Raw genomic sequence first — 52,073 nt, forward strand, 5'->3', positions numbered from 1 at the left:
CCGGCAGCCGCTTCCCCCCACCGGATCGCAGCCGGCCGGACCACCGATGCGCCGCCCAGGACCGCCCTCCATCGGTCCACGCCCGACCGCACCACCCGCCGGCGTCCCGAATCCGCCGACCGGAGCCCGGCCTGCGGTGCCGCCGCGACAGCCCGGGCCACCGGCCGGGCCGGAACAGGCGGCTCCTCCGGCGGATCGATACCCTAATCCGCCGAGCGGTGCCCAACCCGCGGTGTCACCGAGGCTCCCCGGACCGCCGCCCGGCCCGGCCGTACCGCCACGCCCACGGCCGGGGCCGCCGACGGGAGCCCAACCGGCCGTGCCGCCACCTCCCGGCGCCGTTTACAAGCCCCACCCGGCACAGCGCATGCGGCCACCGCAGGTACCCCAACAGGGGCAATCACCACAGCCCGGCCCGCATCTCCCGACGTCGCATCCCGATCCGCGGCGCGCGCGGTCGGAACAGCCGCCACAGCCCGCCGCGCCGACACGTGCACCCGACGGCCGCCGTGCCCGGCCGGCCGCCGGCAAGCCGGTCTCCGCCGGATCCGGCGAGAAGACCGAGAACAGTGACGCCCGGCTGCTCCGCGACTCCGGCTCGATCGCCTTTGCGACCCTGATCAGCCGGATAACCGGTTTCGGGAAACAGCTGTTGTTGCTGGCGGTGCTCGGCCCGGCCATCGCCAGTTCGTTCTCCTCGGCGAGCCTGATTCCGAACATGATCGCCGAACTGGTGCTGGGCGCGGTGCTCACCGCCATCGTGGTGCCCACCCTGGTGCGCGCGGAACAGGAGGACGACGACCGCGGGGCCGCGTTCGTCCGCCGACTGGTGACCGCCGCCTTTGTGATCCTGGCGGCCACCACCTTGTTGGCGACCGCGTCGGCGCCGCTACTGGCGACCCATGTCTTCGTCTCCTCCGACGGCAAGGTCAATACCGCGCTCACCACCGCGCTGACCTTCCTGCTGCTACCCGCCGTGATCTTCTACGGCCTGTCGGCACTGCTCACCGCGATCCTCAACACTCGCGGCGCGTTCCGACCCGGCGCCTGGGCACCGGTCCTCAACAACCTCGTGGTGCTCGCCGTCCTGGGGCTCTACGCGCTCACGCCGGGGGAGATCACCCTCGACCCGGTGCGGATGAGCGATCCGAAACTGCTGGTCCTCGGCGGCGGAGTGACCCTGGGCGTATTCACCCAGGCGGCGAGCCTGCTGCCCGCGATCCGCCGGCACGGGATCGACCTGCGCCCGCTGTGGGGACTGGACAACCGACTCAAACAGTTCGGTACCATGGCGGCCGCCATCATCCTGTACGTGCTGATCAGCCAGATCGGCACCATCTTCGCCAACAACATCTCCTCGCAGGCCGACGAGGCCGGGCCGGTCATCTACCAGAACGCCTGGCTGCTGCTCCAGTTGCCCTACGGTGTCATAGGCGTCACCCTGCTCACCGCCATCATGCCTCGGCTGAGCCGGAACGCGGCCGCCGACGACACCCCCGCGGTGGTCGACGATCTGTCGGCCGCGACCAGGCTGACCATGATCGCGCTGATTCCGATCGTCACCTTCCTCACGCTGGCCGGTCCGCAGGTGGGCGACGCGCTGTTCGGTTACGCCCGGTTCGCCGAGGACGGCTCCCGGCTCGGCACGGCGGTCAGCTGGTCGGCCTTCACCCTGATCCCGTACTCGCTGGTACTGATCCATCTGCGGGTGTTCTACGCCCGGGAGCAAGCATGGACACCGACCTGGATCATCCTCGGTATCACGGCCGTCAAAATCCTGTTCTCGGCGCTGGCACCGTTCGTCGCGAGCAGCAGCGATCAGGTCGTGATCGTGCTGGGTGTGGCCACCGGCCTGGGTTTCACCACCGGCGCCTTCATCGGCGGCTACCTGCTGCACCGCAGTCTCGGTGATCTGCGGATGGCCAACGTGGGACGAACTGTCAGCCGAGTGGTGATGTCCTCGGCCGCGGGCGGTGTGGTCATGCTCATCGCGGATCGGGTGCTCGGTCTGCCCGGACTGACGGAATCGCTGGGCGGTATCGGTTCGCTGCTGCGGGTCGGCATCACCGCCATCGTGATGTTCACGGTGGCGTTCGGGCTGATGCGGCTCATCGGGGTTCCGGAGATCGTCGCCATCACCGTGGCGATCTCCCGGCGGCTCGGGATCACCCCGCGGGCCCCCGAACTCGAACATCTCGACGAACCGGTCGAGGACGAATACGCCACCCAAGTCCTGCGCCGGCCCGATTCGTACCTGGCCTACTCCGGCTTCGACTCGTATATGGACGCGCAGACCACCATGGTGCTGCCTGTTATACGCCCGAGTTCGGTTGATCTCACCAGCTCCGGTCAGTTCCCGTACCCTGTTCGGCAGACAAGTACAAGTGGCGAATTCGCCGGAGTGGCGTCATACCAGGGCGAAGGAGGACCGAGGGTGAGCGACGACGCGGTGGGCGACGTCCCGGCCGCCGATTCTTCCACGAAGCCGGCGAGCGGCGTGTCCACCGATAACCCGCCCGAACAGGCGGAACCGGACGATCCCGCGCGGCAGCGCGGCGACGTGCGTTCACCCGCACCCGAATCGGTCGACAGGTCCGAACCGTACCCCGAGGAACCCGGCGAAAATCCGGACTCGCCGGGAGATCCCGAAGAGACCCCCGGCGAGTCCGAACAGACGCCCGATCGAGCGGAACAATTCGCCGAGGCGCCACCCCGCGACCCCATGTACGACACCGGCATGATCCCGGTTCCACCCATGGCCGCGGAGCACGGCCCGGCGCGGGCGGTCCAGCGGGGCCCCAAGCTGATTCCAGGGGCATCGGTGGCGGGTGGCCGCTACCGTCTGTTGGCCGACCACGGCGGCACGCGTGACCTGCGTTTCTGGCAGGCCCTGGATATCAAACTGGACCGTGAGGTCGCGCTGACCTTCGTCGATGCCGAGCAGAAGGCGACGAACAATTCCGGCGAGGACGGCCCGCAGGCCATCCTCTCGCGCACCTTGCGCCTGGGCCGGATCAACTCGCCCGGTCTGGCCCGTGTGCTCGATGTGGTGCGCGGCAGCTCCGGCGGCATCGTGGTCGCCGAATGGACCCCGGGACGGTCGTTGCGGGAAATGGCGGAAACCGTGCCGTCGCCGATCGGCGCCGCCCGCTCCATCCGGGTATTGGCCTCGGCGGCGGAGCTGGCCCACCGCAGCGGCGGCGCGTTGTCGATCGACCACCCCGACCGGGTGCGCATCAGCGCCTCCGGTGACGCGGTGCTGGCCTTCCCCGGCACCCTCGGCGACACCGAACCCCAAGACGATGTGCGCGGCCTGGGTGCCATGCTGTACGCGCTGATCACCGCCCGCTGGCCGATCCGCACTCCGGGTCTCGCCGGGAGCGGCGGAAGTGTCGGCGGACTGCGCTTGGCCGATTTCGGACCGGACGGTACCCCGATCGAACCCCGCCAGATCCGCCCCGAGGTGCCGTTCGAGATCTCCGCGGTCGCGGTGCGCGCGCTGGAACCGAACCGGGGGGTGCGTACGGCCGCAACGGTGCAGCACGTGCTGGACCAGGCTTCGGTCGTCGATCAGAAGACCGACTTCATTCCGGTCCTGAGACTGGGGCAGCGGGCCCCGGGTGCCGACGACGATTCGCTGGCCGATCCCGAGCTGCTCGCGGCCGAACGCGAGAAGGCGCAGCGGATGATGTGGATCATGGTGGGACTCGGCATCCTCACCGCCTTGGTCCTCGGCATCGTCATCTGGTGGCTGGTGAATATCTTCGCACCCGGTACGTCCGGTGAGCCGCTCAACGAACAGCGCATCATAGGTCTCACCACCGGCAGCACTCCGCCGGAGACGCCCCCGGCCTCGGAGGCCCCCGGTACCCCCACCGCCGCGGCGGGAGTGCCGGTTCCGCTCACGGATATGACGGTGTTCTCTCCGGAGGGGACGCCGGACGACCCCGGGGGTGCCCGGTTGGTCATGGACGGCGATCCCGCCACGGTCTGGCAGACCGATCAGTACTTCCAGCAGTTCCCCGCGCTGAAGAACGGGGTCGGGCTGCTGGCCACCCTGCCGAACCCGGCCACGCCGACCAAGGTCACGATCACCTCCCCCAGCCCCGGTACCTCGGTGGAGGTCCGCACCTCACCAACGGCCTCCCCGACACTGGACCAGACCCAACTGATCGGAACCGCCCAACTGGGCGACGGCGTGACCGAGATCCCGGTGCAGACCGACCAGTCGACGCGCTATGTGCTGATCTGGATCACCGGTCTCGGCAACACCGACGGGCAGTTCCAGACCTCGGTGGCCGAGGTCGGCTTCGAGGCCGCCCCCTAGATCTGCCCTGCGGATCGGGGCCGTCCGGATCCACAGGCTTCGCCATGGCGATTCCGCACGACCTCGGGGCCGCAGCTATGCCTGCAACCGGGCACGATCTGCACATATCCGCCCTCATGAGTGCCCCGGGCCGAGGCCGCCGGATACCGTATTCGGTTGCTGCCGAATCGTTACCCGGATATGATGCTGCTCGCGCTCTCAGCAGGGGAGCCTTCGGGATCAGGCATTTCGATCCTGTGCGCTGTCGGGGCCGGACAACGGCCCGGATGCCGCGACTTCTTCGGTAACGGCCCTCGGGCCCGTTGCTGCCGCGAGCGCTGTCCAAGGGGTTGGTATTGTCGTTCGAACTGAACGAGGGGGTTCGCGGGGGGAAGTCGTCCGGTGCATCCGAGATCCGTGGGTCGGCGCTCGACGCGGCCTCCGATTTCGAACTTCTCCAGGCGCATGCCCGCGGGGTCCGGCATGCCTTCGCCGTCCTGCTGCGCCGGCACCAGGATCATCTGTGGCAGACGGCCATGCGCATTTCGTATACGCGCGAGGATGCCGCCGACGCACTCCAGGATGCCCTGCTGTCCGCGCATCGGACAGCGGGGACGTTTCGGGCCGAGGCGGAGGTGCGCAGTTGGCTGCACACCATCGTGGTGAACGCCTGCCTGGACCGGATTCGCCGCAACAAGGCGCGTCCCTCGGTGGCGGTCGCACCGGAACACCTGGTCGAAATACGCACCGAACGGGACACCTACGCGCACGTCGAAGTCGCGATCACGCTGGATCACGCGCTGTTCGAGCTGACGCCGGAACAGCGAACCGCCCTGGTGGCCGTCGACGTGGAGGGGTATACCGTTGCCGAGGCCGCGGCGCTTCTCGGCGTACCGGAGGGAACGATCAAAAGTCGATGCGCCCGTGCTCGGCAGCGCCTACAGAAGAGCCTGGAATTTCTTCGGGACCCAGGGAACCGGAGGTAACCACGCTGCGTCAGTAATAGTGACGAAACCACCGAACGCCGGACGACAACTCAGCCGTGGACCGCAGCGACACCGGCCACGACCGGACACAGGTCTGATGAACGAATACATTGTGGAGGTGCGAGAGTGACCAGTTCCGTTCCGCAACCTCCGTTCCCGCCGGAGCTGCTGTCCGATCTGCACAGCGGAAATATCGACCCGGAGCTCGGCGGGCAACTGTGGCCCGCGGTCCAACGCGACCCCGAGGCCCTACGCTATCTGCGATCACTCGACCGAATACGCGACGACCTGGCCCACCTCGGTCACAGTGAAACGGTTGTCCATCCGATGCCGGCCGATATCGCGGCACGACTGGCCGATTTCGTCGAAACCCTCGACCACTCCGACCCGACCACACCCTTCGTCCCCGCGTCGAACGAATCGACTGCGCCCCAACCTATTCCGCTCAATCGGTACCGCGGCCGCCGCACCCTCCGTCCGGCAGTCGCCGCGGCGGCCGCCATCGCGGTGGTCGTATGCCTCGGGCTCGTGGTGGCCATCGTTCGCGACCAGAACCGCACCCCCACCGCGGCGCCGCCGGCCACCGTCGAGATCACGGACCCCGCCGAACCGACCGAGCCCGATCCGGACGACGGTCTCACCGCGGCGGTCGCCCTGCGCGCACTCGGTCGCAACGACGTCAGCGGCCGCCTCTCCGAACCGACCGCGCTCATCGACTGCGTTCGCGCGGCGGGACTGGACCGCACCGTACTCGGTGCCACCGACACGACCTTCCGCGGTCGCGACGCCGTGCTCATTCTGGTCGGCGGGAGAGAAGGGGCGCAGATCACGGCCCTGGTCGTCGGAGTGGGGTGCACCTCGGGCGACCCGCAACTGCTGGCCGTCACCGATATCGGCTGAACCATCGCCCGCGACCGGGTCGATAACCGTATCACCTGCTCAACGGGGCAGGGAACAACTGCGTTTACCCTGTTGTTGACTCACACGACCGCGCAAGAACCTCGGAAGGGCCCCATGAGCACGCCTGTTCGCGACCTGATCATCGTCGGCTCCGGACCTGCCGGCTACACGGCTGCCGTATACGCCGCCCGCGCCGAACTCCAGCCGCTCGTGTTCGAGGGCACCCAGTTCGGTGGTGCTCTGATGACCACCACCGAGGTGGAGAACTACCCGGGCTTCCGTGACGGCATCATGGGTCCCGACCTCATGGAACAGATGCGGGAACAGGCAAAGCGTTTCGGTGCCGATATCCGCACCGAGGACGTGGACGGCATCGACCTGAGCGGACCGGTGAAGAAGATAACAGTCGGCACCGAGACCTACGAGGCCCACGCCGTGATCCTCGCCATGGGCTCGGCGGCCCGCTACCTGGGTGTACCCGGTGAACAGGAACTGCTCGGCCGCGGTGTCAGCGCCTGCGCCACCTGTGACGGGTTCTTCTTCAAGGGTCAGCACATCGCTGTGATCGGCGGGGGCGACTCGGCCATGGAGGAAGCGATCTTCCTCACCAAGTTCGCCGAGAGCGTCACCGTCATCCACCGTCGCAACGAGTTCCGCGCCTCGCGGATCATGCTCGAACGGGCCAAGGCCAACGAGAAGATCACTTTCGTGACCAACGCGACGGTCGACCGAGTGCACGGCGAGACCAGCGTCACCGGGTTGACCCTGCGTGATACCCGCACCGGCGAAACTTCCGAACTCGCCGTTACCGGCCTTTTCGTCGCCATCGGCCACACCCCGCGCAGTGAGCTCGTCCGCGGACAGATCGAACTGGACAGTGAGGGCTACGTCCTGGTCAAGGAGCCGACGACCGCGACCGCGGTACCTGGTGTCTTCGCTGCGGGTGATCTTGTCGATCACACCTATATGCAGGCGATCACCGCGGCCGGGACCGGGTGCCGTGCCGCCATCGATGCCGAGCGCTGGCTGGCGGAACGGGGCGATATCTCCGCCAATACGCTGCCCAATGCCGATCAGCGGGTGGCCGTCGCCACCGACAGCTGAGAGGTTCTCGCCCTTTCCGGTCGTGCCGTCCTGCTTTATCACGAGGAGAACACCCATGTCCGATACCACCCGCACCGTTACCGACGCGACCTTCGCCGAGGACGTCCTGAACAGCGAAAAACCGGTTCTCGTCGACTTCTGGGCCGACTGGTGCGGCCCCTGCAAGATGGTCGCCCCGGTGTTGGACGAGATCGCCGGCACCCACGCCGATAAGCTGGTCGTCGCCAAGCTGGACGTGGACGCCAACCCCGTGACGGCCCGCGATTACCAGGTGATGAGCTTGCCGACTATGATGCTTTTCGCCGGTGGCAAGCCGGTGAAGCAGATCGTCGGGGCAAAGGGTAAGGCTGCTCTGCTGCGCGAACTCGAAGGCGTCATCTGACTTTCGCGATCCGGCGACGCGCCGTAGCATGCCCTGACCCGTAATCGTTATATTGCGGGCCGGGTCTGCGACAATCAGTGCCGATTGAGCCCGAGCGGGGCGGCCTGCGTGGTTACACCACGCTACCGCCTCCGGCCGCTGAGCCCGCTCAGGCTGATGACGCTCCGGTCGTGCGAGGGTGTATGCCATCGCATGAGTGGGTACCCGGGTTTCACGGAAGGAAAGGGCCCTCACGCATGCACCGACTTCGTTACGGCGACACCGGTCCAGCCGTTGCAGAGGTTCGGAGCACCCTGGCCAGTCTGGGGTTCCTGTACACGCATAGCGGTAGCGATACCGACGGGGTGGATGAGTACTGGAAGGACACCGAGGCCACCTTCGACGATCAGCTCGACTCCGCGGTACGTGCGTTTCAGCAGCATCGCGGTTTGCTGGTCGACGGGGTGGTCGGTCCGGCCACGTATCGGGCGCTGAAGGAGGCCTCCTACCGTCTCGGCGCCCGCACCCTGATCTATCAACTGTCCGCGCCGCTGTACGGCGACGATGTCGCGACATTACAGCGGCGCCTGCAGGATCTCGGTTTCTATGTGCACCGTGTCGACGGCTACTTCGGACCACACACCCATGAAGGTCTGACCGCGTTCCAGCGCGAGATCGGCCTGGCCGCCGACGGTATCTGCGGACCCGACACGCTGCGTTCCCTGGAGCTGCTCGGCGCCCGTGTCACCGGCGGAAATCCGCACCGGATCGCCGAGGAAGAAGTGGTGCACCGGGCCGGGCCGCAACTGACCGGCAAACGCATCATCATCGATCCCGGTCTCGGCGGACCCGACCGGGGCTTCGGCATATCCACCGAATTCGGTGAGGTCTACGAATCGGGGATCCTCTGGGATCTGGCCGGCCGGCTGGAGGGCCGGATGGCGGCAACCGGGATGGAGACTTTCCTGTCCCGGCCGTGGGGTGCCAACCCGACCGATGCCGAGCGGGCCGAAACCTCCAATGCATTCGACGCGGATCTGATGATCTCGCTGCGCTGTGCCACCAACTCCAGTCCGCTGGCCAACGGGGTCGCCTGCTTCTATTTCGGCAACTCCCACGGTTCGGTGTCCATGATCGGACAGGTGCTGTCCGGATTCATTCAGCGGGAGGTGGTTGCCCGTGCATCGATGCAGGACTGCCGTACACATGCGCGCACGTGGGACCTACTGCGACTGACCAAGATGCCGACCGTCCAGATCGATCTCGGCTATCTCACCAATGAATACGACGCGGTGATACTCACCAATCCGCGTATGCGTGATGTCATCGCCGAAGCCATCCTCATTTCGGTGAAGCGGCTCTACCTGCTGGGGCAGGACGACCAGCCCACCGGCACCTATACCTTCGCCGAACTCTTGGCCGAAGAGCTCGCCGCCGCCGATCGCGGATAACCATCGACCGATAAACGTCGTCGGCCTCCACCGCTCGAACCGGTGGAGGCCGACGACGTTTATCGGGACGGGAGAGAATTCACAGCGTGAGGAGCCGGGTGGGCACAGTCATGGATGCGGCCGTGAGCAGCTGGTCGAGTGCATGCTCGACATCCTCTTTCCACCCGTGATCGGAGTCGAGTTCGAGCCGCAGGCGGGGAAAACGGTGATGCGGCGCCACTACCTCGAAGCCGACGTCTTCCAGGAAGTCGGCATCGATCATGCAGTTCTCGGGCGAGCAGCCCGAACGGGAACGAGCCGACCGCCGGTTCTGTTCCGGAACACCTATCCGCTCCATCAGGCGCATGGTCCCGGTCGGACGGTCGGATAACGCCATACTCGGGGGAGCGGTCCGAATCCCGAAGGCCTCCAGGGCACGCACACCGCGGCGCACCAGATCGGTTACCACCGCCTGCACCAACCGGTGCGCGATATCACTGCCCTGATACGGGAATTCGGTATGCAGGGTGGTCAACAGCACCGCATCCGGGCTGACCGGTGAAGTGGGGAAGAGACCTGCCCGCGGCACCACGCTGGGCGGTGCGTACAAGGCGCATCCGGCGCTGTGTCCGTCGACCGTCGCGATCTGCCCGCAGGAACCCCATTCGAGCATGACCGTCAAGATCCAGGCTTCCTTCTCGAATACCGGATCGCTGAATTCGCGCGAGTCCGCCGCCACCGCGGGATCGATCTCCCAGAACACGCAGCGACGGGAATGCGCGGGCAGCCGGGTCAGGCCGTCCAAGGTAAGTGCTGTGACGCTGGTCGACACCGCTCTGCTCAGCCTCCAGCTGTCCGATTCATCAACGCTCACGCCGCATCAAATTTCTCGCCGGCAAGAATATGCGATCAAGCGAACCTGCCTCATTTCATGTCACCCGTTTACTGTTCGGTTTACGCCACAGCACCGGTATCCACAAGAAGAACCGGATAATTTCCACACCGTCACAGTGACGTTTCTATACCAGGTAATCGATCACGGCCTTTTGAGCCTGTTATTTTCAATTTTCCAGCGTGGAACGTTGCATCAAACCGACGATCCGGTCGAGGTCATCGACGGAACCGAACTCGACGACTATTTTGCCTTTCCGCTTGCCCAGGCTCACCGTGACCCTGGTATCGAACGACTCCGACAGCCGCTCGGCCACCTCCTGAAGCCCAGGTGCCAGCGTCGGCTTACGGCGCGGAGTGGATTCCTTGAGGGAGCCCGCGTTCTCCAGCTCCCGGTTGGCCAGCTTTACCGCTTCCTCGGTGGACCGCACCGACAACCCTTCGGCCACGATCCGCGCTGCGAGCGTTTCCTGTGCCTCGGGCCCACCCTCCAAGCCGAGCAGCGCGCGCGCGTGTCCGGCAGACAGCACACCCGCCGCGACCCGACGCTGCACCGGGATGGGCAGTTTGAGCAGGCGGATCATATTCGTCACCACAGGACGGGAGCGTCCCAAACGGTTGGCCAGTTCCTCCTGGGTGACCCCGAACTCCTCGAGCAGCTGCTGATATGCGGCCGCCTCTTCGAGAGGGTTGAGCTGGACGCGATGAATGTTCTCCAACAGCGCGTCGCGCAGCAGCGCATCATCGGTGGCCTCCCGAACGATGGCCGGTATGGCCTCCAGCCCCGCCTCCTGACAGGCCCGCCATCGGCGTTCACCCATGACCAACTGATACCGATCACCGGGCAGACAGCGGACGACAATCGGCTGCATCAAGCCGAATTCACGGATGGAGTGGACGAGTTCGGTCAATGCCGCCTCGTCGAAATACTGCCGCGGCTGTTTCGGATTCGGCTCGATCCGGTCCGGCGGAATTTCTCGATAGACGGCATCCCCGGCGAAAGTGAGATCCGCTTCCTCGATATCGGGATCGGGCACGCGGTGCAAGAACGTGGCGGCAGGTCGATGCACGGGATCACCGATAACAGCGTTTGCCGTATCGGCGCCCAGCCCACCGGTCGAAGTCGCCGGGGTGGCCGGACCCGTCGGAATCAATGCCGCCAGGCCGCGCCCCAGTCCGCCCTTCTTCGACTGACTCATCGACCTACCTTTTCCTTGTTCCGCTGCCACGCCCGATCACACCTGATTCGATTCACTTCACACTATCCGCGCCCGCGGGGTGCTTGGCCGCACCACGCGCTGCTAGCTCTCGACCGGCGTCGAGATAACTCATCGCACCCCGAGAGCCTGGCTCGTAATCGAGCACGGTCATACCGTATCCGGGCGCCTCGGACACCTTGACACTGCGCGGAATAACCGAACGCAGGACCACATCACCGAAATGGCTCCGGACCTCTTCGGCGACCTGATCGGCGAGCTTGGTGCGACCGTCGTACATCGTGAGGATCACGGTGGAGACATGCAACTCTGGGTTGAGATGCGCCTGCACCAGACCGATATTGCGGATGAGCTGCCCAACACCCTCCAGTGCGTAGTACTCGCATTGAATGGGGATCAGCACTTCCTTGGCAGCTACCATGGCGTTCACGGTCAGCAGGCCCAGCGAAGGGGGGCAGTCGATCATCACATAGTCGATGTCGTATCCGGCGATATTAGCGTCTTGGATCGCGGTCTTGAGCCGACTCTCCCGAGCTACCATGGACACCAACTCGATCTCCGCGCCCGCCAGGTCGATAGTCGCCGGGATGCAGAGCAGATTGTCATTATGCGGGCTCTGCTGAATGGCCTCCTGGACCTTGATCTCGCCGATCAGCAGTTCGTACGTCGAGGGGACACCCGAATGGTGGTCAACCCCTAGCGCGGTACTGGCGTTGCCCTGGGGATCCAAGTCGATCACGAGCACCTTCATCCCTTGGTGCGCGAGGGCCGCGGCGAGATTCACCGTGGTCGTCGTCTTACCAACACCGCCCTTCTGGTTGGCGATGGTGATGATCCGTTGCTCATGCGGTTTCGGCACTGTCACCTTTCCTGGAGGCAATAGCCGGCTTGCCCGGTGCGCCTCGGCTGCTATCGGCGTCTCGGTAGGGGAGATATGCCCGAACGGTGTGCTTCCGAAGGACTCCGGGCTGATATTGCTGGCATCCAACATCCCCGGAACCCGCGATGTTTCCCGTGAAACGTTCGCCGAACCGCTAGACATAGACCGCTCCTAACGCGAGAACTGCAAGGTCACGTAACCTCGGCACAGCCGGTGCCGTGTCGTGGAAAAAGCTGTGTCGGCTCGAACCTGATGTCCGATCGGAACCACTCCGCCCGGCTGCCCGAGCGGAGCCTCTGCCGCTGTGACACCAATATCCCTCCGTGGCACCGACGCTCACGCCCGACGTTTATTAGCTTGCCGGCACGGAGCGTAATAAGAAAGCTGAACCGCTGTGAAGCGCCCGCGACACACCCCAGAAAGCGATTTTCGGGCGCGCCGGAAGATGGGTGCTGCCATGTTTCACATGAAACGTCGTGCGAATCCCAACACAGGCCGACCTCCATGGCGATCTCGGCGGACATCTTGCTCCCATTGGAGGATCCCGGGCCCCTCCCGGGAACCGAGAGTCGTGGATACGCTTCGCGACCAACTCCGCCGGATCGATCGCTGAGCCGCGCTCGCCGATGTGGTGTCGATCGGTCCGCCTTTCTCGCGGTCATGTCGCAAGGTATGAGCGCCCCTTCCGTGCGCGGGGGATCTTACAGCTCCTGGGGCGGAATACCGAGCGCCTCGCGAACACCTATGAGCGACGGGTCCACCGAACACACGGGCATGTTTCACATGAAACGCCGGGCCGATATCGAATGGCCTCCGAGAGGGGTCGGCAATCGCACCACCGCCCACCCATACCCCCTCGCCGACATCCTGAGTCATTTCAACTCGGACGTTGCGTGGTCTCGTTGCGTGGTCTTGCGGTGGCGGTGCGGGCAGCCTCGCAGCGGGTGCGCTCGTCGGCGTAATGCTTGCCGATAAGGGGATGAGAGGCAGATGAGACTCAGTCAGGCGCTCCGATGTTCGCTTTCCATCCAAGTTTCACATGAAACACCCACTGCTGCGGCTCGGCAGAACCATGGTCGTGCCGCACCCCCTTTGTCCGGACTGTCCCGAACCCACAACCACACTCGACGCAATGCGCATTCCGGCGCACGCTGCCATACACGAACGGACCGCTTCGGTCAGAACTCCTTCCGGCCGCTTCGCTCGGTTCGTCGCCCCTGTCGTGATCCGCCGTGCTTCGGCGCCCGCTCGGAGCGCCGCACACGTTCCGCCGACACTACGACCGTCGGTGTGGACACGAGTCCGGTACCGCACCGCACCACCGCAAGATGCCCGGCGCCGGCACGCTCCACCTCTGCTCGGTCGCGCTCCAGTTCCTCCGCGGCACTCTCACCTTTCAGAGCCAGCATCCGGCCATTGAGCCGAACCAAAGGGAGTGACCACTGGGCGAGCTTTGCCAGGGGAGCGACCGCACGTGAGGTTACGACATCCGCACCACCCGCTTCGCGGATGACACCCGACTGTTCCGCGCGCCCGCGTACGACGGTGATACCGAGTCCGGCGTCCTCGATGAATTCCTTCAGGAAGATGGTCCGACGGAGCAGCGGTTCCACCAGCGTTATCCGCAGATCCGGGCGAGCCATGGCCAGCGGGATACCAGGTAGGCCGGCGCCGCTACCGATATCGACGACCGTCGCGCCTTCGGTGATGAGTTCGCCGATCACAGCGCAGTTCATGATGTGCCGATCCCAGAGACGCGGCACCTCGCGCGGGCCGATGAGCCCTCGTTCCACTCCCCCCGTGGCGAGCGCTGTCCAGTATTGCCGCGCCAGTTCGAGCCGAGGACCGAACACGGTCGCCGCGGCGGCCGGCGGCTCCGGCGCCGAGGTCGCTCCGCCGAGGTCAGGTTCCACGTGAAACATCCTTCCGAATGGTCGGGCTCAGGAGAATCGGATCTGCGCCATGAGTCAGGGGTCGGCCCGGCAGCCACTGCCGGGACATAGAGAAGACCCTAATAGCCGCGACCGGGCAATCTCGAGACGGCCGGAATGGAACAGGGCCCCGGTCCGAAGCTTGGATTCAAGAGTCGTCGCAATACTGCCTGCACTGCTAGGTGGTGAGTAGATCACGAAGGCGCTCGGCTTGGGTATCCCAGCCGAGCATTTACGTGGGCGGCCGTTGAGTTCCTGAGCGACGTGCTCGAGGTCTTCGGGCCGTAAACGCTCAGATCGGCGCCTTTGGGGAAGTGTCGGCGGAGCAGACCGTTGATGCTTCTATGTCAAGCAGCGGGTTGGTAGCGGGTGATGTGGTGCTGCCAGGCCGATTGGTCGACGGTCATGGCGCGATGGACGACGTCGACGAGATGGCATTGGAGGATGCGGCGGGCGCCTCGAGCGCCTTTGGTGGGTTCGTGCCGGGCGAGTAGCGCCTGCGCGTTCGGGTGGAACCGTTTCTGCACTACGGCCGCGGTGTAAAGGACACTGTTGAGGCGGCGATTGCCGCCGCGGTGCAGGCGATGGCGTTCGTTGTCGGAGGAATAGACCGGTATCGGAGCGCAACCGGTGTAGCGGGCGAGTTCGGCCGAGTTCGGGAACCGGGTGATGCCCCCGATCTCGGCGATCAGTACCGCCGCCGAGGTATGGCCGATCCCGACGATATCCAGCAGGTTCGGTGCCAGCGGACCGACCAGGTCCTTGATCGTGGCGTCGAGGTCGTGAACGCGACGGTTGAGTTCGGTGATCTCGCAGATCATATCGGTGAGGACCCGATGGACATGGGTGCCCAACCGGGCGGCGTTCACCAGCGCTGTTACCGCAACCAAGGGCTTGTTGCGGGCCAGGTCGCCCGGTGTGTGGTCGAGCCAGACCTGGAGGTGGCTTTCGAGTTGGTTGATCGCCATGGTGCGGCGCTTGATGATATCGGAGCGGTAATCGATCAATACTCGCAGCCCACGCACGCGTTCGTCGATGCGGTGCCGGTTCAGAGCGGGAGACGCGATTGCGGCATGAGCGGCCGCGGTGGCGTCGACGAGACCTGATTTGGCTCCGATGGCAGCGTGCAATTTCCGGTGTGCTGCGGTCAGCCGGGTCGGGACCCCAACGACCTCGTGGCCGGCCAACAGCAGACCATCGGCGAGGCGGCAGGCGAAGCCGTGACCGTCCTCGATGGCCCACGTGATGTGTGCGGCGTCGGTGATCGACCGGATCCATTTGAGCAGGGCGACGATCAGCGATGCGTCGTTCTTCACGGTCAGCGGCTTGCCGATCCGGCTGCCGGCGGCGTCGACCGCCACTGCGACATGGACGTGCTTGTGCGGGTCGATTCCCACTGTCACCATCGAGAGGTCCTCTCCTCTTGCCAATCGCGGACGACGGGACAAAGCGAGAGCCCTGGCCAGGGACAGACCTATTGCGAGTTGACGGCTCGGCAGGCTTCTGACTTGTTAGATCACCGATGGACGCATTCGGGATCTGCAGTCTCGTAACGTCCAGGGTGCCGATCGGCGCAGGCTCGCAAGCTTCTTGCCGCCGTCTTCGGAGGTTGGCTCACTGATAGCGTGCCATGCCGGTCGGCGCCCGTCTGGGGTGTGGCTCGACAGAGGCGTGAAAGAGGATACTTCAAGTCAGGATGCCCACCGCAGACGCTCGTCCTCCACGTCCACGGAACAGGAGTACTGCCAGGTGGTCATCATCGGAATCGATCCGCACAAGTCGTCGTTCACCGCCGTTGTCATCGACCACAGCGGCGTCACTGTTGCCTCCCACCGGTTCGTGGTCAACGCCGGCACCGCCACCCAGATGACCAAGTGGGGTGAGCAATGGCCTGAGCGACGGTATGCGATCGAGGGGGCCAAGGGGCTCGGTCGCGGCATCGCGCAGATCCTCGCTGCGCGCGGCGAAGACGTCGTCGATGTTCCCTCCACGCTCGCGATGAAAGTCCGTGTCCTGAGCACTGGCGGAGGACGCAAAACCGATCCCGACGATGCCCGTGCCGTTGCGCTGACAGCCTTGTACCACAGCGGATTACACAACGTTCACCGCGAAGACCAGACCACGATCCTGCGATTGTTGTCCGAGCGCCGCGATGACCTTGCTCGCGAGAGAACACGGGTACTCAACCGGTTGCACCAGCTGCTGCGCGAACTCATCCCCGGCGGTGTTCCCACCGGACTGTCCGCGGACAAGGCAGCGGCCGCGATGCGACGAATCAAACCCGGCACAGCCACCGACGCGTGCCGCCGGGACCTGGCAAAGGAAGTTCTCACCGACCTGCGGCGCATCGACGCCAACATCAAAGCCAACGAAGCCCAGATGCGTGATGCGCTCGCCGCCACCCCCACGACCCTGCACGAGATACACGGAATCGGCAGGGTCCTGGCCGCCAAACTCCTCGGGCACATCGGGGACATCACCCGATTCCCTTCCGCTGACCACTTCGCCGCCTACACCGGAACCGCCCCACTCGCCGCATCCAGCGGTGAGAACACACGACACCGACTCAACACCGGTGGCAATCGTCAACTGAACTCTGTGTTACACACCATCGCTGTCTGCCAAAGCCGCGATCCCGGTCCCGGCCGCATCTACTATCAGCGCAAACTCGGTGAAGGTAAGACACCCGCCGAGGCTCGTCGGGCCCTCAAACGTCGTCTGGCCAACGTCGTCTTCCGTCGAATGATCAGAGATCGCCAACATGCATTCGCCGTGACTGCTTGACACACAGAGGCGCTATCAAGTCACTCCCGGTCAGGGCTCCCGCCCTGCGGGCTGCCGTGGACATATCAACGGAAGGCCTCGCGGCACGTGTTCTCTGGGTCACCCAACAGCCCTGGGCCGCAACAACTCCCGTCGAAGCCGTCCGGCATGAACCACTGTGCACCAATAGGTGTTCTCGTTCGTGCCGCGTTGCCAGGGACTGCCGGGGTCGCAGAAGTAGACGTCCATGTCGGTGGCCGTGGCGAACTGTTTGTGCCGCGCCATCTCGGCGCCTTGGTCCCAGGCGAGCGAGCCACGCAGGTGAGCGGGCAACGTCGAGATGGTGGCGATCAGCCCTCACGGACGGATTCGGCGTCGTGCTGCCGAGCGGACGAACGAGCATGGTGTAGCGGGGCGACCGTTCGACGGGGGTGCCCATCGCGGACTTGTGTCCCGCGCCCACGATCAAATCGCCTTCCGTAAGACTGAACGGCGACCCGAGAGGGCGGGTGTGGCTGAGATCGCCTTGCGGTTCGGTCACTTACCGGGAATGTCCGCCCGGTCCTCTTGTGCGCCCTGGCTGCTGGTTGAGATGCGCGTTTGTCGCCGGTTACGGATGTGTCGGCGAGGTGTTCCACCGGGTCGATCAGGCAGTAGCGACGAACTAGTACGAATCGGGAGTCAGTGTGGGGCGTGAAATGGCTTGGGCCGGAGCCGATATCGCCAAGACCCACCATTGGGTGTGCGTTGTGGACAGCGCCGGCACCGAACTGTGGTCAGCGAAACTGGTCAACGATGAAGCCGAACTCGCCGCAGCGATCACAACGGTGACCGCGCTCGCGCAGCAGATCGTGTGGACTGTCGACGTTATCGCCGCGCCCGCGGCGTTGCTGCCGGCCCTGCCGGCTCGCGCGGGTCAGCCGGTCCGATACGCGCCCGGCCGGATGGTTACGGCGATGAGTGCCGCATACGTCGGTGAAGGAAAACGGACGCGAAAGACGCGTTCCTCATCGCCGAGACCGCTCGGATCCGCCGGGATCTCACCGTCATCGACCAGACCGCCGACCTGACACGCAGCCTCGGCCTGCTGATCGGGCACCGCAGTGACCTGATCGCTGATCGGATTCGTATGATCAGCCGTCTCCGCGACGTGATGACCAGCGTATTCCCCTTTCTGGAGCGAGGATTCGACTATTCGTCGTGCAAGGGCGCGTTGGTGCTGCTCACCGGTTACGTCACTCCGGAGCAGATCCGTCGCCTCGGACAGGTTCGATTGGCCGGCCGGCTGCAACGGCGTCGGGTTCGTAACTTTGCTCAGCTCGCTGCCCGCGCGGTGGCCGCCGCCAGATCCCAGCACGTTGTGCTGCCCGGCCAGGACATCGCCGCCGGGATCATCACCGAGCTGTCCACTGCCGTGCTGGCCCTTGATGAGCGGATCACCGCCCTGGATTCCCAGATCACCAGGCTGTTCCGCGGCCATCGTGATGCCGCAAGCATCGAGTCGATGCCCGGTTTCGGGTCGATGCTGCTGGCCGCTGCCGGTGACCTGCGCGCATTCCCCAGCGCCGGCCATCTTGCAGCCGCTGCCGGACTGGTGCCGATGCCGAATGATTCCGGCCGCCGAACCGGTAACCTGCACCGTCCTCGCCGCTACAGCCGACCGCTGCGGCACGCGTTCTATCTGGCAGCACAAACCAGCAGTATGCGCGCCGGACGCAACCGTGACTACTACCTGCACAAACGTGCACGCGGGCGAAGACACACCCAAGCACTCATCGCCCTGGCCGCCGCCGAGTCGACGTGCGCTGGTGCGCGATCAACGTTGCTATACCGATGAACCACCAACTATCAAAACTGCCGCTTGACAACACCATTGAGATTCCCAGTGGCCGGGCACTGCGCGGTCGTCGGCCTCGGCGGGCCGGTCGCTGATCACGATTACCGGATCGGCGAACCGGTGGGTGCGCCGATCCGGTGTCCGGCGCGGCCGGCGGCGGGTCCGCCTGGTCCGCAGGGCTGCGACGAGTTCGCGTGTGAGCCTGCCTCGGGTCCGGCAGTAGAGGGCCTGGTAGGTCGTTTTGTGGCTCACCCGCATGCTCTCGTCGTCGGGATAGTCGGTGCGGAGCCGGTTGGCGACCTGCTCCGGGGACCGCCGCCTGGACAGCCCGTCGGCAATAGCGCACCGCAATGCGGCGTTGACCACCAGCATCGATGCTTTCGGGCGCACCCGCGCGGCTTTGGCCTGCTCGTTCGACCTATAGGGCAGGTAGCGGCCTTCGACGTGTTGTGCCCGGGTCTTCCGCGACACCATCGATTTGTGTTTACCGATCCGGACCGTGGTCGCGGTCACCGTCTGTCCGGTCAATAACCCGTCGGCGGTGTCGAACCGGTCCTACAACGACAGATAACGCTCACCGCTCACCGCAGCAGCGGCACCGACAGACTTGATCACCGGATGTTTGTAACGGGTGCCGGTCCGGTATCACCACGGTTCCGTAGGGTCGGATCTGTGAATTGTTCGACCTGCGGATTCCCGCTCGCCAATCCTCGGCGGTCCGGTAGTTCACGCCGACCTCGGCAGCGGCCTCCTGCATCGACCGACCGGCCGCGATCGGTTCCAGGAGCCGCCGGGCCTCCGGCTTCCCACTAACCGTTGGGTCTCGCTGAACAGTCCATCCGCCACCGGCACCCGGCGGGCTGCCGAGAACACGACCCCAGCGGCCTTAGCGGCCGGCCCGGTTCACCGATCCCGTCTCACCGAACACCCGCCGGACCAGCACGGGATCGACCGACCGGGATCGCACCCCGGGCTTACCCAGCGCAACACCCTTCGCCCGCAGGATCGCATAACACCGTTCCCGCGGAATCCCAACACCACGGCGGCTTCCCTTACCGCAACGCCGGCACCGACCAACCCGACCAGCCGGTCACCCAACAGGGCCACATCCTCCGAAAATGACACGGTCGCCGCAACCTCTCACGCCGAGAGTGCTGCGACGACCGCGTGAACCGGAGAAGACCGAGGCCCTGTTCCATTATCCGAATCCGATTACGCAAAGGCGTCGGGGTTCCCGGAGGAATTCACTCCGGCACAACCACCACGTGACGATTCGGCTCGACACCCTCGCTCTCGCTCGATACGCCGTCGACGGCCGCGACCGCATCGTGCACGATCTTCCGCTCGAACGGCGTCATCGGTGCCAGCGCTTCCGGTTTCCCGGTTTGCAGCACCCGCTGCGCGGCGGCGGCGCCCAAGGCGCTCAGATCCGCACGGCGCTTGGCCCGCCATCCCGCCACATCCAGCATGAGCTTGCTGCGCACGCCGGTGACCTGCTGCACGGCCAAACGAGTCAGTTCCTGCAGCGCGTCCAACACCTCGCCGCTGTGGCCGACCAGTTTCGATAGATCCCGGCCGCCGTCAATACTGACCACCGCGCGGTCGCCTTCGACATCGAGATCGATATCGCCGTCGAAGTCGAGTACGTCGAGCAACTGTTCGAGATAGTCGCCGGCGATCTCGCCTTCCTCGATCAGCGCCTCCTCGGTATCACTGACAATATCGTCGGAATCGGCTCCGGTGTCCGCCATCGTCGTCGCCACGGTGGCGTCCCCTCCATCTGTCTCGAGAGTCATGTGTTTTCCTTCATCCATTCGTCGGGTGCCGGCCGGCCATCCGGCCCGCCCCTCGATCGGCAATGCTCAGCGAATAAGGTTCCTCGGCTCAGCGCCGGCGCTTCTGGTTCGCCCGGCCGCGATTACTCGGCCGCTTCTGGCCACCCGCGCGTCGCTGGCCCGACTGCTTGCTGCCCGACTCCGTGGTCGGTTTCGCCGTGGTGGCCGCCCCGTTCGCGGCGGCGGTCTCCTCCGGGGCGCTCGCGGTTCCGTTGCTCTCCGGCTGCACCGTCTGCTTCTTCTTGGTGTCGATCGGCTTGGCACCTGGTTTGGGGGCGTTCTGCGCCCGCTTCTCCAGCTTGGCCTGCCGCTTCGCCTCTTCCTCCTTGGCCATGCGGCCGAATACCAGATGCTGCTGTCCGTAGGTCCAGATGTTGTTGGAAACCCAGTAAAGCAGGATGGCGATAGGCAAGAAGGGCCCACCGACGAGTACACCGAAGGGGAAGACCCACAGCGCCAGTTTGTTCATCAGAGCGGCTTGCGGGTTGGCTGCCGCCTCCGCGCTCTGCCGGGCGATCGAGGCCCGCGCGTTGAAGTGGGTGGCGATCGAAGCGATGATCATCAGCGGAATGGCGACGGCGGCAATACCGATCCGGTTGGGCATGCCGCCGTAATCGGCGAACGCCTCCAGCTGCGAGGTCGGCATCGTGATGAAGGCCGAAATGGGCGCACCGAAGATGCGGGCACTCAGGAACGACTGCACATCGGCCACGCTGAAGATGTAGTTCGGGGTGTGCGCGTTGGTGTAGGGATCCATCCCCAGCTGGCCGAGCCCGTGTCCGGTCCGGTTGAACGAACGCAATACATGGAACAAACCGAGGAAGACCGGCACCTGAGCCAGAATCGGCAGACAGCCCATCAGCGGGTTGAAGCCGTGCTCCTTCTGGAGCTTCTGCATCTCCAACGCCATCTTCTGGCGGTCGTTCTTGTACTTCTTCTGCAGTTCCTTGATCTGCGGCTGCAGTTCCTGCATCTGTTTGGTGGTACGAACCTGCTTCACGAACGGCTTGTAGAGCACCAACCGGAGCGTGAAAACGAGAAACACCACCGACAACGCCCAGGACAGGCCGTCGTCCGCGCCGAAGACGAAGCCGAAGACCCGGTGCCAGAACCATAAGATCGCGGATACCGGGTAATAAATGAAGTCGAGCACGGCTCTATGTACTCCCGTCGTTCGTGTCGCCGATCACACGCGGTGATCCTTTACAAGCATTGGGCTCGGCCGCCGAGGTGGGTCCGTACGACGATTCGGTGGCTGCCTCGTCCCCGTGCTCGTCGGGGTGCCTCGCCCGCCGCTGTGCCGGCTCCTCAACCTCTGCGTGGTCGTACCAACTGTCTTCTCTGGGGCCGTCGCTCCGCCGCGGTGGGACGGGGTCCCACCCACCAGGGTGCCAGGGCGCGCATTTGGCCAGTCGCACGACCGTCAATCCGAGACCGACGACGAGTCCACGGGTACGTAACGCGGTGACCGCGTATTCACTGCAGGTCGGGGTGAATCGGCAGACCGGCAGTCGGGTGGGGGATACGTAGGTCCGGTACAGCTCGATCAGAAAGATCAGAATATTCGCCGGTAATCGGGCCGTTGTCGATACGAAGCTCACAACGGTTCACCCGCCTCGGCGCAGGGTTCGGTGGGAGTGGCGCGGATATCCAGTTTACGCAGTCCGCCACGCAGTTGGCGGCGAAGTTCGGCACTGTCGGCGACCGCCGCGCCCGGAAGAGCCCGGATGACGATATCGACGGCGGCCGGGACCTCGTCGCGGATTTCGGCGCACACATGGCGCAGGCGGCGAGCCACTCGGTGTCGAACCACCGAGGAACCCACCGCCTTGCTGACGATCAGTCCGAATCGCGGGCCCCCGACCCGCACCGACTCGTCATCGGCCGACGGAGCGGGCCGGTGCACCAGGGCGTGCACGACCAGATCCCGCCTTCCGCTTCGCCGGCCGCGACGCACCGTCCGAGAAAAGTCGGCACGGCGATGCAGCCGATACGGCTCAGGAAGCACCCGAGAATCCGGGGGTGCGTGAGCGATCAGCGGCGCGGACTACGGCGTTCGGCGGGCCGGACATCGGACACCGAATTTCGAGGGACGATCAGGCCGTGAGGGCGGTGCGGCCCTTGCGGCGGCGCGCGGAGACGATGGCGCGGCCCGCACGGGTCCGCATCCGGAGGCGGAAGCCGTGAACCCGCGCCCGACGACGGTTGTTCGGCTGGAACGTCCGCTTGCCCTTGGCCACGGTCAACACTCCTCGAGTTGGTGGGTACCCGGCGGCACCCGAAGCTTTCGGTGATTCATGAGGTCAACATCGGCGTGTCGGTCCTGGCGAACCGCCGGCACGGGCAGCTACTCAGCACAGGACAGCCACCACGCCGAGAGGTGACTGTACGAGAGTACTTATCGCCCGGTAGCTGGTCAAACTCGCCCATACCGAGGGGAGAGCCCGCTCACATGCACTACGGTGACAATCATACCGGCCGATGCCACACGAACCGGGGCGATCGATCACGAATCCACCGAACCGACGGTCGAGGTCCGAGAGAACGTCGGCCCCTGAGGTCGCCGAGATCACCGTCCGATCGCCGTGCCGACACGGATTCGCAGGTGGGGGCGTACACGGGATCGAGGAGAAGGGCCGTTCCGGGCCGATAAGTAATCCACAGGCGTTCTCCACATCTGTGGATAATTGTGTGGATTACTTGTGAGTGGCATATTCGTAGGTCCGATGGTGCCACGCCGCCGCCTGGATACGGGGAGTCCGGGCAAGCATCCCACATGGGTTGCCACGTCCGCACAGTGGCAGACGTGGCCGGCATGGGTCACGAGGACGTACGCAGCATCACTGAAGCGAACCTACGGTAGACGCACCGCGTGCCCCGGACGTCTGCGCCCATCGACCGACTCCCGGGGAGGATAGTGCATGGACGACGAGCAGAACGTGTTGGCCGCCATATGGCCGGAAGTGGTCGCCGAACTGACCACCGGCTCACCCGACGGCGCTATCGCGCCGGTGAGCAGGGCCCAGCAGGCCTGGTTGAAACTGGTCAAACCGCTGACCGTCGCGCAAGGATTCGCGTTGCTCTCGGTTCCGTCCTCTCTGGCCCAGGAAGCCATCGAACGCGATCTGCGTGAACCCATCCTGCGCTCGCTCGGTCGACGACTCGGCCCCCAGGTGGAGGGACTAGGGGTGCGGATCGCCGCACCCACCCCGCCGGCCCACGAGCCGGCGGCCGGTTCCCCTCGCAACCCCAGGATGACCAGTCGGCCGGAGCGGTCCGGTGATACCCACCCGGATTTCCCGTCTCCCGTGGCACCGGCAACCATATCCGGCTCCATCCGATACCCGTCCGGTCTCGGACACGAGTCCGCGGCCGATCGCCCGGATACGAACTACTCGGTGGGCCCGGCGGCACGGCAGGAGGGCGAGTATCCCTCCGCCACCGCGGAGCGCCGACACGATCCGGAGTTCCCTCGCGATCCGGACTACCTACGAGATCCTGAAGCCGTGCAGGGGCCGAGCTACCCATCGACCCCGTCATTTCCGGATCGACGGGAGTACCCGGAGCCACGGGAGTACGGCCCGCCGAGCGAGTACGCCGCTCGCTACCGATCCGATCGGGAGCCTCGTTCAGCGTCCGACTACGGCAGTCCGGGATATCCGACGTACCGCGAATATCCCGACCATATCGTCGAGAAGCGGGACCGGGAGTCGACCTCCACACCGGGCGACTCCGTCACCGTGCCCCCCGGCCGCCCCGACCCCCCGCTTCCACCGCGCCGCGACAGCGTCCCCGCGCAGGAATCGCTGTTCGGCGCCGACGCTCTGCCATCGCGCGACACGACATCGAAACCGATGCACGAGGGGGTACGCGATTCGGGTGAGGACGCTCCGCGGCGCGACGGCCTCGACGACGAACCGGTGGTCAATGTCCGCAGCTCCTGGCCCACCTACTTCGGCAAATCACCGGAGAAGCCGGAGCCGTCGATCACTTCCTCGTCGGCGAGCCTGAACGCCAAGTACACCTTCGAGACCTTCGTCATCGGCGCCTCCAACCGATTCGCGCACGCTGCCGCAGTGGCCATTGCCGAAGCGCCCGCCCGTGCCTACAACCCGCTGTTCGTGTGGGGCGCCTCCGGGCTGGGCAAAACGCATCTGCTTCATGCCGCGGGACACTACGCACAGCGGTTGTTCCCCGGGATGCGGGTGAAGTACGTGTCCACGGAGGAATTCACCAACGACTTCATCAACAGTCTGCGCGACGACCGGAAGGTGGCGTTCAAACGCCGCTACCGGGAGACCGACATTCTGCTGGTCGACGATATCCAGTTCATCGAGGGCAAGGAAGGTATCCAGGAGGAGTTCTTCCATACCTTCAACACCCTGCACAATGCGAACAAGCAGATCGTGGTGTCCTCGGACCGCCCGCCCAAACAGCTGGCCACCCTGGAGGAACGCCTGCGCACCCGGTTCGAGTGGGGGCTGATCACCGATGTGCAACCACCCGAACTGGAGACCCGGATCGCGATTCTGCGCAAGAAGGCGCGGATGGACCGCCTCGACGTACCGCACGACGTACTGGAGCTGATCGCCAGTCGGGTGGAGCGCAATATCCGCGAGCTCGAGGGAGCGCTTATCCGGGTCACCGCGTTCGCCTCGCTGAACGGGCAGCCGCTGGATCAGTCGCTGGCCGAGGTGGTGCTGCGTGATCTGATGCCCGATACCGCCGCATTGGAGATCACCTCGGCCACGATCATGGCCGTCACCGCGGAGTACTTCAATACGACGATGGAGGAGCTGGTCGGTCCCGGCAAGGCCCGTCCGCTGGCGCAAGCACGGCAGATCGCCATGTATCTGTGCCGGGAACTCACCGATCTGTCGCTGCCCAAGATCGGTCAGGCCTTCGGCCGCGACCACACCACTGTCATGTATGCGGAGAAGAAGGTCCGCAAGGAGATGACCGAGCGGCGCCGCGTGTACGACCAGGTCCAGGAGCTCACCGCCCGGATCAAACAGCGCTCCCGCTGATCCGCATTCATCCACAGCAACCCCGGCTCACACCCTGTGCATGGCTCTGAGCTGGGGTTTTCTCTATTTCAGGGCTGTGGATTCCTCGAGGAATCCACCGGTTGTCCACTGGTTGATCCACAGCCGGACCGAGGAGGACGCCGCCGTTCGTGCACAGCCGGTTGTCCACAGAATCCACAGGCCCCGTAGTCCACAGGTGCTGACCTGGGGTTCTGCCGGCTCAGGGCTGTGGATTCCTCGAGGAATCCTTGTGGATTCCTCGAGGAATCCTCGAGTTGTCCACGGATCGGTGCACAGTGTGCACAACCGGAAGAAAACGGTGGAACAACTCGAGGACAACTCGAGGATGGATTTGGGACAACCCTGCGCTCTCCACAGAGCCCCCGGATTCATCCACGGTTCATTCCACGGTCATCCACACCCCGCCACGCTCATGGACCTGCGAAAACCACCGGATTCCACAGAATCCACAGGCCCTATTACTACTTCAGTTCTTTCTCTTGGATAACTCTCTTGAAAACAGAGGGTGTGGAAAGTTGACGCCGGACCTCGCCGACGCAATCGGTCACCATCCACACCGAGGGAAAGGCGGTCACTCCGTCGGCACGGGTCGCCGCGCGGGTGGCGACATCGAGTGGGGTCCGTGCCCGATGGCGCGCCCGAGTACTCACCACGTCTCTCCGCGGCAAACCGCCTCGGCGTGCACACGGTGCCCTCGATCACTCGTCCCTACCGGTGCCGGGCTCACTCGCGGGCAGGTGGACACTTATGGGTTATGGGAAAACCGAACCCGATGCTTCGATCGGGCAAGCCGGAGTGCCGCTGCATGCTCGTCTCACCCGACCGCGCGGACAGGTTTGCGCCACGGGACCAGAGGGTCGAACCGATAACTCGGTCGGCACGCGGTACGGTTTGATGTCGGCCGCTTGTGCCACACTTCCCAAGCGGTCGATCCAGCAGTATCCGGCCGCCGCAAGAGATCACGGAACGGGAGAGGACAGTCGGGCGATGGAGCTTGCGAGCATGAAGTTTCGGGTCGCCCGTGAGGATTTCGCGGAATCGGTGGCGTGGGTGGCGCGCAGCCTGCCGTCGCGCCCACCCGTTCCGGTCCTCGGCGGGGTCCTGCTCGTCGCGGACGACAACGGATTGACCGTTTCCGGTTTCGACTACGAGGTGTCGGCGCAGATGCGGGTCGCAGCCGAGGTCGCCGGGGCGGGCGAGGTGCTCGTTTCCGGACGTCTGCTCGCCGATATCACCAAGGCGCTGTCGAACAAGCCCGTGGATGTGTCGGTCGAGGGCAGTCGAGTGCTGATCTCCTGCGGCAGCGCGAAATTCTCGCTGCCCACCATGCCGGTCGAGGACTATCCGCAGCTGCCCGAGGTGCCCCAGTCCAGCGGTGAGCTCACGGTCGATCTGTTCGCCGAGGCGGTCGGCCAGGTGGCCGTCGCCGCCGGGCGCGACGACACGCTGCCCATGCTCACCGGTATCCGGGTCGAGATCGAGGGCTCGCAGGTGGTGCTGGCGGCGACCGACCGCTTCCGCCTCGCGGTGCGGCATATCCAGTGGAAGCCCACCCGACCCGATATCGAAACCGCGGTACTCATTCCGGCGCGCACCCTCTCCGAAGCGGCCAAGACACTGGGATCGTCCGACGCGCCCGTCCAGCTGTCCCTGGGGTCGGGGACGGACGGGCTGATGGGGATCGTGAACGCAGGACGTCGGACGACCACCCGGCTGCTCGATGCCGAGTTCCCCAAGTTCCGCCAGCTGTTGCCCAAGGAGCACACCTCGATCGCGACGTTGGAGGTCGCCGCACTCACCGAGGCGATCAAGCGCGTGGCACTGGTCGCCGAGCGCGGAGCGCAGGTTCGGCTGGAGTTCTCCGGTGAGGGCCTGCTGCTGTCGGCCGGCGGTGACGACGCGGGTCGAGCCGAGGAGTGGCTGACGGCGGATTTTCGTGGCGAACCGTTGACCATCGCCTTCAACCCGAGTTACCTTACGGACGGTTTGTCGGCGCTACACGCGGAACGGGTCACCTTCGGCTTCACCACGCCGAGCCGCCCCGCGGTTCTGTTGCCTGCGGGCGAGGAGGAACCGCAGGCGCTCGACTCCGGTGCCTACGCGGCGCTGGAAAGGGACTATGTCTACCTGTTGATGCCGGTCCGGCTGCCGGGCTGACAGGGCGTGCGGTCGACGTTGTCCACAGCTGTGGATAACCCTGTGATCACTTTCCGGGTGGTCTGATCCATGTTCGTCCGGGTGCTCACCCTGCGGGACTTCCGCTCCTGGGAGCAGGCCGATATCGAGCTTTCCCCGGGTGTGACGGTTTTCCTGGGTGCCAACGGCAACGGCAAGACCAATCTGCTGGAAGCCCTCGGCTATCTGTCCACGCTCGACTCTCACCGGGTCGCCTCCGAGGCGCCGCTGATCAGGATGGGGACCGAGCGGTCCCGGATCGGGGCGAACGTGGTCAACGCCGGGCGAGAGCTGCGTATCGATGTGGAGTTGAACCGTGGCGCGGCCAATCGGGCGCAGATCAACCGATCTCCCGTACGTCGACCGCGCGAGGTTCTGGGTATTTTGCACACCGTTCTGTTCGCTCCGGAGGATCTGGCGCTGGTACGCGGCGATCCCGGGGAGCGGCGCCGTTTCCTCGACGAGTTGTGCATCGCCCGGTTACCACGTCTGGCCGCGGTCCGTTCGGACTACGAGCGGGTGCTGCGACAGCGTTCGGCCCTGTTGAAAACCGCCGGTCGCCGGACCGGGTCGAAGGCGGATCTGAGCACCCTCGACGTCTGGGACGGGCACCTGGCAAGTCATGCCGCCGTCCTCGTCGCCGAGCGCCTGCGTCTGGTCCACGACCTGTATCCCCATCTCGCCCGCTCCTACGCTTCCATCGCGCCGGAGTCACGCCCGGCGTCGATCGGTTACCGCAGTGCGGCGCTACCGCCGGAATTCCTGGTGCCCGAGCGAGCGCCCGCACCCGACGACACCGCGGCGCTGGAATCGGTGCTGCTGCGAGAACTGGCCGCCGCCCGCCCCAAAGAGCTCGAACGCGGTATCTGCCTGGTCGGCCCGCATCGCGACGATCTGGACCTGTTGCTCGGTGACACACCGGCCAAGGGTTTCGCCAGCCACGGGGAATCCTGGTCGTTCGCGCTGGCACTGCGTCTGGGCGCGTTCGACCTGCTGCGGGCCGGCGGTACGGAGCCGGTGCTACTACTCGACGATGTCTTCGCCGAGCTCGACCGTCGTCGCCGCGCGGCGCTCGCGCGGGTCGCCGCCGAGGCCGAGCAGGTGCTCATCACCGCCGCGGTAGCCGAGGACGTGCCCGCCGAGCTGAGTGGCACCACTCTCCGGGTGATCACCGATGGTGGCGCCGACCACCGGATATCCCGTATCGAATCGGCCGCGGCAAACGCCTGGGGAACCGCGCTCCCGGGGACCGGGTGAATTCGCGTGATCAGGAACGTTTCCCAAGAGCTTCCCACCCGAGGCTCCCGTCGGTAGGGTGCCGTAGAGTGTCTCGTCGGACGGACATCCTGTCCGACGCACCTGTGGAGAGTTATCCACAAGCCTGTGGATAAGTTGCTCCAACAGATCGCTGCCCGCGCCGAGGCAGCGATCGGGCCCCTCCGTCGACAGCGGTACCGATATCAAAAAAATCCGCTTCGACCTGCAGAAACAGCTACAATACCGATTGTCTCCGACTCGAGGCGACACGGCCGGCGATGGTACGCACGTGCTGTTACCACCTGGGGAAAACCGAGCGTAACTGGGGATAACTTGGACAGGTGAGCGGAACACAGCCATGACCGAACAGCCTGGACAGCCCACGAACCCCCCGACCTCCACCGGGGAGGCGGAACTGCGCGGAATCGATCTGGCCCGCCGCGCCCTCGAAGAAGCCCGGGCCGCGGCCCGGGCCGCCGGCAAATCGGTGGGGCAGGGCCGGTCCTCCCCCCGCCGGGGGGCCCGTTCGGGCGCGCGCAGGCGTACTGGATGGTCTGGAGCCCGCCCGGACGATCGGGATCCACAGCTGCTGTCCACCCTCGCCACCTCGATCGCACGCAGTCGCGGATGGTCGGCCAAGGTGGCCGAGGGAACGGTATTCGGCCGCTGGGCCGGGGTGGTCGGCGACGATATCGCCTCGCATGCCACGCCCGTCAAACTGGAGAACGGCGTACTGAGTATTGCCGCGGAATCGACCGCCTGGGCCACGCAGCTGCGCATGCTGCAACCGCAACTCCTGGCCAAGATCAATGCGGCGGTAGGGCCGGGCGTGGTCGGATCCCTGCGTATCTCCGGCCCCGCCGCGCCCAGTTGGCGCAAGGGCGAACGCCATATCCGGGGGCGGGGCCCGCGCGATACCTATGGATAGCGCCCATCCCGCCAGATATGCGATACTTAACGTAACATTTATCCTGCGTTATCCACAGGAGGGACGTGCCGTTCGGCCTCCTGCGGGCCGGGGTTCGAAGGGAACGGCCCGCGCCGCGACCGAAAGGGCTGCCCATGACCGTGATCACCGACCCGTTTCCCGCCGTTCCGACGCGTACCGTCCAGCGCGGCGATATCGAGCTCGCGGTCTTCGAATGCGGTGATCCCTCCGGTCCACCGATCCTGTTGGTCCACGGCTGGCCGGACACGCATGTGTTGTGGAATCGGGTCGCCGGGCTGCTGACCCCGCGCTTCCGGGTCATCGCCTTCGACAATCGAGGCGCCGGCGAGAGTACGGTCCCGCACGACAGCACGGACTACCGTCTCGAAGAGCTCGCCGCCGATATCCGGGCGGTCGCGGCCGCCGTCGCGCCCGGTGAACAGGTACACGTCGTCGGACACGATTGGGGTTCGGTGATCGGTTGGGAGTTGGTCGGTGCCGCCGACGCGTCCACCGCCATCGCCTCGTTCACGTCGATATCCGGACCCAATCTCGATTTTCTGGGCGCCTATCTGCGCGGTCCGTTCTCGCGGGCCCGGCTGCTCGGCTCGTTGGAACAGGGACTGGCCTCGGCCTACACCTTCGCTTTCCGGATACCGCGGCTGCCGGAGGTCGTGCTGCGGAGGCTGTCCGGACACTGGCCGCGGTTCCTGTCGTTCTTCGACGGGTTGGACCCCGCCGTGGTGCGCACGGGCTCCACCCTGCGTGCGGATATGGTCAACGGCCTCGAGCTCTACCGTGCCAATATCCATTCCCACCTGCGTCATCCCCGTCCTCGCCCGATCGAGGTGCCCGTGCAGGTGGTCATCGCCACCGGCGATCGCGCCGTTCGGCCGGTGGTGCACGCCGAGGCGGGCGATTGGGTTCGTGATCTGACCGTCCGTACGATCGGTGCCCGGCACTGGTCGCCGTTCACCCATCCCGGCGACCTGGCCGGGCTCACCGCCGAGTTCATCGATCGGGTCGACGGACGCTGATCCGCGCGCGGTGGGGCCGCTGTGCTTCGTGTAACTCTCACGCCATCTCAGATGGATCGAAACGGGCGCGAGGCGGAGGCGACCCGTGCCGCTTCGATTTCTCTCCTCCTCGAAGCCGCCAGAGGTGTCGTAGGTGGGTTGTAGATTGGGCGGGCAAGTAGGATGGAGAGGTAATCAGCGGCGACCCCTTCGGCGCGCTGCGTACAGCCCGCGTGTGGACCGAGAATCTCGAGAAGTCGTTTCGTCTCGAGTCCTCGTCGGTCCGGGCGTGCCCGCGTGACCGACCGCCGTTCCGGGGATCAGCAAGTAAGGAGAGCTACCGACCAGTGGCTGCCAACGACTCCAAGGGCTCGAAGAAGGCGACATCGGCCAAACAGGACTACGGTGCCTCCTCTATTACCGTTCTGGAAGGGCTCGAGGCGGTACGCAAACGCCCGGGCATGTACATCGGTTCGACCGGTGAGCGCGGTCTGCACCACCTGATCTGGGAGGTCGTGGACAACTCGGTCGACGAGGCGATGGCCGGTTACGCCACCCGGGTGGAGGTCACGCTGTTGGCCGACGGTGGGGTGGAGGTTGTCGACGACGGCCGCGGTATCCCGGTGGCCATGCACGCCCAGGGGATCCCGACCATCGAGGTCGTCATGACCCAGCTGCACGCGGGCGGCAAGTTCGACTCCGAGTCCTACGCCGTCTCCGGTGGTCTGCACGGCGTCGGTATCTCCGTGGTCAACGCGCTGTCCACTCGGCTGGAGGCCGAGATCAAGCACGACGGCTACCACTGGAGCCAGACCTACAAGGACGCCGCCCCCGGTAAGCTGGTCCAGGGCGAGCCCACCAGGGAAACCGGTACCACCATCCGGTTCTGGCCCGATCCGGAGGTCTTCGAGACCACGACCTTCAACTTCGAGACGGTCGCGCGCCGACTACAGGAGATGGCGTTCCTCAACAAAGGCCTCACCATCGTGCTGACCGATGAACGGGTCAGCGAGGCCGAGATCACCGACGATGTGGTCAGCGAAACCGCCGAGGTGCCCAAACACGCCGAGAACGGCGAACAGCAGCCGGCCGAACCCAAGGTCAAAACCCGCACCTACCACTATCCGGGCGGTCTGGAGGAATTCGTCCGCCACATCAACCGGACGAAGACGCCGATCCACAATTCGGTCGTCGGGTTCACCGGCAAGGGCACCGGGCACGAGCTCGAGGTGGCCATGCAGTGGAACTCCGGCTACTCCGAGTCGGTGCACACCTTCGCCAATACCATCAACACCCATGAAGGCGGCACCCACGAGGAAGGCTTCCGCGCGGCGCTGACCTCGGTGGTCAACAAGTACGCCAAGGACAAGAAGCTCCTCAAGGAGAAGGACGGTAACCTCACCGGCGACGATATCCGGGAGGGCCTGGCCGCCATCGTCAGCGTGAAGGTGAGCGAACCGCAGTTCGAGGGCCAGACCAAGACCAAACTCGGCAATACCGAGGTCAAGTCGTTCGTCCAGCGCACCTGCAACGAGCACCTGGCGCACTGGTTCGAGGCGAACCCGGCCGACGCGAAGACCATCGTGCAGAAGGCGGTGTCGTCGGCGCAGGCCCGTGTCGCGGCCCGCAAGGCCCGCGAGCTGGTACGCCGCAAGAGTGCCACCGACCTGGGCGGGCTGCCCGGCAAGCTGGCCGACTGCCGGTCCAAGGACCCGAGCAAGTCCGAGATCTACATCGTGGAGGGTGACTCCGCCGGCGGCTCGGCCAAATCCGGTCGCGATTCGATGTACCAGGCGATCCTGCCGCTGCGCGGCAAGATCATCAATGTCGAGAAGGCCCGCATCGACAAGGTCCTCAAGAACAACGAGGTCCAGGCGATCATCACCGCGTTCGGCACGGGTATCCACGACGAGTTCGATATCGGCAAACTGCGGTATCACAAGATCGTGCTGATGGCCGACGCCGACGTCGACGGCCAGCACATCTCCACCCTGTTGCTGACCCTGCTGTTCCGGTTCATGCGCCCACTCATCGAGAACGGCCATGTCTTCCTGGCGCAGCCCCCGCTGTACAAGCTCAAGTGGCAGCGCAGCGAACCGGAGTTCGCCTACTCCGACCGGGAACGCGACGGCCTGCTGGAAGCCGGCCTGGCCGCCGGGAAGAAGATCAACAAGGACGACGGTATCCAGCGGTACAAGGGTCTGGGCGAGATGAACCCGAAGGAGCTGTGGGAAACCACCATGGACCCCTCGGTCCGGGTGCTTCGTCAAGTGACATTGGACGACGCCGCCGCCGCGGACGAACTGTTCAGCGTGCTGATGGGTGAGGACGTGGAGGCACGCCGCAGCTTCATCACCCGCAATGCCAAGGACGTCCGCTTCCTCGACGTATAGCCGGTCCCGCCTGCGCCGGAGCGCGCGGGACCAGCCCTGACTTCCTTTCGTACCAGGAGACTTCATGACCGACACCACCTTGCCGCCCAGCGGTGCGGGCGACCGGATCGAACCGGTCGATATCCAGCAGGAGATGCAGAGCAGCTATATCGATTACGCGATGAGCGTGATCGTGGGCCGCGCTCTGCCCGAGGTACGCGACGGCCTCAAGCCGGTGCATCGCCGGATTCTGTACGCGATGTACGACAACGGCTACCGGCCCGACCGCAGCTACGTGAAATCGGCCCGCCCGGTCTCCGACACCATGGGCAACTATCACCCGCACGGCGACTCGGCCATCTACGACACCCTCGTCCGGATGGCCCAGCCGTGGTCCATGCGCTATCCACTGGTCGACGGCCAGGGCAACTTCGGCAGCCGCGGCAACGACGGTGCGGCCGCCATGCGCTACACGGAATGCCGGCTCACCCCGCTGGCCATGGAGATGCTGCGCGAAATCGACCACGAGACGGTTGATTTCATCCCGAACTACGACGGTAAGACCCAGGAACCGGTCGTTCTGCCCAGCCGGGTGCCGAATATGCTGATGAACGGCAGCAACGGTATCGCGGTCGGAATGGCGACCAATATTCCGCCGCACAACCTCACCGAGCTGTCCGAGGCCATCTACTGGGCGCTGGATAACCACGACGCCGACGAGGAGACCACCCTCACCGCCTGTATGGAACGGGTCAAGGGGCCGGACTTCCCGACCGCGGGCCTGATCGTCGGCACCCAGGGCATCCAGGACGCCTACACCACCGGGCGCGGTTCCATCCGCATGCGCGGTGTGGTGGAGATCGAGGAGGACAACCGGGGCCGCACCACGATCGTCATCACCGAACTGCCCTACCAGGTCAATACCGACAACTTCATCAACGCCATCGCCGAGCAGGTCAAGGACGGCCGGATCGCGGGTGTCGCCGATATCCACGACGAGTCCTCCGACCGGGTGGGCCTGCGGATCGTGGTCACCGTCAAACGCGACGCCGTGGCCAAGGTCGTGCTGAACAACCTGTACAAGCACACCCAGCTGCAGACCAGCTTCGGCGCGAACATGCTCTCGATCGTCGACGGCGTACCGCGCACCCTGCGGTTGGACCAGATGATCCGGTTCTACGTCAACCACCAGTTGGACGTGATCATCCGGCGCACCCGGTACCTGCTGCGCAAGGCCGAGGAGCGGGCCCATATCCTGCGCGGACTGGTCAAGGCGCTGGACGCCTTGGACGAGGTCATCGCCTTGATCCGTCGGTCGGCCAATACCGAGACCGCACGCACCGGTCTGATACAGCTGCTCGATATCGACGAGATCCAGGCCACCGCCATCCTGGACATGCAGTTGCGCAGGCTCTCGGCCCTGGAACGGCAGAAGATCATCGACGAACTGGTCAAGATCGAGGCCGAGATCGCCGATCTGAACGATATTCTCGCCAAACCGGAGCGGCAGCGCGCCATCGTGCGTGACGAGCTGGCCGAGATCGTGGACAAGTACGGCGACGAGCGGCGCACCAAGATCGTCTCCGCCGACGGTGACGTGGCCGACGAGGATCTGATCGCCCGCGAGGACGTGGTCGTCACCATCACCGAGACCGGTTACGCCAAACGCACCAAGACCGACCTGTATCGCAGCCAGAAGCGCGGCGGCAAGGGTGTGCAGGGCGCCGGCCTCAAACAGGACGATATCGTCAAGCACTTCTTCGTCACCTCGACCCACGACTGGATCCTGTTCTTCACCAACAAGGGCCGGGTCTACCGCGCCAAGGCCTACGAACTGCCCGAGGCCAACCGGACCGCACGCGGGCAGCACGTGGCGAACCTGCTGGCCTTCCAGCCGGACGAGAAGATCGCCCAGATCATTCGGATCAAGTCCTACGAGGACGAGCCGTACCTGGTGTTGGCCACCAAGAAGGGTCTGGTCAAGAAATCGCGCCTGTCGGACTTCGACTCCAACCGCAGCGGCGGTATCGTCGCGGTGAACCTCCGCGACAACGACGAGTTGGTCGGCGCCGTTCTGTGTTCCGCCGACGACGACCTGCTGTTGGTATCGGCCCAGGGCCAGTCGATCCGGTTCTCGGCCACCGACGAGGCGCTGCGTCCGATGGGGCGCGCCACCTCGGGTGTACAGGGTATGCGGTTCAATGCGGAAGACGAGCTGTTGTCGCTCAACGTGGTTCGGGAAGGTACGTATCTTCTGGTCGCGACGTCCGGTGGTTACGCGAAACGGACGGCGATCGAGGAGTACACCGCCCAGGGACGCGGCGGAAAAGGTGTATTGACAATCCAATACGACACCCGGCGTGGCACCCTGGTGGGAGCGCTCATCGTCGACGACGACGACGAGTTGTACGCGATCACATCCGGCGGTGGCGTCATCCGCACCGCGGCCCGGCAGGTTCGACGGGCCGGTAGGCAGACCAAGGGCGTGCGATTGATGAACCTCGCCGAGGGAGATACGTTGCTTGCGATCGCGCGCAATGCCGACGAACCCGAACAGATCGACGGCAGCGATGTCTCAGAGCAGTAAATCCATATAGCGGCGGCAACGAACGGATCCGAGGATTCCCAATTGACCACTCCGAAACAGCCGAACGACGAGCGGCAGCAGTCGAATGGTGTGACCGAGAGGATCGCACAGTCACCCATTCAGCCGCGCCCGATCCCGCGACCGGGTGTCGCCGCGGAGAACGAGCAGTCCGGCGGCGGGCAGCAAGGTGGTAATCCGTCCGGTGCGCCCGCCGGTGGTCAGCCGCAGGACCAACGTGAGCAGGGCGAGTTCGGGCCCGCGATTCCGGCGCAGGGCGCCCAGGCGGCCAACGGACCGGCGGGCGGTCCGGGGCCGCAGCCCGGTCCGGGCCCCCAGTCCGGTCCGGCACCACAGGGTGGCCAGCCACCGCAAGGTGGCCAGGCTCCCGAGCAGGCCCCCGGTGGTGGGCCCAAGTCGCCCTACCAGGACGGCTGGTCGCAGTTGCCGCAGCGGGAGCCGCAGACGAACCTGGAACGGCCGGGATATGCCCCGGTACCTGGGCGCAGTCAGCCGACCTCCCCGTCGATCGGTCTCGGCGGGGGCGCCACCAATGCCCGCACCACCGCCGACCTGGCGGCCAAGGCGGCCCGTAAAGAAGCGGCCATGGTGAAGTCCGTCGGCCTGGACGGCCCCACCCGCAGTATCGCCCGTCCGGAGCTGGTCAAGGACATGCCGGACCTGTCCGAGCTCCGCCATCCGCTACCGCAGGAGAACCCGACCCGGGCACAGGCCCCGGTCTCGCCGTCGGCGGTTCAGGCAGTGGCCGGCGGCGAGGTGCTGCGCGCGACCGTACAGATTCGCCGGATCGACCCCTGGTCCACCCTGAAGATCAGCCTGGTGATCAGTGTCGCCATGTTCTTCGTGTGGATGCTCGCGGTCGGCCTGCTCTACATCGTGCTCGAGGGTATGGGCGTCTGGGAGCGGCTGAACAATACGTTCACCGATATGGTCTCGCAGGACAGCGGTTCGATGGGGTTGATCGACGCGGGCACGGTATTCGGCTATGCCGGTGTCATCGGCCTGATCAACGTGGTGCTGTTCACCGCCCTGGCCACCGTCGGCACGTTCATCTACAACCAGTGCTGCGATATGGTCGGCGGCGTCCAGGTGACCCTGGCCGATCCCGACTGATCACAACGACCACAGAGGCCGGTACCGTCCGTTCGGTACCGGCCTCTGTGGTTTCTACGGACGAAGGAGATCGGAGAGCCGTTCAGGTGGTCGATGGCACCGGCATCTACCTGCGGTTTTGGTTGTTTCCGGCGGGTCGGGTAACCTTTAGCTCCGGTTCGCCCGTTACGGTGCGAGTCTTCCACGGGCCTATAGCTCAGGCGGTTAGAGCGCTTCGCTGATAACGAAGAGGTCGGAGGTTCAAGTCCTCCTAGGCCCACCATTTCCTTTCTCTATAAGGGTAGCCAGGCCTGATTCCTCGATCGGCTTTGTGGTCGGCGGAGCGGAGAAGTGGCAGCGGGTGGCGTTCAAGGGCCGGTCGGCCGCGGGTCAGCGGGTAACAGGCGAACCCGATAAGCAGAGCGGTGAAGTGCCCGATGTCGGTGAAGGTCAGATTCTCGAGCAGGGGAATCGCGTAGTAGACCACGACACCGGCGGAGTAGGCGAAACACCACGGCCGTGCGATTCGGTATGCCAGTACCGCGACCACGCCCGCGAGAGCGTAGCTGACTCCGACGTCCAGGGTGAACACCGCTTGTGCGGGTGCGTGTCCGTGACGAATCGCCCAGTAAAGGACTCCCTGGCTGAGATAGGTGGCGCCCACGTGCGCTGTCACCACGACGGCGAGCCAACGCAGGGTCCCCAGCCATCGTTCGGCGGGAACATGGAAGAGGTTGTACAGGACCACGTACCATATCCATCCTCCGCCGGACAGCCAGAACGCACTGGTGATCAGGACCCGAACCGGATCCTCGCGCAAGTGATGCAGATTCGTTGAACGGTTACCGAGTACGACGCGCGTGTCCTCCGGTGACAGGTGGGTCAACACCACAGTCGTGACCAGCAGAATGGCCAACCACGTGAACGTACCCGGTGCACGCCGTATATAGGACCGAACGGCATGAACCGCAGACTTGACCCCGCTCATCGGATCCCGTCCTGTCGCAGGGGGTCGGTCCCCCGGCCCGATGGATTCGTCATGGTCACCCCTCTGATTCGTGGTGGTGGTCCGGGCATTACCAGCCGGTAGCCGAAGCACGCGCTACCACGGCCCACGCCCGGCGCCGCACACCGGTTGTACCGAACTCCCCAAACGATCAGGCCTCAAACCGGGTCCTCGCCGGTGAGGACAGCTCGGTAGGCAGGCCGGGCCTCGGCGTGAACCCCGCTCGCTCTCGTCTTCGGGCTCGGCGGCATGACGTTCCGCCGCATCGATGCGTATACCCGGCGAACACGGATGTGAGTACGACGCAACTCACGCGACAGCGAAAGGCGTCTCTGGACACGCTCTACTCGTTGAGATCGTATTTCGGGTGGGCGCCCTGCCATATGCTCGGACCCTGCGCAGTCTCATGAGGGGAGCGCCATATGTCGTCGGTTCCGGCGGTACGGTCAGGCTCCGGACTGGTGCTGGCGGTGCTGGCGTCGGGACAGTTTTTGATGACCCTGGACAGCTCCGTGATGAATGTGTCCATGGCCACCGTCGCCGCGGATGTGGGCACGACCATTACCGGAATCCAGACCGCAATCACCTTGTACACGTTGGTGATGGCGTCTCTGATGATCACGGGTGGCAAGGTGGGCACCGTCCTCGGTCGGCGCCGGGCGTTCGGACTCGGCCTCGTCGTCTACGGAGTGGGTTCGTTCACCACTGGGCTGGCGCCCAATCTGCCGATCCTGTTGTTGGGCTGGTCGCTGTTGGAGGGCATAGGCGCTGCCCTGATCATGCCGGCGATCGTCTCCTTGGTCGCCGCCAACTTTCCGTCGGAACGCCGGCCCGCCGCCTATGGACTGGTGGCGGCGGCGGGAGCGATGGCGGTCGCGGTAGGCCCGCTGCTCGGCGGTGCGGTGACCACGTTCGCGTCCTGGCGGTATGTGTTCTTCGGTGAGGTGGTCATCGTCGGGTTGATCCTGCTGGTGCTGCGGCGGGTCCACGATGTTCCCGCGGCCCGGGTCCAGCTGGATCTCGTCGGCGCGCTGCTGTCCGTGATCGGGCTCGGCATGCTCGTATACGGCGTGTTGCGTTCGAGTGAATGGGGCTGGGTGCAGACCAAGTCCGACGGTCCTACCGTCCTCGGCCTATCCCCGGTTATCTGGTTGTTGATCGGCGGCCTGCTGGTGCTGTATCTGTTCCTGCGGCGGCAGACCTATATGGTGGAGCGGGGTGGCGAACCGCTGGTCGATCCGAGGTTACTGACGAATCGTCAGCTCACGGGGGGGTTGGGCATGTTTTTCGCACAGTTTGTGGTGCAGGCGGGGGTGTTCTTCACCGTCCCACTATTCCTGTCGGTGGTTCTCGAGCTCAGCGCGCTAGAGACCGGTGTGCGGATATTTCCGCTGTCGGTCGCACTGGTCGTGGCGGCGGCCGGTATTCCCCGGTTCCGGCCGCACGCCAATCCGCGGCGCGTTGTTCGCCTGGGTCTGGGTTCGATGATCGCCGGCATCCTGATCCTCGTCGCCGGAATGGATCCGGGCGCCAACGCGGGTGTTGTCTCGATACCCATGCTGTTGATGGGCCTGGGGTTAGGTGCTCTGGCCTCGCAACTGGGTGCGATCACCGTGTCCGCGGTACCCGATCGGCAGAGCGCCGAGGTCGGTGGGCTGCAGAATACCGCCACGAATCTCGGCGCCTCACTGGGCACTGCGCTGATCGGGTCGGTCCTGATCGCCACGCTCACCTCGTCCGTCACTGCCGACGTCGTGGACAATCCGGCCATCCCGGCCTCCGTTCGGCAGCAGGCCACCACGGAGCTGGCCGACGGGGTGCCGTTTTTGTCCAATGCCCAGTTGGAAGGTGCCCTCGCCGCCGCCGGTGTGGACACTCCCACCGCCGACGCCATTCTCACGGTGAACGCCGACGCCCGTCTCGAGGCGCTGAGAGTGGCGCTCGCCATCACTGCTCTGCTCGCGTCCACGGCATTGTTCGCTACCGGCCGGTTACCACGACGGCCGGTAGGCACCTCGGATAGAGCGGGTCGGCCTACACCGGAGGATACCGACCCCGACGACCGCTGAGACCACTCTTCATGGTGAGCCGGGCGGATTCATCACCACGACCGAGGGGCATCGAACGCGCCGGCCGGAGTCACGGGCGCGTCAACTGTCCTCGAAATCTGATTCGTCCAAGCCGGCGTCACGCAGGATGCGGGCCAGGGTCTCGGCGTTCACCGGGGGTTCCGGCTCCGAGTCCGCGATGGGGTTCGCGCGAGCCGCCGGGAGCATTGCCGCATAGCCCGGGTCGCCGGGCCGGATTTCTTCGACGCTGGTGTAGAAGTCACCGTCGTCGGTTCGACCATGTCGATGCCGAAGGATGGTCACGCCGTCACCGGCGAGTCTCGGGGCCCGGCATCATCCGAGAACGCGGTCATTGCGGTCCTTCGATCTGTCGGCGACAGCTGCCACGGCCACTATACGCAGCGGTCGCGGCCGCCGCCCCGGTTACCGATGACCTCGTTCGAATGCGGCGGTGAAGTAGCTGTCGAATTTGCCGGTGATACCATCATCGTCGTAGCTGAACTTGCGTGACCGGGTGGGGACGCCTGTCCAGGCCGCGAACGCTGCCGCGAACAACTCCACCGGAGTGTTGTGGTGAGAGTTCCAGTCGGGTCGTTGTTTGAGTTTATCGATAACCGCCGCGTGCAGGTACTTTCCACTCTGTTTCGCTACTGAGCCATTTACCGTTTGTTCCGTAGGCATCGTCGGCCGCATGCCCGAACTCGTGCCAGACCAGATCGCCGTAGTCGAAACTGCTGCCCATACCGGAGTCGACGTAGATCCGTCTTTCGAGACCGATGTATTGGCCGGCTATGTCCTTCCAGGGCGTGCCGTCGGCGGTGAATTCGGTTTTAGGCAGGCCACGCAACTGCCACACCGGTTGTTTGCCGATGACGATCCCGCCGTTCTTCTCGTGCATATACTCGGTGATCCGCTGGTAGATATGCTCCTGCAACGCAGCCAGTTGCTTCAGCGACTGTCTGGTCTCCGGCGTCCGGTCCATGAGCTCGACCAGCGGTCCGCCCTCGGGCGGCCGGTAGCTCACGATGAACTCGGATCCTTCACCCAGCTGAACACTGTCGCCGGGGTGTAGCGTCACCTTCTCGCCGAGCCCGAGCTCCCTTCCATTGATATATGTGGGTGACAGTGCTTCCCCGTGCGGGGCGATCCAGAGCCGACCGGAGGGGTGGGCGCCCATCTCGGCGTGCCGCTCGGAAATTCCGTTGGCGACGGCATCCTCGGCAAGGCCGGGCGGCAGTACCGCGTCTTCTCCCCGGCCGAGGAGTACGGCCTCACCGCCACGACTCAGGGTGATGGGATATCGCCCCTGTCCCCCGGTGAGGTTCGCGTATACCTCGCGGGGCATTCGACCATGGCTGAAACCATCGGAGAATTGAGCGGCGCCGAGCCAGCTGCCGAAACGAAGCCTTTCTCCCGGCCTCAGCCAATACGGTCCGGAGGACGGATCGACTTTCGTTCCGCTGACCCAGGCCCCCGCCGCCGCCGAGTTGTCGACACGCAGCCACAGCTCTCCGAACTTATCGCGATAAATGGTGACGTGATTCTCGGGCACCCATGTCGTGCCAGTTCCCTCGCCAATGGTGTATCGGAACCGCCGCCGAGCCTCACCTCCTCACTCGGCCGCAACCCGAAGGGGGCAATGTTCTCGTCGTCGGACAGCCGTAGCAGCAGTGGCCGTCCCTCGCCTACGACCTGAAGCTTGGCGTGTTGCCCATCGATGGCGACTACGGCGTCGGGATCCACATACCGTTTGGTACCGGGCGGGACCGTCCGACCGTCCACCTCGATTCGTATACTGCTGTCCACATCGGGATCGCGCACCCATACCCGGCCGTCGAAATCGCGGCCCATGAGCACTTCCCGCCGCGGTTTGCCCAAAATACGGTCGCCCAGGGATCTGGTGTCCATGTGGACCCGGCTACCAGCGCCCAATGGAATGGAAGACCTTTCCGACCGAAAGGTGAATCTGGCATCCGGCAGCAGGCTGTCGTCTATTGCCCCCATGCGCACCGTCCCTACGAAGTCATGGCCCAGCCCGATATCGGCGCCTTCAGGGAGCGTCACCCACTTCCGCGGTGGGATCTGTTCACCATTCACCCACACCCCGTCCGACTCCCCGGTATCGCGGATCCGCACCCGGCCATCGTGGTCCAGAACCATTACCGCGTGCCGGTCACCGACTCCCGACGCCGTCCGTAGCTGCGAGGAGAAAGGGGAGTTCCCCTCGGTGCCGACCTCGATCGGTCGACCCGCCTCCAGTCGCACCGGCGCCGCCTCCGGCCCACTGCCCAATGTGAGCCGGACGGGGTCGGCGTCCCCGACCGCGTCCATCGGAGTCATCTGCAGCCGAATATGTTCCGTGCCGTACCGAATGGAATCGCCCGATTCGAGCATGCGCCGTTCCCCCGCGCCCAATCGTTCACCGTTCACATAGGTTTCGTTGGTATCGGAGGGGTCGTTCTCCCGAATCCATACCCGGCCATACGCATCGGTCTCGAGAGCCCGGCCTCCTCCGAAGGGGAGAAGCGCCCCCGAATTGGGCGGGATCGGCAATACTCCCTCGTCGTCGTAGAACCGCAGCAATACCTCCTCGCGGAAGAACTTCACCTGGAGTCGGCCGACCCGGTCTCCCAGGGTGACCGATTCACCTGGGTTCACGTACTGTTTGTCGCCGCTCACCACCGTCTTGTCACCGACCTTGACGTGGTGTGGGCCGTTCGCGTCGGGAGCCGGATCCCGCAGCCATACGCGCCCGTCGAAATCCCGTCCCACGATAACTTTTCTCGTCGTTCCGTTGGGCGTATGCGCGCCGGAACCCATGTCGACGAGCACCTGCTCGCCACGTGCCAAGCCGAGCGGTGCTTCATCCGGTCCGAAAGACAATTCGGCCGGCGGGAATCGGGAATCATCGATGGACTCGGTGCGTACCGGTCCGAGTAGATCGGAACCCACCCGGACCGCATCCCCCTCGGTGAGAACCCATAGCTGGTTCGGGGAGACCCGTTCTCCGTTCACCCATACGTCTTCTCCGGTTCCGTCGTCGCGAATCCACACCTTTCCGGAATCCGTCAGTCCCGCCACGACCTGTCCGGTACCATCGGCCGGCGCGTCTTGCGGATTCATCGTGAACGGATACGGTTCCTCGGCGTTGATCACCATCGGTCGGTCCGGGTCAATCCGCACCGGAGGCCGATCGCCGAGATCCAACCGCACCGAAGCGATATCGCTCACCGTAGCGGGGCCGACCCTGGTTCCACTCGAATCGATGGGTGGGCCGGCATCCGCCTCGACCTCGCCGGAGTGGTCCGCGCCTGTTCCATTGGGGGTATCGGGCGTGATCGTGTCGATGGCGGTCGGCGGCGGTGATAACCGTGGCGCGGTGACACGCTCCGGACCGGCCATGGTGTCGGCATGCTCTTCCAGCACATACAACCGACGCACCATACCGTTGTATAAATGTCGGATACCTGCCGCTTCGAACACCGGCTGCAACCGCTCGACCCGAGCCCGGATCTCCGAGACCTGCGACTGCGTCAGGCCGTGGTCCTTCCATTTGAGCTCACCATTGGACGAGAGGCCGGCGAACTGTTGTGCGCACCCCCCCACGACGCCGCCGAGAACCATCTCCAGAAATGACGCCACATCGAACCCGGCCCGCACGTCGGCCGCTATGTCCCACGTCTGTGCGCCTACACTGATCGCCGCACCGGACAGTGCCCCGACCTTCGCCGCATGTACCGCCCCGTGCAGCGCGGCGCGCCGTGCCGCGCCCGCGGCCACATTCTCGGCCACCCCCACCGTGAACCGGATCGTCGCCGCACGCATCACCTGCTCGGCTGCCAATCGGTCGGCCAACGCCTTGAGTCCTCCCCCCTGGAAGAACAGCACCATGTCGTAGGTCAACTGCGCCGCCAACACGATTCCCGTCATGACAAGCAGATGTTGGGTTTGCACCGCCGAATCGGCTGTGTCGTGGAATTGCCGCCCCAGACTCTCGCATACCGCGGCCTTGTCACGCATCGCCTTGCAGATCTTCCGATGCCGCTCGGCCAATCCGTCCTTCGTCTCGCCGGTAACGGCGTCCTCGGTAAGCCGGGCTTCGGTCTCGTACTTGTCCGCCGCGGTGTTCAGGTCCTTGCAGGCCTGCATATAGGAATCGCCACAACGACGCATCCCCTCCACCTGGAGGCCAGGCCATTTCCCGATCACCAGGTCCCGTACGAACGCGGGCACCTGGGCCAACAGCGCCGTTCCGTCCACGCTTGTCCTCCAGCGCTTCCGCGTAGCATCCACCCTGGCCGAGTCTTCCTCAGGGACACAAGTTTATTCGGTGACCGATAATTCCGTACTCGGAGCGTTGGTACTGTCGCAATGTGGGGTGGCAGTAGTACTACGCAATGTCGTGGCAGCCGCTCTTCTCCTCAGTGGGAATTGTGTCTATCGACCTTTGGGTACGGATAATGACATTCTCGACCGTTTGGAGGCTTCGTGGCAGAGTTTTTTTCCGCGGACCTAGAGCAACTGCGGCGTCAAGCATCGCAGTTCGACCATATCGGGGAAGATGTCGCGGGAATAGCGCGAAACCTCGAGGCCGAGTCGGCCGCCGCCGGCATGCCGTGGGGCGCCGACGACGCCGGTAAGGCGTTCGCCGATACCTACCTCCCGGAGCAGGAACTGACTCTGTCCGAACTGGGTTCCCTGGCCCAGGTTATTCGGCAGTCCGGCAGCGACCTCAAGCAGTTCGTGGACAATGTGGCGGATGCCGACCGCGCTGCCGGACAACAGATCACAAGCATCGACAACGGAATCCCGCAGAACTTTACGGTACCGCCGATTCAGGCAGTCCTCGACAATCGGCCGCACGCGGGCGAGACGTCGATGCCCTTCGCGTCGTCTCCCGAGTACTCGGGCGTACCCGCGCTCCCCACCATATCCGGCAGTGATCAGGTTTCCGAGGCCGCGCCGGTCGAGGTATCGCCTCACCCGCCAACCATCGACGCGCCCGAGACAGGGGGCACCCCGGGCGAGGCGAAGCGAGCACCGGCCGAGAATGCGTCACCGGCCGATCAGCAGCAAGGCCGGCCCGACAGAAATTCATCCGATATTCAGCCTCCGGGCAGTGTGGGCGAAAGCGTCTCCGCTCCGGATACGGCCCCCGTTCAACCGCCCGGGACCGGCCGAGCCGCCGCCTCGGTACAGCACACCTCGGCGGAAGCTCGGCCGATCGCCCAATCCACGGCGGCCCTGAACCGAACACCTCATCCGTGGAGCCGCCGGCAGTCGGCTCCCGGCCCTACCGCTCGACCGGCACGGGTGTCCGTTGCCGATCCCGGGACGTCCGGTGCCGGGCCCCGTCCACCCGTCCGCCCGGCAGCCCGACCGGAACCACGGCCGGTGAAGGCGGCGAAGGCCGCAAGGCCGGAGAACAAGCCCATCGAACGGAAGGTCGATACCCCTCGCGAGACGACGGTCGCGCGCCTGGCGCGGGAACTGGCCGAACGACACGGTGTGCGAGCTTTCGGTTTCGAAACCGGCGGCGTGCCGGGGGAAACGCTCGCCGAGATCGTCGCCGCCGTAGATGCCGTGCTGCCCCGGCATCGGCAGATCGACCTGCGTGCCATTGGTATCGGCGAACTACCGGATGGGGAATTGACGCGGTTGGAATGGGAAACGGAGCCGATTCCGGGGCATGCATCGGACGAAGAGGGACAGCAACCTACGATGCCCGCCGCGCGGTATCTGTTCACCGCTCGCATAGTTTTGGCCGAGCGCGCCGCCACCGACCCGGAGTATCTCGAGCGCGCCATTGCCGAATCCGAAAGAGCAGGTCGGCTCGCTCGGAGAAGTGCACTGCGCCCGGTGTTCTCCTCGATCGTCCGAGAACTCGGCACGGCCCTCGAGGTGGCGGGCGGATTTCGTGCCCAGCGATTCGCGCACCGTGCTCTGCTTCTGGATTACCTCCCCCTGCGGCGGCCATCGGAACATTCGACGCGTGCCACTATCGACGGGTTCCTACAGTGGCGTGCGCAACTGCAGGGCCGCAGCTTCCGCCACGGCCGCTTCGACCCCTCCGCCGCTTTGTCGGAAGCGTTCACCGAGGTGGTGTTGAATACCACTCGAATCACACAGCCCGCCCGGACGCTACACCGCTTGCTGGTCCGGGCCGCCGAAGCGAATGAGAGGGCCGTGACCCGGCCCAGCGTTCGGTTGCCGCCCCCGGTTGTTCGTTGACCGGCCTCACCTCGGATAGGGCCAGGCGAGCGCCGGGAAGGACGAGGACGTGATTGATACTCGACATATCCGTGTACGCCGGGATAGATATCGAGGGGTCGGGGTCCAGGGTGCCCCGGTCCGGCCGTCCTCACGGATCATCCGCGAACGCCGATGCGGGAAACCGGGTCGGCCGGCCGAATCGGTTGCGACTAGGCTGGCAGCCATGAAACGCGTTCTCATCATCGGTGCTGTACTGGCTGTTCTCATCGGTGTCACCAAGCTGCGCCGGCGCAGCGACGCCGATCTCTGGCACGAGGTCACCACGCGCTGACCCGCGCCGGATTGTTGTTCCTGTCACTTCGACCGGCCGCCGAGTAGCGGCCACCTGATCACGGCCTGGCCGGCAGTTCGACGACCACCTGCACCTGGGTGGTGGCCGCAATCGGCAGCGCGGCCCGGCCGTGGACCAGGACGAGTCCTGTGCACACACCATCGCTCCCGCCCATAGCCCGATCTCATTTCTTGTCGAATCCGAGCTCGAGTAGGTTTTGCCGCGCTGTTCACCGCGCTGGCCGGGTAGCCTTGTTTGACGGTGTACGTGCCGGACCGCTACTGTTTCGCAGGCGAACGTGGCGTCGTCCGGTAATTCGCTCGGGGCCTTAGCTCAATTGGCAGAGCACTGCCTTTGCAAGGCAGGGGTTAGGGGTTCGATTCCCCTAGGCTCCACTCGAAAACGCTCCCTACCTGATCCGACAGGAAGGGAGCGTTTTGTATTCAAGGCGAAGGGGTCGGGATCCTTACCTTGCCCTTATAAAGGGTTCGTCCTTCCCTGAAGTACCCCTTCGGGGCCTCGCGTGTGTCCGGTCCATGGGTCTGTCGCTGTAGATAGTGCCGCTCGGTGGTCGCAAGCTGTGCGTGTGACAGCTGCGCCTGAGCCTGGGCCCGGCCGAGCTTGTCACGGACGACCGACGCCACGGTCTGCCTGGCGGTGTAGGGGAACCACCCCCGACAGACCCACGGGCAGTACGGCCCGAAACGCACCGCCGACGGGCCTCTCGTCGGCGCCGCCCGGTCGACCGTCGCGCCGAGAGAGAGGAGTCGCCTGGTTTGCAGCCGTCGAGCCGGGAGGCCAGGTGCCGATTTTCTCGGCGGTGAGCACCACGGTTGCCTCGCTCACGCCTCGCTGGACATGTCCGGGTCGACGCGCCTCAGAGCCGATGCCAACCACTCGGTACCGCGGTGCTCGGCCGGCATCGCGGCCAGGCCTTGCGTCGCCTCTCCGACCGCCTCGGCGGTGCGCCCCAGCATCGATAGAACACCGCCGCGCTGCACAGCCCCGAAACCGGGACTCCACCAGTACATAGACGTCGGTGGTTCAATGCCGTCCGCAGCTTCGGCCACCGCATCGGCCATGGTCAGCGCGTGGTGCGCATGCCGCGTCTCCCCGTGTGCGGCCAACAACTCGGCTCGCCGCATCAGCCCATAGGCCCGGATGATGGGGTGCGCGCCCCGCACCGCCAGGGCAGCATCCGACAGGGCGAGTACCTCGCTGTAGTCGCCGGTGCTCACGGTCACATATCCGAGGAATCCCAGACCGTGCGCGAGCCGGTCCGGGTCGCGGGACTCCTCGGCCAGACTCACCGCCGTGCCGAGAGTGCGGCGGGCGGCGGCATCGGCGCCTATCGCGTGTTCGAGCCATCCCCGGTACTGGGTGACCTCCGACGCCAGGCCCGCGGCCGCGGGTCGTTCCTTGCGTCCCTCACGTACGAAGCTTTCGGTCATCTCTGCCATGCCTCGCACCGCGGGCAGTACCATCACGGCCCCGACCGCGTCCTCGATTCGGCGTGTGGCCGATAGCATCACTGCGGCCTCGGCCAGGGCGGTGGAGTCCACACTGGCCGGCGTACGAGCGGCCGCCGACATCCGTCCCAGGTCCGCGTCCAGAACCCTCTCGTAGGCTGCGATGACACCGGCGGGCACGGGCCGCTGCCCGGTCTCGATCAGCGAGAGATACGTCTTCCCGTAATAGGTCCGCTCGGCCATGACGCGCAGCGAGATTCCCGCGGCCTCCCGAGCGGCACGCAGCAGCGCCCCCGGCTTCATACCACGCACCATAACCCGACTGTGGACAGCTGTGAACGTGAATTGATATCGACTTCAACCCGTTTCGGTCAATGCTCGAGGCAGCACTCGACGCCGGGTCGGTCGCCGGCTACCCGGCGGCGGGTGCCTCCCATCGGTAGGGGACGACGACAGGGGACACGCATGAACTACACCGATCATCCGCCGTTGCCGGTCCGGACATCGATGCGTTCGCAAGCGATTGTGACCGCGTTGGGCATATGGGAACTCATCGGAGCCCGCGTAGACGCCGATGCGTGCGGTGACGCGGAGTTGCTGGAACGCATCGCCAAGGGGCTGAGGGAACGCGTGTAGCCGAACGCACCGGCCAATGGCAGGGTATCGACGACAGGGGATCACATGACGAAACCGAAGGCGCTCGGCTATCTGCGCAAGGACAAGTCCGGCGTTCATCAGCAGTGGGACGAAGCCCGGATACGCGGTCTGGCGCAGCGGTTCGGGTACGAGTTGTGCAAGACGATCGTTTTCGGCGAGTTCACCGAGGACCCTATTGGCGAGCTGGTTGCGTCCGTGCAGCGGAACCGGGCCGAGGCGATCTTCGTGCCCGGCCTCGAGCACTTCGACGGCATCGCACCCCGAACCCTGGTCGCGGTTGCCGATGTCATCACCGTGAGTCCGCAGCACACCTACGCCCGATGGTCGACCGGGCAGCTGCCCGCCGAGGTCGACAGGGCGTAAGTGGTGCGGTAGGACCGGTCGAGCTGCGCGGTAGTCGATCGAGCCGTCTAACGGCGGACTCCCATGGCACCGCAGACGGGTGCGGACCAGGCGACATCCACGGAGCGCAGTTCGCGGTCTATCGCGGTGGCGGTGTCGGGGGCGAACGGGGTGACACTCCGGCTGGTCAGGTCGACGTGGATACCGACCAGTTCCAGTGTGCAGGCGAGTCTTTCGGTGGTGTCGTTGACCAGGAGCGCCATGCCGTGTACGACTTTGTCGGAGCGTTCGATACCGCGGAAATACGCCGATACCTCGTCCCCGACCCGGGTTTCGGAGTAGTAGCGGATATGGTGTTCGGCGGTAAAGAACCCCTGGCCGCGTTCGGCGCGGTAGTCGTCGGTGATGCCTATCCGGTCGAATACCCTGCCCGCGGCCTCGATGCACAGGTCGAAGTAGTGCCGCACGTTCATATGGTCGTTTTCGTCCCGGAATTCCTCGGGGATCACCAGCGGGCCCAATTCCCGGGGCAGCCGGGTCACTTGGCGGTAGTCGGGGACGAGGGTGGTGCTGGTCATCGTCGCGGCTCCTATCGGCTCGAGCTCCCGCGAGAGTATAACGAGCGTTAACAGATACTGTTACGATCACCCGCGTGGAGCGGAGTCGCCTGATTCTCGATACCGCCGCGGAGCTGTTCTACGAGAAGGGTTTCCACGGCACGAGCGTGGACGAGTTGGGTGCGCGGGCCGGACTGAGCGGACCGGCGCTGTACCGGCATTTCTCCGGTAAGGACGAGATTCTGGGGACGCTGGTCACGGAGGCCATGGAGCGGTTGATATATGCGGTCGAACCGGTGCTCGATGATCCGGTCGCCGATCTGGAACGGCTGATCCGGCACCATGTCGAGTTCGCGGTCGTGCACCGGCACCTGGTGAATGTCACTCAGCGAGAGGAGCGTTCGCTGGTCGATCCGTGGTTGTGGACGATCACCGAGCAGCGGCTGAAGTATCTATGTGGTTGGGAAGCGGCGGTCCGGAGATGTCTGCCCGTGGCCACCGACGAGGAGGTGACGGTGGCCACGCAGACCTGCCTGAGTGTCGTTTTCTCGATCGCATACTGGCCTGCCGAAGTGAGTCGGAGTTCGGACCTGGCGGATCTGATCGTCCGGTTGGTCCGGGAGGGGATGGACACCTTCCGGACCCGCTGAGCGGCTCTCAGACCGGCCGGACGGCGATGACCTTGCGCAGTTCGGCCTTGTCGCGCTCCAGTCGGCGCGCCTCGTAGGCGATGGGGAAATAGCGCAGTCGCTCCGGCAGCAGGTTGAGCGGGGCGTGCATGGTGCGCAGGCGCTCGGTCTCGGCCAACGCTTCTTCGCCGCCGTAGGTCCAGGTCATTACCGCGGACAGACTGCGCACGGCCCGGCCGACCGGATCGGTGCGGAAGGTCGAGTACTTGTCGACCACGGCGGAGATGGTCGGTTCCATGGTCTGCAACAGGAATGCCGAGCCTGCGGTGAGGGAGAAGGTGATCAGGCCGACCTCATCCCAGGTGCGGGTGCCGGGGCCGAATGGACGACGCGGCGGAAGCACGTCGGGATCGACACGGGTGAAGGCGGTGTCGTCGACGGACGCGGTCATGCGGATCTCCCATGATCGACTGCATCAATAGAATGAGATGATGATACTATAAGTCTCTCATTATTACGGATGTTGATTTGTACCACAGGCGGGTGCGAGCCGTTGAAGGGGACGATGTCGCGCTGCGACGCGGTGGTTCGGCGACGAGGGGATCGAGGAGTCGCTCGATCCGCGATCGCGGGGCCGGACATGAGAGCGGGCCTCGGCGAAGGGGGGGAGTTAGCCGAGGCCCGCGTAAGTCGGCCCGGGGGGGAGGGGCCGACACGAACGATCCTACGCGATGATCCGCCGTTACGTGTGTATGCGAACCATGAGTTTCGAACTTTTTTTGGGGCGGTCCACATGGCTCGAATCGGCATGGCACGTCACGTGATGGTGCGGCGCGCGACGGCGCGTACCACGTTTCCATTCGGTTGCCGAAAATAGTGCCGGGCAAAGGATTCGAAGTGATCGCTGCGCTTTCCCCCGGGAGATAACCGTTATTGGGGTGAGTGCTGGACGATCGCCCGCGCAGCGCCGGGGCGACAAGGACTTCAGGGCCGTCGTCTCGTTGTGATGTGTCGAGAAGCGCGCGGTGATTCCGTCCGCCGCAACATGTCGGACCCCCCTGCCAGGATGTGCACATGGAGATCGGTCGGATCCACTCGAGAGTCGGTGTCATCGGTGGGTGTCCCGCCGCGGTGGCCGAGTATCGGTACGGGTCGAAACGAGTAGTCCGCTACGCGCTACCGGGCGCCCATCCACCCGCGATCACCGAATCGGTCGCACCCCGGTCCGGCGCAACCCCGAGCATCGATCGGAACGGGATGCGGCCTCTTCGCTATTCGGCGGCGACTCGGGACCTGGATAAATGGGGTGAAAACGGCGGCGAGCGGGGAGATACTGGCACCCGTCTCGGTCGGATGACCGAATGAGCGCTCATGGCCGTCGGCATGGTTCCGCCGTCGGGGAACAACACGTAGTCGTCGCGAAACAGCAGATACGAATCTCAGGAGAAACATGCCCGACGCAATCGTCGCCGAGGGTCTCGTCAAACGATACGGCGGGCTGTGTGCCCTCGACGGGCTCGATCTGACCGTGCCGGAGGGCACCGTCACCGCTCTACTCGGCCCCAACGGAGCCGGTAAGACCACCACTGTTCGGGTTCTCACCACATTATTGGTGCCCGACGAGGGCCGCGCGACCGTGGCCGGAGTGGACGTCCTTCGGAACCCGCGTGCGCTGCGGTCCCGGATCGGCGCCTCGGGACAGTACGCCGCAGTGGACGAATACCTCACCGGTTTCGAGAATCTGGAGATGGTGGGCCGGCTGTACCACATGGGAATCCGACGCAGTAAGGAACGCGCACGTGAACTGCTGGACCGTTTCCGGCTCAGCGACGCCGCCGACCGGCCGGTCAAAGGATATTCGGGGGG

Annotated in this window: 41 protein-coding genes, 2 tRNA genes and 3 pseudogenes; 25 read left to right on the forward strand and 21 right to left on the reverse strand. The window is 65.2% G+C overall.

Annotated features, from left to right (window positions below):
- Positions 1 to 367 precede the first annotated feature (367 nt).
- The 6 genes from ON20_RS25440 (at position 368) to ON20_RS25465 (ending at position 9,108) form a co-directional block, all read left to right on the forward strand.
- Positions 368 to 4,327, forward strand: coding sequence for a murein biosynthesis integral membrane protein MurJ (locus ON20_RS25440; protein WP_157228986.1), 3,960 nt, complete (start codon positions 368 to 370; stop codon positions 4,325 to 4,327).
- A 392-nt stretch (positions 4,328 to 4,719) separates the two neighbouring features.
- The gene (sigM, locus tag ON20_RS25445; RefSeq protein ID WP_040839463.1) at positions 4,720 to 5,292 is read left to right on the forward strand and encodes an RNA polymerase sigma factor SigM; all 573 of its coding nucleotides are present in this window, start codon (positions 4,720 to 4,722) and stop codon (positions 5,290 to 5,292) included.
- A 126-nt stretch (positions 5,293 to 5,418) separates the two neighbouring features.
- The gene (locus tag ON20_RS25450) at positions 5,419 to 6,192 is read left to right on the forward strand and encodes an RsmA family anti-sigma factor (protein ID WP_040839406.1); all 774 of its coding nucleotides are present in this window, start codon (positions 5,419 to 5,421) and stop codon (positions 6,190 to 6,192) included.
- Between the two features lie 114 nt (positions 6,193 to 6,306).
- The gene (gene trxB, locus ON20_RS25455) at positions 6,307 to 7,296 is read left to right on the forward strand and encodes a thioredoxin-disulfide reductase (RefSeq protein WP_040839408.1); all 990 of its coding nucleotides are present in this window, start codon (positions 6,307 to 6,309) and stop codon (positions 7,294 to 7,296) included.
- 55 nt (positions 7,297 to 7,351) lie between these two features.
- Positions 7,352 to 7,678: a thioredoxin gene (gene trxA, locus ON20_RS25460; RefSeq protein ID WP_040839410.1), complete on the forward strand. Its 327-nt coding sequence runs from the start codon at positions 7,352 to 7,354 to the stop codon at positions 7,676 to 7,678.
- A gap of 236 nt (positions 7,679 to 7,914) precedes the next feature.
- A complete protein-coding gene (locus ON20_RS25465; protein WP_040839412.1) occupies positions 7,915 to 9,108 on the forward strand; it encodes an N-acetylmuramoyl-L-alanine amidase in 1,194 nt (397 codons plus the stop codon).
- Positions 9,109 to 9,187: 79 nt separating this feature from the next.
- Here the strand turns inward: ON20_RS25465 and ON20_RS25470 are convergent, their stop codons facing one another.
- The 6 genes and pseudogenes from ON20_RS25470 to ON20_RS25490 form a co-directional block, all read right to left on the reverse strand.
- Positions 9,188 to 9,919, reverse strand: a complete 732-nt coding sequence (locus ON20_RS25470) for a hypothetical protein (protein ID WP_040839413.1) — start codon at positions 9,917 to 9,919, stop codon at positions 9,188 to 9,190.
- A 229-nt stretch (positions 9,920 to 10,148) separates the two neighbouring features.
- The gene (locus ON20_RS25475; protein ID WP_040839414.1) at positions 10,149 to 11,177 is read right to left on the reverse strand and encodes a ParB/RepB/Spo0J family partition protein; all 1,029 of its coding nucleotides are present in this window, start codon (positions 11,175 to 11,177) and stop codon (positions 10,149 to 10,151) included.
- A 52-nt stretch (positions 11,178 to 11,229) separates the two neighbouring features.
- On the reverse strand, positions 11,230 to 12,186 hold the full coding sequence (locus tag ON20_RS25480) for a ParA family protein (protein WP_245547483.1): 957 nt from the start codon (positions 12,184 to 12,186) through the stop codon (positions 11,230 to 11,232).
- A gap of 1,067 nt (positions 12,187 to 13,253) precedes the next feature.
- Positions 13,254 to 13,997, reverse strand: a complete 744-nt coding sequence (rsmG, locus tag ON20_RS25485; RefSeq protein WP_051163313.1) for a 16S rRNA (guanine(527)-N(7))-methyltransferase RsmG — start codon at positions 13,995 to 13,997, stop codon at positions 13,254 to 13,256.
- A 187-nt stretch (positions 13,998 to 14,184) separates the two neighbouring features.
- Positions 14,185 to 14,353, reverse strand: a pseudogene (locus ON20_RS40335) (IS30 family transposase); the annotation flags it as partial.
- Positions 14,354 to 15,412 carry an IS110 family RNA-guided transposase gene (locus ON20_RS25490; protein WP_040839417.1) on the reverse strand — a complete coding sequence of 353 codons (1,059 nt, stop codon included), beginning with the start codon at positions 15,410 to 15,412 and terminating at the stop codon, positions 14,354 to 14,356.
- Between the two features lie 343 nt (positions 15,413 to 15,755).
- On the opposite strand from ON20_RS25490, the gene ON20_RS25495 reads away from it, so the two are divergent.
- The gene (locus ON20_RS25495) at positions 15,756 to 16,790 is read left to right on the forward strand and encodes an IS110 family RNA-guided transposase (protein WP_040839419.1); all 1,035 of its coding nucleotides are present in this window, start codon (positions 15,756 to 15,758) and stop codon (positions 16,788 to 16,790) included.
- A gap of 168 nt (positions 16,791 to 16,958) precedes the next feature.
- Here ON20_RS25495 and ON20_RS34840 read toward each other — a convergent pair.
- Positions 16,959 to 17,247, reverse strand: a pseudogene (locus tag ON20_RS34840) (IS30 family transposase); the annotation flags it as partial.
- 220 nt (positions 17,248 to 17,467) lie between these two features.
- Between ON20_RS34840 and ON20_RS39215 the strand changes: the two are divergent.
- Both ON20_RS39215 and ON20_RS39220 read left to right on the forward strand, forming a co-directional pair.
- Positions 17,468 to 17,880, forward strand: a pseudogene (locus ON20_RS39215) (IS110 family transposase); the annotation flags it as partial.
- Positions 17,881 to 17,898: 18 nt separating this feature from the next.
- Positions 17,899 to 18,606, forward strand: a complete 708-nt coding sequence (locus tag ON20_RS39220) for a transposase (protein ID WP_245547485.1) — start codon at positions 17,899 to 17,901, stop codon at positions 18,604 to 18,606.
- Here ON20_RS39220 and ON20_RS33420 read toward each other — a convergent pair.
- The 6 genes from ON20_RS33420 to rpmH form a co-directional block, all read right to left on the reverse strand.
- A complete protein-coding gene (locus ON20_RS33420; protein ID WP_157228987.1) occupies positions 18,595 to 19,119 on the reverse strand; it encodes a hypothetical protein in 525 nt (174 codons plus the stop codon). The two genes, ON20_RS39220 and ON20_RS33420, sit on opposite strands and share 12 nt — an antisense overlap.
- Before the next feature lie 731 nt (positions 19,120 to 19,850).
- A complete protein-coding gene (locus ON20_RS25510) occupies positions 19,851 to 20,402 on the reverse strand; it encodes a Jag family protein (RefSeq protein WP_040839467.1) in 552 nt (183 codons plus the stop codon).
- An 88-nt stretch (positions 20,403 to 20,490) separates the two neighbouring features.
- Complete coding sequence (gene yidC, locus ON20_RS25515) at positions 20,491 to 21,594, reverse strand: membrane protein insertase YidC (protein ID WP_040839421.1); 1,104 nt, start codon at positions 21,592 to 21,594, stop codon at positions 20,491 to 20,493.
- A 4-nt stretch (positions 21,595 to 21,598) separates the two neighbouring features.
- A complete protein-coding gene (gene yidD / locus ON20_RS25520; RefSeq protein ID WP_040839423.1) occupies positions 21,599 to 22,042 on the reverse strand; it encodes a membrane protein insertion efficiency factor YidD in 444 nt (147 codons plus the stop codon).
- Positions 22,039 to 22,449, reverse strand: coding sequence for a ribonuclease P protein component (gene rnpA / locus ON20_RS25525; protein WP_040839424.1), 411 nt, complete (start codon positions 22,447 to 22,449; stop codon positions 22,039 to 22,041). The genes yidD and rnpA overlap by 4 nt, the downstream gene beginning before the upstream one ends.
- 88 nt (positions 22,450 to 22,537) lie before the next feature.
- On the reverse strand, positions 22,538 to 22,681 hold the full coding sequence (gene rpmH, locus ON20_RS25530) for a 50S ribosomal protein L34 (RefSeq protein WP_040839468.1): 144 nt from the start codon (positions 22,679 to 22,681) through the stop codon (positions 22,538 to 22,540).
- A 1,266-nt stretch (positions 22,682 to 23,947) separates the two neighbouring features.
- Here rpmH and dnaA point away from each other — a divergent pair.
- From dnaA to ON20_RS25575, 9 genes are all read left to right on the forward strand, one after another.
- Entirely contained in the window at positions 23,948 to 25,468 is a 1,521-nt protein-coding gene (gene dnaA / locus ON20_RS25535; RefSeq protein ID WP_498043799.1) for a chromosomal replication initiator protein DnaA, read from the forward strand.
- Between the two features lie 1,008 nt (positions 25,469 to 26,476).
- Positions 26,477 to 27,646 (forward strand): DNA polymerase III subunit beta, encoded by a 1,170-nt coding sequence (gene dnaN / locus ON20_RS25540; RefSeq protein ID WP_040839427.1) that lies wholly within the window; start codon positions 26,477 to 26,479, stop codon positions 27,644 to 27,646.
- 69 nt (positions 27,647 to 27,715) lie between these two features.
- Positions 27,716 to 28,921 (forward strand): DNA replication/repair protein RecF, encoded by a 1,206-nt coding sequence (recF, locus tag ON20_RS25545; protein WP_051163316.1) that lies wholly within the window; start codon positions 27,716 to 27,718, stop codon positions 28,919 to 28,921.
- A 358-nt stretch (positions 28,922 to 29,279) separates the two neighbouring features.
- On the forward strand, positions 29,280 to 29,849 hold the full coding sequence (locus tag ON20_RS25550; protein WP_040839429.1) for a DUF721 family protein: 570 nt from the start codon (positions 29,280 to 29,282) through the stop codon (positions 29,847 to 29,849).
- Positions 29,850 to 29,983: 134 nt separating this feature from the next.
- Positions 29,984 to 30,886 (forward strand): alpha/beta fold hydrolase, encoded by a 903-nt coding sequence (locus ON20_RS25555; RefSeq protein WP_040839430.1) that lies wholly within the window; start codon positions 29,984 to 29,986, stop codon positions 30,884 to 30,886.
- Positions 30,887 to 31,212: 326 nt separating this feature from the next.
- Positions 31,213 to 33,258 (forward strand): DNA topoisomerase (ATP-hydrolyzing) subunit B, encoded by a 2,046-nt coding sequence (gene gyrB, locus ON20_RS25560; protein ID WP_040839432.1) that lies wholly within the window; start codon positions 31,213 to 31,215, stop codon positions 33,256 to 33,258.
- Between the two features lie 64 nt (positions 33,259 to 33,322).
- Positions 33,323 to 35,824 carry a DNA gyrase subunit A gene (gene gyrA / locus ON20_RS25565; RefSeq protein WP_040839434.1) on the forward strand — a complete coding sequence of 834 codons (2,502 nt, stop codon included), beginning with the start codon at positions 33,323 to 33,325 and terminating at the stop codon, positions 35,822 to 35,824.
- A gap of 42 nt (positions 35,825 to 35,866) precedes the next feature.
- Entirely contained in the window at positions 35,867 to 36,955 is a 1,089-nt protein-coding gene (locus ON20_RS25570; RefSeq protein ID WP_040839435.1) for a DUF3566 domain-containing protein, read from the forward strand.
- Between the two features lie 185 nt (positions 36,956 to 37,140).
- Positions 37,141 to 37,217, forward strand: a tRNA-Ile gene (locus ON20_RS25575).
- Here the strand turns inward: ON20_RS25575 and ON20_RS33430 are convergent.
- Complete coding sequence (locus ON20_RS33430; RefSeq protein ID WP_245547484.1) at positions 37,206 to 37,922, reverse strand: rhomboid-like protein; 717 nt, start codon at positions 37,920 to 37,922, stop codon at positions 37,206 to 37,208. The two genes, ON20_RS25575 and ON20_RS33430, sit on opposite strands and share 12 nt — an antisense overlap.
- 440 nt (positions 37,923 to 38,362) lie before the next feature.
- On the opposite strand from ON20_RS33430, the gene ON20_RS25580 reads away from it, so the two are divergent.
- Complete coding sequence (locus ON20_RS25580) at positions 38,363 to 40,009, forward strand: MFS transporter (protein ID WP_040839437.1); 1,647 nt, start codon at positions 38,363 to 38,365, stop codon at positions 40,007 to 40,009.
- Positions 40,010 to 40,090: 81 nt separating this feature from the next.
- Here the strand turns inward: ON20_RS25580 and ON20_RS25585 are convergent, their stop codons facing one another.
- The 4 genes from ON20_RS25585 to ON20_RS25595 form a co-directional block, all read right to left on the reverse strand.
- Entirely contained in the window at positions 40,091 to 40,312 is a 222-nt protein-coding gene (locus tag ON20_RS25585; protein WP_040839442.1) for a hypothetical protein, read from the reverse strand.
- A gap of 120 nt (positions 40,313 to 40,432) precedes the next feature.
- Positions 40,433 to 40,570 carry a hypothetical protein gene (locus tag ON20_RS36770; protein WP_157228988.1) on the reverse strand — a complete coding sequence of 46 codons (138 nt, stop codon included), beginning with the start codon at positions 40,568 to 40,570 and terminating at the stop codon, positions 40,433 to 40,435.
- A gap of 43 nt (positions 40,571 to 40,613) precedes the next feature.
- Positions 40,614 to 41,354 carry an FHA domain-containing protein gene (locus ON20_RS25590; protein WP_040839444.1) on the reverse strand — a complete coding sequence of 247 codons (741 nt, stop codon included), beginning with the start codon at positions 41,352 to 41,354 and terminating at the stop codon, positions 40,614 to 40,616.
- A 74-nt stretch (positions 41,355 to 41,428) separates the two neighbouring features.
- Complete coding sequence (locus ON20_RS25595) at positions 41,429 to 44,269, reverse strand: FHA domain-containing protein (protein WP_040839445.1); 2,841 nt, start codon at positions 44,267 to 44,269, stop codon at positions 41,429 to 41,431.
- Positions 44,270 to 44,497: 228 nt separating this feature from the next.
- Between ON20_RS25595 and ON20_RS25600 the strand changes: the two genes are divergently transcribed.
- On the forward strand, positions 44,498 to 46,240 hold the full coding sequence (locus tag ON20_RS25600) for a hypothetical protein (RefSeq protein WP_040839447.1): 1,743 nt from the start codon (positions 44,498 to 44,500) through the stop codon (positions 46,238 to 46,240).
- Between the two features lie 635 nt (positions 46,241 to 46,875).
- Positions 46,876 to 46,948 (forward strand) — tRNA-Ala (locus tag ON20_RS25605).
- 447 nt (positions 46,949 to 47,395) lie between these two features.
- On the opposite strand, the gene ON20_RS25610 is transcribed toward ON20_RS25605, so the two are convergent.
- On the reverse strand, positions 47,396 to 48,325 hold the full coding sequence (locus ON20_RS25610) for a helix-turn-helix domain-containing protein (protein ID WP_157228989.1): 930 nt from the start codon (positions 48,323 to 48,325) through the stop codon (positions 47,396 to 47,398).
- Between the two features lie 162 nt (positions 48,326 to 48,487).
- Here ON20_RS25610 and ON20_RS36775 point away from each other — a divergent pair, with 162 nt between their 5' ends.
- Together ON20_RS36775 and ON20_RS25615 are read left to right on the forward strand one after the other, a co-directional pair.
- The gene (locus tag ON20_RS36775) at positions 48,488 to 48,658 is read left to right on the forward strand and encodes a hypothetical protein (RefSeq protein ID WP_157228990.1); all 171 of its coding nucleotides are present in this window, start codon (positions 48,488 to 48,490) and stop codon (positions 48,656 to 48,658) included.
- Between the two features lie 45 nt (positions 48,659 to 48,703).
- Positions 48,704 to 49,042, forward strand: a complete 339-nt coding sequence (locus ON20_RS25615) for a hypothetical protein (RefSeq protein WP_040839450.1) — start codon at positions 48,704 to 48,706, stop codon at positions 49,040 to 49,042.
- A gap of 47 nt (positions 49,043 to 49,089) precedes the next feature.
- Here ON20_RS25615 and ON20_RS25620 read toward each other — a convergent pair whose 3' ends face one another.
- Positions 49,090 to 49,599, reverse strand: coding sequence for a thioesterase family protein (locus ON20_RS25620; protein WP_040839452.1), 510 nt, complete (start codon positions 49,597 to 49,599; stop codon positions 49,090 to 49,092).
- 74 nt (positions 49,600 to 49,673) lie between these two features.
- Between ON20_RS25620 and ON20_RS25625 the strand changes: the two genes are divergently transcribed.
- Positions 49,674 to 50,228 (forward strand): TetR/AcrR family transcriptional regulator, encoded by a 555-nt coding sequence (locus ON20_RS25625; protein ID WP_040839454.1) that lies wholly within the window; start codon positions 49,674 to 49,676, stop codon positions 50,226 to 50,228.
- Positions 50,229 to 50,235: 7 nt separating this feature from the next.
- Here ON20_RS25625 and ON20_RS25630 read toward each other — a convergent pair whose 3' ends face one another.
- A complete protein-coding gene (locus ON20_RS25630; protein ID WP_281032904.1) occupies positions 50,236 to 50,658 on the reverse strand; it encodes an oxygenase MpaB family protein in 423 nt (140 codons plus the stop codon).
- A 999-nt stretch (positions 50,659 to 51,657) separates the two neighbouring features.
- On the opposite strand from ON20_RS25630, the gene ON20_RS25640 reads away from it, so the two are divergent.
- Positions 51,658 to 52,073, forward strand: a 416-nt coding sequence (locus ON20_RS25640; RefSeq protein ID WP_040839459.1) for an ATP-binding cassette domain-containing protein, incomplete at its 3' end; no start/stop codon positions are given.

The organism is Nocardia brevicatena NBRC 12119, from assembly GCF_000308495.1.
Taxonomy (GTDB): domain Bacteria; phylum Actinomycetota; class Actinomycetes; order Mycobacteriales; family Mycobacteriaceae; genus Nocardia; species Nocardia brevicatena.

What these genes read in the sequence shown, in the direction of transcription:
- ON20_RS25555 (WP_040839430.1), top strand. Translation starts at nt 29,984, where the DNA reads ATGACCGTGATCACCGACCCGTTTCCCGCCGTTCCGACGCGTACCGTC.
- ON20_RS25620 (WP_040839452.1), bottom strand. Translation starts at nt 49,599, where the DNA reads ATGACCAGCACCACCCTCGTCCCCGACTACCGCCAAGTGACCCGGCTG.
- ON20_RS25580 (WP_040839437.1), top strand. Translation starts at nt 38,363, where the DNA reads ATGTCGTCGGTTCCGGCGGTACGGTCAGGCTCCGGACTGGTGCTGGCG.
- ON20_RS25440 (WP_157228986.1), top strand. Translation starts at nt 368, where the DNA reads ATGCGGCCACCGCAGGTACCCCAACAGGGGCAATCACCACAGCCCGGC.
- ON20_RS25615 (WP_040839450.1), top strand. Translation starts at nt 48,704, where the DNA reads ATGACGAAACCGAAGGCGCTCGGCTATCTGCGCAAGGACAAGTCCGGC.
- dnaN (WP_040839427.1), top strand. Translation starts at nt 26,477, where the DNA reads ATGGAGCTTGCGAGCATGAAGTTTCGGGTCGCCCGTGAGGATTTCGCG.
- gyrA (WP_040839434.1), top strand. Translation starts at nt 33,323, where the DNA reads ATGACCGACACCACCTTGCCGCCCAGCGGTGCGGGCGACCGGATCGAA.
- ON20_RS25465 (WP_040839412.1), top strand. Translation starts at nt 7,915, where the DNA reads ATGCACCGACTTCGTTACGGCGACACCGGTCCAGCCGTTGCAGAGGTT.
- ON20_RS25490 (WP_040839417.1), bottom strand. Translation starts at nt 15,412, where the DNA reads ATGGTGACAGTGGGAATCGACCCGCACAAGCACGTCCATGTCGCAGTG.
- trxA (WP_040839410.1), top strand. Translation starts at nt 7,352, where the DNA reads ATGTCCGATACCACCCGCACCGTTACCGACGCGACCTTCGCCGAGGAC.
- ON20_RS25610 (WP_157228989.1), bottom strand. Translation starts at nt 48,325, where the DNA reads ATGAAGCCGGGGGCGCTGCTGCGTGCCGCTCGGGAGGCCGCGGGAATC.
- ON20_RS25475 (WP_040839414.1), bottom strand. Translation starts at nt 11,177, where the DNA reads ATGAGTCAGTCGAAGAAGGGCGGACTGGGGCGCGGCCTGGCGGCATTG.
- ON20_RS36775 (WP_157228990.1), top strand. Translation starts at nt 48,488, where the DNA reads ATGAACTACACCGATCATCCGCCGTTGCCGGTCCGGACATCGATGCGT.
- ON20_RS33430 (WP_245547484.1), bottom strand. Translation starts at nt 37,922, where the DNA reads ATGAGCGGGGTCAAGTCTGCGGTTCATGCCGTTCGGTCCTATATACGG.
- recF (WP_051163316.1), top strand. Translation starts at nt 27,716, where the DNA reads ATGTTCGTCCGGGTGCTCACCCTGCGGGACTTCCGCTCCTGGGAGCAG.
- ON20_RS25630 (WP_281032904.1), bottom strand. Translation starts at nt 50,658, where the DNA reads ATGACCGCGTCCGTCGACGACACCGCCTTCACCCGTGTCGATCCCGAC.
- ON20_RS39220 (WP_245547485.1), top strand. Translation starts at nt 17,899, where the DNA reads ATGATCAGCCGTCTCCGCGACGTGATGACCAGCGTATTCCCCTTTCTG.
- rsmG (WP_051163313.1), bottom strand. Translation starts at nt 13,997, where the DNA reads ATGTTTCACGTGGAACCTGACCTCGGCGGAGCGACCTCGGCGCCGGAG.
- ON20_RS25480 (WP_245547483.1), bottom strand. Translation starts at nt 12,186, where the DNA reads ATGTTGGATGCCAGCAATATCAGCCCGGAGTCCTTCGGAAGCACACCG.
- trxB (WP_040839408.1), top strand. Translation starts at nt 6,307, where the DNA reads ATGAGCACGCCTGTTCGCGACCTGATCATCGTCGGCTCCGGACCTGCC.
- ON20_RS25510 (WP_040839467.1), bottom strand. Translation starts at nt 20,402, where the DNA reads ATGACTCTCGAGACAGATGGAGGGGACGCCACCGTGGCGACGACGATG.
- ON20_RS25550 (WP_040839429.1), top strand. Translation starts at nt 29,280, where the DNA reads ATGACCGAACAGCCTGGACAGCCCACGAACCCCCCGACCTCCACCGGG.
- ON20_RS25590 (WP_040839444.1), bottom strand. Translation starts at nt 41,354, where the DNA reads ATGCCCCGCGAGGTATACGCGAACCTCACCGGGGGACAGGGGCGATAT.